This is a genomic window from Gilliamella sp. CG25 (assembly GCF_046635705.1).
Classification (GTDB): domain Bacteria; phylum Pseudomonadota; class Gammaproteobacteria; order Enterobacterales; family Orbaceae; genus Gilliamella; species Gilliamella apicola_I.
This window is the reverse complement of sequence record NZ_JBIDFJ010000005.1, coordinates 57,672-115,342: the sequence shown is the minus strand read 5'-3', so window position 1 is coordinate 115,342 and position 57,671 is coordinate 57,672. Positions and strand designations below refer to the sequence as shown.

Annotated in this window: 56 protein-coding genes (2 of these 56 cut by a window edge); 13 read left to right on the top strand and 43 right to left on the bottom strand. The window is 34.1% G+C overall.

What is annotated here, in order from left to right:
• A protein-coding gene (locus tag ACGH6P_RS05690; protein WP_411596939.1) for an ABC transporter permease crosses the window boundary here: on the top strand, window positions 1–455 show its final stretch. It extends 757 nt beyond the left edge of the window; 455 of the gene's 1,212 nt are visible here — the last part of the coding sequence; its start codon lies off the left edge, out of view; the stop codon is at window positions 453–455.
• Window positions 455–1,123: an ABC transporter ATP-binding protein gene (locus ACGH6P_RS05685; RefSeq protein WP_411596938.1), complete on the top strand. Its 669-nt coding sequence runs from the start codon at window positions 455–457 to the stop codon at window positions 1,121–1,123. The genes ACGH6P_RS05690 and ACGH6P_RS05685 overlap by 1 nt, the downstream gene beginning before the upstream one ends.
• Before the next feature lie 34 nt (window positions 1,124–1,157).
• Here ACGH6P_RS05685 and ACGH6P_RS05680 read toward each other — a convergent pair whose 3' ends face one another.
• Window positions 1,158–1,742, bottom strand: a complete 585-nt coding sequence (locus ACGH6P_RS05680; RefSeq protein ID WP_411596937.1) for a Maf family protein — start codon at window positions 1,740–1,742, stop codon at window positions 1,158–1,160.
• Window positions 1,743–2,324: 582 nt separating this feature from the next.
• On the opposite strand from ACGH6P_RS05680, the gene ACGH6P_RS05675 reads away from it, so the two are divergent.
• On the top strand, window positions 2,325–2,753 hold the full coding sequence (locus tag ACGH6P_RS05675) for a universal stress protein (protein WP_065559088.1): 429 nt from the start codon (window positions 2,325–2,327) through the stop codon (window positions 2,751–2,753).
• An 82-nt stretch (window positions 2,754–2,835) separates the two neighbouring features.
• Here ACGH6P_RS05675 and rlmKL read toward each other — a convergent pair whose 3' ends face one another.
• From rlmKL to ACGH6P_RS05630, 9 genes are all read right to left on the bottom strand, one after another.
• On the bottom strand, window positions 2,836–4,956 hold the full coding sequence (gene rlmKL, locus ACGH6P_RS05670; protein WP_411596936.1) for a bifunctional 23S rRNA (guanine(2069)-N(7))-methyltransferase RlmK/23S rRNA (guanine(2445)-N(2))-methyltransferase RlmL: 2,121 nt from the start codon (window positions 4,954–4,956) through the stop codon (window positions 2,836–2,838).
• 131 nt (window positions 4,957–5,087) lie between these two features.
• On the bottom strand, window positions 5,088–5,639 hold the full coding sequence (locus ACGH6P_RS05665) for an MltR family transcriptional regulator (protein ID WP_267377926.1): 552 nt from the start codon (window positions 5,637–5,639) through the stop codon (window positions 5,088–5,090).
• Window positions 5,629–6,807 (bottom strand): mannitol-1-phosphate 5-dehydrogenase, encoded by a 1,179-nt coding sequence (locus ACGH6P_RS05660; protein ID WP_411596935.1) that lies wholly within the window; start codon window positions 6,805–6,807, stop codon window positions 5,629–5,631. Before ACGH6P_RS05660 ends, ACGH6P_RS05665 begins: the two co-directional genes overlap by 11 nt.
• Before the next feature lie 77 nt (window positions 6,808–6,884).
• Window positions 6,885–8,780, bottom strand: coding sequence for a PTS mannitol transporter subunit IICBA (locus ACGH6P_RS05655; RefSeq protein WP_267351670.1), 1,896 nt, complete (start codon window positions 8,778–8,780; stop codon window positions 6,885–6,887).
• An 832-nt stretch (window positions 8,781–9,612) separates the two neighbouring features.
• The gene (locus ACGH6P_RS05650; RefSeq protein ID WP_411596934.1) at window positions 9,613–9,786 is read right to left on the bottom strand and encodes a hypothetical protein; all 174 of its coding nucleotides are present in this window, start codon (window positions 9,784–9,786) and stop codon (window positions 9,613–9,615) included.
• A 670-nt stretch (window positions 9,787–10,456) separates the two neighbouring features.
• Window positions 10,457–12,577 (bottom strand): peptidase domain-containing ABC transporter, encoded by a 2,121-nt coding sequence (locus ACGH6P_RS05645; protein WP_411596933.1) that lies wholly within the window; start codon window positions 12,575–12,577, stop codon window positions 10,457–10,459.
• The gene (locus ACGH6P_RS05640; RefSeq protein ID WP_411596932.1) at window positions 12,577–13,851 is read right to left on the bottom strand and encodes an HlyD family secretion protein; all 1,275 of its coding nucleotides are present in this window, start codon (window positions 13,849–13,851) and stop codon (window positions 12,577–12,579) included. The genes ACGH6P_RS05645 and ACGH6P_RS05640 overlap by 1 nt, the downstream gene beginning before the upstream one ends.
• Window positions 13,852–14,021: 170 nt before the next feature.
• Window positions 14,022–14,906 (bottom strand): hypothetical protein, encoded by an 885-nt coding sequence (locus tag ACGH6P_RS05635; protein ID WP_411596930.1) that lies wholly within the window; start codon window positions 14,904–14,906, stop codon window positions 14,022–14,024.
• An 87-nt stretch (window positions 14,907–14,993) separates the two neighbouring features.
• Complete coding sequence (locus ACGH6P_RS05630) at window positions 14,994–15,185, bottom strand: hypothetical protein (protein WP_411596929.1); 192 nt, start codon at window positions 15,183–15,185, stop codon at window positions 14,994–14,996.
• A gap of 593 nt (window positions 15,186–15,778) precedes the next feature.
• Here ACGH6P_RS05630 and ACGH6P_RS05625 point away from each other — a divergent pair.
• Window positions 15,779–16,018 carry an LPXTG cell wall anchor domain-containing protein gene (locus ACGH6P_RS05625; RefSeq protein WP_411596928.1) on the top strand — a complete coding sequence of 80 codons (240 nt, stop codon included), beginning with the start codon at window positions 15,779–15,781 and terminating at the stop codon, window positions 16,016–16,018.
• 144 nt (window positions 16,019–16,162) lie between these two features.
• Here ACGH6P_RS05625 and glmS read toward each other — a convergent pair whose 3' ends face one another.
• Both glmS and glmU read right to left on the bottom strand, forming a co-directional pair.
• Window positions 16,163–17,995 carry a glutamine--fructose-6-phosphate transaminase (isomerizing) gene (gene glmS, locus ACGH6P_RS05620; protein ID WP_411596927.1) on the bottom strand — a complete coding sequence of 611 codons (1,833 nt, stop codon included), beginning with the start codon at window positions 17,993–17,995 and terminating at the stop codon, window positions 16,163–16,165.
• 13 nt (window positions 17,996–18,008) lie between these two features.
• Window positions 18,009–19,385, bottom strand: a complete 1,377-nt coding sequence (gene glmU, locus ACGH6P_RS05615; protein ID WP_411596926.1) for a bifunctional UDP-N-acetylglucosamine diphosphorylase/glucosamine-1-phosphate N-acetyltransferase GlmU — start codon at window positions 19,383–19,385, stop codon at window positions 18,009–18,011.
• Between the two features lie 149 nt (window positions 19,386–19,534).
• Between glmU and hemG the strand changes: the two genes are divergently transcribed.
• Window positions 19,535–20,065, top strand: coding sequence for a menaquinone-dependent protoporphyrinogen IX dehydrogenase (hemG, locus tag ACGH6P_RS05610; protein ID WP_411596972.1), 531 nt, complete (start codon window positions 19,535–19,537; stop codon window positions 20,063–20,065).
• Between the two features lie 155 nt (window positions 20,066–20,220).
• A complete protein-coding gene (typA, locus tag ACGH6P_RS05605; RefSeq protein WP_065559098.1) occupies window positions 20,221–22,047 on the top strand; it encodes a translational GTPase TypA in 1,827 nt (608 codons plus the stop codon).
• A 62-nt stretch (window positions 22,048–22,109) separates the two neighbouring features.
• Here typA and ACGH6P_RS05600 read toward each other — a convergent pair whose 3' ends face one another.
• Together ACGH6P_RS05600 and ACGH6P_RS05595 are read right to left on the bottom strand one after the other, a co-directional pair.
• Window positions 22,110–22,532: an RnfABCDGE type electron transport complex subunit B gene (locus ACGH6P_RS05600; RefSeq protein WP_411596925.1), complete on the bottom strand. Its 423-nt coding sequence runs from the start codon at window positions 22,530–22,532 to the stop codon at window positions 22,110–22,112.
• A complete protein-coding gene (locus ACGH6P_RS05595; protein ID WP_411596924.1) occupies window positions 22,532–24,232 on the bottom strand; it encodes a formate--tetrahydrofolate ligase in 1,701 nt (566 codons plus the stop codon). The genes ACGH6P_RS05600 and ACGH6P_RS05595 overlap by 1 nt, the downstream gene beginning before the upstream one ends.
• A gap of 152 nt (window positions 24,233–24,384) precedes the next feature.
• Between ACGH6P_RS05595 and sohB the strand changes: the two genes are divergently transcribed.
• Window positions 24,385–25,494 (top strand): protease SohB, encoded by a 1,110-nt coding sequence (gene sohB, locus ACGH6P_RS05590; protein ID WP_411596923.1) that lies wholly within the window; start codon window positions 24,385–24,387, stop codon window positions 25,492–25,494.
• Window positions 25,495–25,589: 95 nt separating this feature from the next.
• Here sohB and ACGH6P_RS05585 read toward each other — a convergent pair whose 3' ends face one another.
• The 16 genes from ACGH6P_RS05585 to ACGH6P_RS05510 form a co-directional block, all read right to left on the bottom strand.
• Window positions 25,590–26,816: a beta-ketoacyl-ACP synthase gene (locus tag ACGH6P_RS05585; protein WP_267351658.1), complete on the bottom strand. Its 1,227-nt coding sequence runs from the start codon at window positions 26,814–26,816 to the stop codon at window positions 25,590–25,592.
• On the bottom strand, window positions 26,813–27,544 hold the full coding sequence (locus ACGH6P_RS05580) for a 3-ketoacyl-ACP reductase FabG2 (RefSeq protein WP_411596922.1): 732 nt from the start codon (window positions 27,542–27,544) through the stop codon (window positions 26,813–26,815). The genes ACGH6P_RS05585 and ACGH6P_RS05580 overlap by 4 nt, the downstream gene beginning before the upstream one ends.
• A 13-nt stretch (window positions 27,545–27,557) precedes the next feature.
• Window positions 27,558–28,028 carry a 3-hydroxy-fatty acyl-ACP dehydratase gene (locus tag ACGH6P_RS05575; RefSeq protein WP_267351654.1) on the bottom strand — a complete coding sequence of 157 codons (471 nt, stop codon included), beginning with the start codon at window positions 28,026–28,028 and terminating at the stop codon, window positions 27,558–27,560.
• Entirely contained in the window at window positions 28,028–29,209 is a 1,182-nt protein-coding gene (locus ACGH6P_RS05570) for a beta-ketoacyl-[acyl-carrier-protein] synthase family protein (protein WP_411596921.1), read from the bottom strand. The genes ACGH6P_RS05575 and ACGH6P_RS05570 overlap by 1 nt, the downstream gene beginning before the upstream one ends.
• Complete coding sequence (locus ACGH6P_RS05565; protein ID WP_267351650.1) at window positions 29,206–29,784, bottom strand: DUF3261 domain-containing protein; 579 nt, start codon at window positions 29,782–29,784, stop codon at window positions 29,206–29,208. Before ACGH6P_RS05565 ends, ACGH6P_RS05570 begins: the two co-directional genes overlap by 4 nt.
• Window positions 29,785–29,818: 34 nt before the next feature.
• The gene (locus tag ACGH6P_RS05560) at window positions 29,819–32,107 is read right to left on the bottom strand and encodes an MMPL family transporter (protein ID WP_267351648.1); all 2,289 of its coding nucleotides are present in this window, start codon (window positions 32,105–32,107) and stop codon (window positions 29,819–29,821) included.
• Window positions 32,108–32,111: 4 nt separating this feature from the next.
• Window positions 32,112–32,717 carry an outer membrane lipoprotein carrier protein LolA gene (locus ACGH6P_RS05555; RefSeq protein ID WP_267351646.1) on the bottom strand — a complete coding sequence of 202 codons (606 nt, stop codon included), beginning with the start codon at window positions 32,715–32,717 and terminating at the stop codon, window positions 32,112–32,114.
• Window positions 32,718–32,719: 2 nt separating this feature from the next.
• The gene (locus ACGH6P_RS05550) at window positions 32,720–33,136 is read right to left on the bottom strand and encodes an acyl-CoA thioesterase (RefSeq protein WP_065559108.1); all 417 of its coding nucleotides are present in this window, start codon (window positions 33,134–33,136) and stop codon (window positions 32,720–32,722) included.
• Entirely contained in the window at window positions 33,126–34,877 is a 1,752-nt protein-coding gene (locus ACGH6P_RS05545; RefSeq protein WP_411596920.1) for a glycosyltransferase family 2 protein, read from the bottom strand. Before ACGH6P_RS05545 ends, ACGH6P_RS05550 begins: the two co-directional genes overlap by 11 nt.
• Window positions 34,868–35,245: a 3-hydroxyacyl-ACP dehydratase FabZ family protein gene (locus ACGH6P_RS05540; RefSeq protein WP_267377968.1), complete on the bottom strand. Its 378-nt coding sequence runs from the start codon at window positions 35,243–35,245 to the stop codon at window positions 34,868–34,870. The genes ACGH6P_RS05545 and ACGH6P_RS05540 overlap by 10 nt, the downstream gene beginning before the upstream one ends.
• Window positions 35,238–36,623, bottom strand: coding sequence for an AMP-binding protein (locus tag ACGH6P_RS05535; protein WP_411596919.1), 1,386 nt, complete (start codon window positions 36,621–36,623; stop codon window positions 35,238–35,240). The genes ACGH6P_RS05540 and ACGH6P_RS05535 overlap by 8 nt, the downstream gene beginning before the upstream one ends.
• Complete coding sequence (locus ACGH6P_RS05530) at window positions 36,593–36,946, bottom strand: hypothetical protein (RefSeq protein WP_267351637.1); 354 nt, start codon at window positions 36,944–36,946, stop codon at window positions 36,593–36,595. Before ACGH6P_RS05530 ends, ACGH6P_RS05535 begins: the two co-directional genes overlap by 31 nt.
• Before the next feature lie 222 nt (window positions 36,947–37,168).
• Window positions 37,169–37,417 (bottom strand): acyl carrier protein, encoded by a 249-nt coding sequence (locus ACGH6P_RS05525; protein WP_267351635.1) that lies wholly within the window; start codon window positions 37,415–37,417, stop codon window positions 37,169–37,171.
• A gap of 4 nt (window positions 37,418–37,421) precedes the next feature.
• Entirely contained in the window at window positions 37,422–37,685 is a 264-nt protein-coding gene (locus ACGH6P_RS05520) for a phosphopantetheine-binding protein (RefSeq protein WP_065559113.1), read from the bottom strand.
• Window positions 37,686–37,711: 26 nt separating this feature from the next.
• Entirely contained in the window at window positions 37,712–38,506 is a 795-nt protein-coding gene (locus ACGH6P_RS05515) for a lysophospholipid acyltransferase family protein (protein ID WP_411596918.1), read from the bottom strand.
• The gene (locus tag ACGH6P_RS05510) at window positions 38,488–39,207 is read right to left on the bottom strand and encodes a beta-ketoacyl synthase chain length factor (RefSeq protein WP_267351630.1); all 720 of its coding nucleotides are present in this window, start codon (window positions 39,205–39,207) and stop codon (window positions 38,488–38,490) included. The genes ACGH6P_RS05515 and ACGH6P_RS05510 overlap by 19 nt, the downstream gene beginning before the upstream one ends.
• Before the next feature lie 152 nt (window positions 39,208–39,359).
• Here ACGH6P_RS05510 and ACGH6P_RS05505 point away from each other — a divergent pair, with 152 nt between their 5' ends.
• The 4 genes from ACGH6P_RS05505 to ACGH6P_RS05490 all read left to right on the top strand — a co-directional run bounded on the left by ACGH6P_RS05505 (window position 39,360) and on the right by ACGH6P_RS05490 (window position 44,576).
• Entirely contained in the window at window positions 39,360–40,427 is a 1,068-nt protein-coding gene (locus ACGH6P_RS05505; protein ID WP_411596971.1) for a class I SAM-dependent methyltransferase, read from the top strand.
• A gap of 37 nt (window positions 40,428–40,464) precedes the next feature.
• Window positions 40,465–40,863 carry a hypothetical protein gene (locus ACGH6P_RS05500; protein WP_267351626.1) on the top strand — a complete coding sequence of 133 codons (399 nt, stop codon included), beginning with the start codon at window positions 40,465–40,467 and terminating at the stop codon, window positions 40,861–40,863.
• Window positions 40,864–41,250: 387 nt separating this feature from the next.
• Window positions 41,251–42,951, top strand: a complete 1,701-nt coding sequence (gene aspT / locus ACGH6P_RS05495) for an aspartate-alanine antiporter (RefSeq protein ID WP_411596917.1) — start codon at window positions 41,251–41,253, stop codon at window positions 42,949–42,951.
• A gap of 29 nt (window positions 42,952–42,980) precedes the next feature.
• Window positions 42,981–44,576, top strand: a complete 1,596-nt coding sequence (locus ACGH6P_RS05490) for a bifunctional aspartate transaminase/aspartate 4-decarboxylase (protein ID WP_220216647.1) — start codon at window positions 42,981–42,983, stop codon at window positions 44,574–44,576.
• 282 nt (window positions 44,577–44,858) lie between these two features.
• On the opposite strand, the gene ACGH6P_RS05485 is transcribed toward ACGH6P_RS05490, so the two are convergent.
• The 12 genes from ACGH6P_RS05485 to ACGH6P_RS05430 form a co-directional block, all read right to left on the bottom strand.
• On the bottom strand, window positions 44,859–45,863 hold the full coding sequence (locus ACGH6P_RS05485; protein WP_267351620.1) for an aldo/keto reductase: 1,005 nt from the start codon (window positions 45,861–45,863) through the stop codon (window positions 44,859–44,861).
• A gap of 29 nt (window positions 45,864–45,892) precedes the next feature.
• On the bottom strand, window positions 45,893–46,684 hold the full coding sequence (locus ACGH6P_RS05480; protein WP_411596916.1) for a serine/threonine protein kinase: 792 nt from the start codon (window positions 46,682–46,684) through the stop codon (window positions 45,893–45,895).
• 25 nt (window positions 46,685–46,709) lie between these two features.
• Entirely contained in the window at window positions 46,710–47,483 is a 774-nt protein-coding gene (locus ACGH6P_RS05475) for an SDR family NAD(P)-dependent oxidoreductase (RefSeq protein WP_411596915.1), read from the bottom strand.
• Between the two features lie 14 nt (window positions 47,484–47,497).
• Complete coding sequence (locus ACGH6P_RS05470; RefSeq protein WP_267377985.1) at window positions 47,498–48,679, bottom strand: MFS transporter; 1,182 nt, start codon at window positions 48,677–48,679, stop codon at window positions 47,498–47,500.
• Window positions 48,680–48,705: 26 nt separating this feature from the next.
• The gene (locus ACGH6P_RS05465) at window positions 48,706–49,881 is read right to left on the bottom strand and encodes an acetyl-CoA C-acetyltransferase (RefSeq protein ID WP_267377987.1); all 1,176 of its coding nucleotides are present in this window, start codon (window positions 49,879–49,881) and stop codon (window positions 48,706–48,708) included.
• 54 nt (window positions 49,882–49,935) lie between these two features.
• The gene (locus tag ACGH6P_RS05460; RefSeq protein WP_267377989.1) at window positions 49,936–50,613 is read right to left on the bottom strand and encodes an HAD family hydrolase; all 678 of its coding nucleotides are present in this window, start codon (window positions 50,611–50,613) and stop codon (window positions 49,936–49,938) included.
• Entirely contained in the window at window positions 50,594–50,842 is a 249-nt protein-coding gene (locus ACGH6P_RS05455; RefSeq protein WP_267351611.1) for a tautomerase family protein, read from the bottom strand. Before ACGH6P_RS05455 ends, ACGH6P_RS05460 begins: the two co-directional genes overlap by 20 nt.
• 1 nt (window position 50,843) lies before the next feature.
• Window positions 50,844–51,674 (bottom strand): hypothetical protein, encoded by an 831-nt coding sequence (locus ACGH6P_RS05450; RefSeq protein ID WP_267377992.1) that lies wholly within the window; start codon window positions 51,672–51,674, stop codon window positions 50,844–50,846.
• A gap of 14 nt (window positions 51,675–51,688) precedes the next feature.
• Window positions 51,689–52,438: an AfsA-related hotdog domain-containing protein gene (locus ACGH6P_RS05445; protein WP_267351607.1), complete on the bottom strand. Its 750-nt coding sequence runs from the start codon at window positions 52,436–52,438 to the stop codon at window positions 51,689–51,691.
• A 34-nt stretch (window positions 52,439–52,472) separates the two neighbouring features.
• Entirely contained in the window at window positions 52,473–53,093 is a 621-nt protein-coding gene (locus tag ACGH6P_RS05440; RefSeq protein WP_267351605.1) for a hypothetical protein, read from the bottom strand.
• 508 nt (window positions 53,094–53,601) lie between these two features.
• Window positions 53,602–54,507, bottom strand: a complete 906-nt coding sequence (locus ACGH6P_RS05435) for a DMT family transporter (RefSeq protein ID WP_267377996.1) — start codon at window positions 54,505–54,507, stop codon at window positions 53,602–53,604.
• 11 nt (window positions 54,508–54,518) lie between these two features.
• On the bottom strand, window positions 54,519–55,214 hold the full coding sequence (locus tag ACGH6P_RS05430; protein ID WP_267351601.1) for an SDR family oxidoreductase: 696 nt from the start codon (window positions 55,212–55,214) through the stop codon (window positions 54,519–54,521).
• A 106-nt stretch (window positions 55,215–55,320) separates the two neighbouring features.
• On the opposite strand from ACGH6P_RS05430, the gene ACGH6P_RS05425 reads away from it, so the two are divergent.
• Together ACGH6P_RS05425 and ACGH6P_RS05420 are read left to right on the top strand one after the other, a co-directional pair.
• Entirely contained in the window at window positions 55,321–56,211 is an 891-nt protein-coding gene (locus tag ACGH6P_RS05425; RefSeq protein WP_267351599.1) for a LysR family transcriptional regulator, read from the top strand.
• 14 nt (window positions 56,212–56,225) lie between these two features.
• The gene (locus ACGH6P_RS05420) at window positions 56,226–57,134 is read left to right on the top strand and encodes a LysR family transcriptional regulator (protein ID WP_267351597.1); all 909 of its coding nucleotides are present in this window, start codon (window positions 56,226–56,228) and stop codon (window positions 57,132–57,134) included.
• Between the two features lie 276 nt (window positions 57,135–57,410).
• Here ACGH6P_RS05420 and ACGH6P_RS05415 read toward each other — a convergent pair whose 3' ends face one another.
• On the bottom strand, window positions 57,411–57,671 hold the final stretch of the coding sequence (locus ACGH6P_RS05415) for a TetR/AcrR family transcriptional regulator (protein ID WP_267351595.1). The gene runs 306 nt beyond the window's last position; the window shows 261 of its 567 coding nt (coding positions 307–567); the start codon falls outside the window, past its right edge; the stop codon is at window positions 57,411–57,413.

Here is a 57,671-nt window from a genome sequence, read left to right as displayed (position 1 = left end):
CTAAAGGTATGTTAAGCAATATAGCTAAATATTTAAACAGCTTTTCGACCATTGTGTATAGTCTGTCTGCTACTTTCTGGATACTGGCTATTGCGGTGATCTTTATCATTTTTTCTTCGACATTAAATGAGCGTAAACGAGAAATTGGACTACTGCGTATTTTAGGCGCCTCACGTCGTGATATTGTCAGCATGTTACTACGTGAATCATTAATTATTAGTGCATTAGGCGCTATTGCTGGAATTGTCATTGCTGCGGTGTTGTTATATGCGTTTAGCTTATTGATTTGCCAGTCTATTGGTTTGCCATGTATGAGCATTTCACTGTTAGATGCATTAATCTATGCCACAATAGTGTTTATTCTTACTTTAATTATAGGGCCATTTTCATGTATCTACTCTGCGTTATCCATAACTAAATTTGATACTTATCGCACTTTAAGAGAGGGTGAGTAATGTTGTTGGAGATTAAAAATTTACGCAAGGATTATCAACGAGGTAAGCGAACTTTTTCAGCAGTAAATAACGTAAGTTTTACAATGAATAAAGATGAGTTTGTTTGCATAATGGGGAAATCAGGCAGTGGTAAGACAACTTTACTTAACATGATTGCCGGTTTACTTACGCCAACTCAAGGTAAAATCATACTTAATAAGACCAATTTATTTGAGCTTGATGATCAGCAAGTGTCTGCGTTCCGTAATCAACAAATTGGTTACATTCCACAAGGTAGCAGTTTATTGCCAAATTTAACAGTATTAGAAAATATTCGCTTACCTTTTTATTTAACCAAACGCCAAAATCAACAGTGTTTAAGTTATGCACAAAGCCTACTTGAAAAGGCGAAGGTCAGTTATCTGCAAGATGCTTATCCTGCTAATATGTCAGGCGGTGAAATGCGACGTGTTGCTATTTTACGCTCACTGATTTGCCAGCCTCAAATCATTATCGCAGACGAACCAACAAGTGATTTGGATGACGAAAGCGCCGCCGATATTATGCAACTTTTATCCGATATACATCATCAAGGTACTGCGTTATTAATTGTCACTCATGATAATGATGTGGCAAGTTATAGCCAAAAAATCATGAAAATGTCAGCGGGTCGATTGACCGATGAATAAAGATAAGTCAGTGTGTTACTTAGTGAACACTGACTTATGAGATCAAAAGCGGATTATATCCCATTGTTATCATAATCTTATTCAATTTTAACAAGGGTAAACCCACTAACGAATTGATATCCTCGCCCTCTAATTTATCAAATAAAGTAATGCCGAGCTCATCACATTTGAAACTACCAGCACACTGTAATGGCATCTCTTTTAAAATATATGCGTCAATTTCAGCATCGGTTAACTGGCGAAAAGTAACTTTAAAAGGTTCACAAATTGTGGTGGATTGTCCATTGACGGTATTGATAACAGTCATACCAGTATAGAAATAAAACGCTTTACCACTGCTATTTCTTAATTGCATACGGGCGTTTTCGACAGTATGGGGTTTACAAACAATGTGATCATCTAAAACGCCTACTTGATCAGAACCAATAATTAAGCTATTTGGGTATTGAGCTACTAATGATTGGGCTTTAAGCTTTGCTAAACGCACAACTAATTGTTTTGCAGATTCTCCTGAGAGTGGAGTTTCGTCACAAATAGGGGCCACGCACTCAAATGGAATGGCTAATTTTTCCAGTACTTTTTTTCGTGAAAGTGATGTGGATGCTAATATGATTTTCATGTTAAGTTATCTTCTAAAATCCAAGCTGAAGGAAGAGTATTAAACCCGATATGCTCCTTATAATCAATAGTCTTAGGGGTTGCGAATAATGTAATAAATTAATATTCATTGACATTTTGGGGATCTTCTTCTATTAATTGTTTACCTCTACGCTTTTTGTGATTGTTTACATCAATTGTAACATCGGCTGAATTGGTCTGGACAATAGATGATCTCAATTAGTCTCTTTTCCCCGATAAAGTAATCATAAAATTAACATTATCAAACATTGCTTGAAAGCGTAAAGTATCATCAATGATTCAGCGTTCACCTAAATTACATTTTTGAGATAACTTTATTGCTTACGATAAATTGATTTAGATCACCACGGTAAACCATTTTAACGATTAGGAACAAGATTGATGCCATAGTACCTAACATTTAGTTTTATCGAAAACAAGTTAAAACAGTAGTAAGTATCTACAAGCTTATTTATCGAAAAAACATTAGCGAATAAATTTAAAACTAGTATGATTATTTTCACTAACTCTATTTTTTAACATAAAAGATATGTTATCAGATGTTATTTGCGAGGTACTTATTATGTATAAAAAAATTCTAGTTCCGATTGATATTCTTGAAGATAATCTAACCAAAAAAGTGATTCCACATTTGGAATGTTTAGCCAAATTATCGAATGCAGACGTTATTTTTTTCCACGTTTTACCTATTGCATCCGCTATAGTAAATGCTTATTCATTTGGTTTTGATGAATTTAAAGATAAGGCAACGGTGCAAACAGAACAAGCATTTCACCGGTTACTCGATACCATCAATCTTCCGCGCGAAAATTTATCCTTTTCAATTGCATTTGGTAATCCACGTGACGAAATTTTATCAATAGCAAACGAAATCAAGCCAGACTTAATTATTTTAGGATCCAGACGTCCTAATATCACGACTCACCTGCTTGGATCGAATGCGTCAGGTGTTGTTCGTGGCGCACAAACCTCGGTTTTAGTGGTGCGCTAAAAAATCCAAAAAACAGTTAATTTAAGCAAATAGCAAAACAGACACTAAGGGATTAAGCAAACCCTCGTAAGAGGGTTTGTAACTATAGATGTTTGACAATAAAACAACAATGAATCTGTTTATTGCGTTTAAAGTCTAATGAGAGTGTTTTATTAGTGATTTCTTGAAAGGTTAAGCCCAATTTTTGCATACCGTGCGCATCCATTTTAAAACCTCGTTTATTATTCGAAAAGACAATAACGCCATTTGGTCTTAGTAATCGTTTTAGATCGCTCATTAACTTAAGATGATCACGTTGAACATCAAATGTCTCATTCATGCGTTTAGAATTTGAAAATGTCGGGGGATCGATAAAAATGAGATCAAACTGTTCATTGCACTGTGCAAGATAGAGCAAACAATCAGCTTGAATTAAGCGATGTTTTTTACCCGTTAAACCATTTTGTTTTAAATTGCGATCTGCCCATTCCAGATAGGTGCGTGACATATCCACGGTGGTGGTTGATTTTGCATTGCCTAACCCTGCGTAAACGGTGGCCGTTCCTGTGTAAGCAAACAGATTAAGAAAATCTTTATTATCACTCATTTCACCTATCATTTTACGTGCCAAGCGATGATCTAAAAATAGGCCTGTATCTAAATAATCAGTCACATTTACCCAAAATTGGGTTTTACGGTGATTGATGGGGTATTCATGTACTAAAAAATAATCCTGCTTTTGAGCAAGTTTTTGATATTGTTGTTTACCTTTTTGCTTTTCCCGAGTTTTTAAGATCAGTTGATCGGCTGTTAATTCTAATACAGACATAGTCGCATTAATGATATCAAATAGCCGTTGCCGTGTTTTTTGAGGATCAATATTTTTGGGCGCTGCATATTCTTGCACGACAACTTTGTCTTTGTAACGGTCAATGGCAACATTATATTCAGGCAGGTCAGCATCATAAAGACGATAACATTCCAATTGCTCCTGAGTAGCCCATTTTTCCAGTTTTTGCTTATTTTTACGTAATCGATTCGCAAAATCCGCTGCCGGTAAATTAGGATTAGAAAGCGGTAGCGTGTTATCACGTTTGGCGATGACATAATTTTTTTGCACACAATCCAGTGGGCCATTTTTTGCCTTAAATTGCTTATCTGCACGCATTTGTAAGCAATCTAATAGTTGTGGGGCACCACTAAACAGTGATAGGCGCCAACCACCAAAATGTTGTTTAATAAGTTGACCTAACGCAGTATGTAGGGCAATGAGTGCAGGTTCACTTTCTAAACGCTCACCGTAAGGCGGATTGCTGATAATCATGCCTGATGATTCGGATGAAAGTGGATTGATTAATTGAGTTACATCTTGTTTGGCAAAACTAATATAATCGCTCACGCCTGCATAACGTGCATTTTGTTGTGCACGTTCCAACACTGTTGCATTATTATCATAACCAATAAAAACGCCTTTGGGTTGGCAAATGTTCTGTTTTGCTCTCAATAGCAGATCATTCCAAAGTGTAGGATTAAACCCTTTCCATGCTAAAAAGCCCCATTGTTTTCGATGAAATCCTGGTGGGATTTTAGCTGCAATCATGGCTGCTTCAATTAACAATGTACCCGAACCACACATAGGATCAAGTAGCGGTTCATCAATTTGCCAGCCTGATCGTAAAATGATTGCTGTCGCTAAACTCTCTTTTAGTGGTGCTTGACCTGTTTGTTGACGATAACCACGTTGATGCAGGCTCTCTCCACTTAAATCGAGGGATAGCGTAACACGATTTTTATGAAGATAAGCATGAATTCGAATATCGGGATCGTGTTTTGCAATATTAGGACGTGTATTTGTTTGTCGGACAAAATGATCGACAATTGCATCCTTGATTTTCAATGCGCCATATTGACTATTACGGATAAAATCATTTACCCCGACAAAATTGATGACAAATGAATTATCGACGGCAAAAATATCAGTCCATTTTAGATTAAAAACGCAAGAATAGAGATCCAAATCACTATATATATCAAATTCAGCAAGCGGTAATAGAATGCGTGATGCTAAACGAGACCATAATAAAGACTGATATAACGTTGTTTCATCGGCATCATAATAGACACCACCTTGAGTAATTTTACAATTGATCGAGCCTAACTCTTCTAACTCTTTCTTAAGTAACTCCTCAAGTCCGCGCGAGGTGCTGGCAAATAACGTTTTCATGAATAACCCAATTTACAATAAAATGGTGGCATTATACCGACTAAATGAAAGAGTGGGAAATAAAGCCGATCATTACTGCTAACTTTACCCACTTAAAATAATTTTTACGTTAAAAAGTCGGTAATAGACAGTTAATCATGATCTTTATGTTTGGGTTTATTACTTATTCGAAGTATAAGAGCGGTGATCGCAATAATCAGCGCTGAACGGATCATTTGCTGATAACGATTTTGTAAAATGGATGATTTAAAATTATCGACAATCCCGAGTTCGGCAACTTGATCTTGTTGTAACACCCAATTTTGCGGTAACACCATATCATGTAATAAGCTTATCGGTCCAAGAATCTCGTCATCACTATAATGATAGTGTTTATCACTAAGATCCAGCTCATCTAAAATGGCAATAAGTAATTCGATATCTTCATAATCTGCACGGCTTAAAATGCCCAAAGCAAAAAGCAATTTTAAACAAACAGATGTATCATTTAAAGGCCCATTTTTACCAATAAGTGAAGGAATTACAAATTTAATGGCATGGGGTTCCTTACAAAAAATGTTGAGAATCAACCGATTCACACTTTTGTTGATCAGTTTAATGGCGACAGTCAGCAAACTGTGAATATCAGTTTGCTGATTGAGTTTTTCTAGGATTCTATCTTCTTGTAGCCTTTTATCCGACATCTTTTAATAAAAATTGATGATTTTGCATTGCAGTATAAAGTTCTTCGATTGGTTGAACAACTGGATTATGACTATCAATGCCCGAAATTTGACAAAAAGTGGGTATCACTCCATGATTAACAATCTGTTTTGCTAATTGCACTGCTTGTTCATCATCATTATTCCGATAGTTAAGGGCAGCAGCAATACCAATCAATAAATTACAATTGTTAATCTGATATTCAAATGTGCCAAGTAGCGGTTTTATGAGACGATCACTTGCTCCTAATTTTCGTATGGGTTGACGTCCAACTCTGGCGGTATCATCGTGTAAATAGGGATTTTCAAAACGGGATAAAATCTTTTCGATATATGCCATGTGTTTTTGATCATCAAAATTATAGCGATGAATCAATACTTGCCCACTTTCTTCCATTGCTCCACGAACAATAAAACGAATTTGATCATTCAATATTGCATCACGAATAGTTGCGAAATTGTAGTAAAAGCCCAAATAGGCCGTAATGGCATGCCCGGTATTGAGCGTAAATAATTTACGTTCAACAAAAGCCATAAGATTATCGACAGGCTCCATACCGGCTATATTCGGAATAGTGCCAATAAATTGTTTTTTATCGACAATCCATTCTGAAAAGGTTTCAACTGTTACGGCTAATATATCACCTGATGGTGATAGGGTCGGTGGCACAATGCGATCGACTGCGGAATCAACAAAACCAATATGAGTTTCTACCCATTGATGTAAGGTTTCAGGTAATAGTGCAAAGATTGCTTGCTTAAATTGAGTGGTACCTCGAACCCTGTTTTCACAGGCAATAATATTTAGCGGCGCTTGATTATCGTGTTGATATCTTTTCAAAATACCTTGAGCAACAATTGGGGCAATCTTATTCAATACTTGTGGACCAACAGCGGTTGTAATTAAATCAACCGTTGCAATGTGGTGGCAAATGTTAGGTGATGTACTGTTAATGGCATCGACGTGATAGACTATCTCAGTACTTGCTTCTTCTCCAACTACATTGACCGAATATTGATGACGATGTGCCAATTCATCAATAATTTGCTGATTGACATCAGCAAAAGTGACGTGAAATCCTGCATCAGATAATAATTTACCAATAAAACCGCGTCCAATATTACCCGCGCCAAAGTGTAATGCTTTCATAATTTATACCTTATATCTTGTGAGTTTCAATAATGTTCGAGTTTTCTTACCTAAACGTAAGGCGTACAAAAACAGCATTAGCCTAATAAGGCTAAAACCTCTTTCACGCTGTGAGTTGTTGTGAGTTTTGTAATGGTATTGGGGTTATCGAGAGCGTTGGTCAGCTTTGCAATCACGTCCAAATGTTCGTTGTTACGTGCAGCTATCCCAATAACAATTTTGGCGTAATCCTCTTTGTTATCACCGAACTGAACACCTGAGGGGTATTGGCAAAATACGATACCTGTATTAATTACACTTTTTTTAGATTCAATGGTGCCATGAGGGACAGCGATAAATTCACCTAAATAGGTTGAAGTCAATTTTTCACGTTCTAGCATCGATTCAATGTAGGCAGGGTCAACATAGCCATTTTCTACTAATTTTTGACCGGCAAAACGGATGGCTTCTTCTTTTGTTTTGGCGATTAAATTTAAAAAAATATTTTTGTCGGTTAATTGGAAGAGAGGGGAATTATCGGAAGTTTGGGGGGCATTTTTTGTCGTTATCTTTTGTTCAATTCCTAATGCCTGGTTAAGTTGGTCGACTAATTGACTGTATAACTCACTATCTAAAAAGTTAGTTAACGAAATATGCCAAGCATTGGGGGCATACTGTCTGGCTCGGTGCGTTAAATCTTGATGCGTAATGACGATATCTACATCATCGGGCAGATCATTAATGGCTAGATTGCTAATATTGATTGCCAAGTTGGCATTTTCAATCTTCTTGCGTAAAACACCGGCACCCATTGCACTTGAGCCCATGCCTGCATCGCAAGCCACGATTATTTTTTTGACTTTAGTTAGATCAAACGTTTCATTTTTTCTTCCTTTAGCCTCATCTTTCATGCTTGAAAGACTTAATTTGGCATCATCAAGACTTTTAGACGATGTTTTGGTTGTTTTTAATAAAATCGCTGACATAACAAAAGAGACAGCCGTCGCCGCCATGACCGAAAGCGTTACGCCAAGATAGGAACCTTTTGCCATACTCATTACAGCAAAAATCGAACCGGGCGAAGCTGGAGCTGTTAAACCTGCATGAAAAACTGTTAACGTGAATATTCCGGTCATTCCGCCCATAATAACGGCAATAATCAAGCGGGGATTCATTAACACATAGGGAAAGTAGATCTCATGAATTCCGCCAAAAAAATGAATGATCGCAGCACCACTAGCCGATCCTTTTGCGGCACCCTTACCAAAAAACATATAGGCCAGTAAAAGCCCTAAACCGGGACCCGGATTGGCTTCAATTAAAAAGAAAATCGATTTACCGGTTTCTGCTACTTGTGTCACACCCAATGAGGTAAAGACACCATGATTAATGGCATTGTTGAGGAACAAAACTTTAGCCGGTTCGACCAAAATAGAGGTGAGTGGCAATAATCCATGATCAACCATAAATTGGACGGCGATAATCAATATATTGGTTAACCAAGCCACAGCTGGACCAATAGCAAAATAAGCAATTAGTGCAAGCATCATACCAAGAATGCCAGCTGAAAAGTTATTGACTAACATCTCAAAACCACTTTTAACTTTACCATCTATTAAGCGATCAAATTGCTTGATCATAAAGCCGCCTAAAGGACCAGCTATCATTGCGCCTAAAAACATTGGTATAGATGACCCGACAATTACGCCAATAGTCGTAATCGCACCAACAACGGCGCCACGGTCGTTATACATGAGTTTACCGCCGGTATAACCAATTAATAGTGGCAGTAAATAAGTGATCATCGGTCCAATAAACGATGTTGATACACGTTCATTTGGAAACCAGCCCCCAGCACTGTGATCCCTTGCATTGTATAAAAAAATAGCGGTGATCAACCCCCATGCGATGAATGCGCCAATATTTGGCATAACCATGTTGCTTAAAAAACGCCCAAAATTTTGGACTTTTACTTTTATGTTTGAACGACTCATTTTCGTTACCTTCCTTATTGATTGATGTCATTGAATTAACATTATTTTAGATACGTTCATGGCGTGGATTCATTAGAAAATGTCAGTAAACGTGATCAAGATCACGTTGCAAAAGGAGGGGTATTTTTAAAATTTGTGATATAAATCACATTTTAATAGTGATGAATTAAAAATATTCAAAAGCAGCAGGAAAAAAATCTGAAAAATTTCGAAAAAACAGTATGTAATATTTTTAATTGATAATTTAAAACGATAACAAAAATGATTGTAAAAAAGACTGATTATAGTTGATCATGGTTATCTTAAAACGGTTTAAAATATAACCATTAATAAAAAATCATAATAATACTAAGTTAATATGGAAGAGGCGTATCAGTCTGATTTATAGCTATATTGTCACTATTTCTCATGGTGTTTTATTATCTAAAGGGGAAGATATTTCCAAGTATAATTCAGATTATAATTTTTTAATATGGTCAACGTTTGTATTGTTTTTTTTGCGATATGGTGGGTTGAATATCCTAAAGAATTTAACAAAAAGAAAAAATGGAAATAAATTATTTGATTTTTTCATGTTTGATGAAGATAAATTTACATATACTTAAGTAGTTATTGTAGCATAATTAGTCAACTAAAATGGTTAACAGTAACAAATAATAATTGGGCTATTAATATTGAGTTTAATGAAAGCGAATTATTTTGACTTTGCAAGTTCAATTAATGTTTTTGATATAGCATAAGAAAATAAAATTTTAGAAAAAAGAATGTAATAAATCATACATTCTTTTTTGTTTGGAAATATTAATTAAAATTAATTAATATTTTTTCAGAACTAGAAATCTCTTCCTCGACGTTTTCTTCTGTCTCGAGCTTTTGGGTCGAATATACAAATACAACCTGATTTGACCCCACCATTAATTAGATTTATTTCTGTTTCCTTAAGCTCTCTCATTTGAAATGCTTTAGATGCAGAAAAATCTATACTTTCATTTTTTTTAATAAACATAATAACTCCTTGCTGATTGTAAATTTATCGTAAAAAAATAGTTAACTATTAAATTAATTGTAAATCAAATGTATGTAATTTGTCAATACATAATAAATTATTTGTAATTTAAATGTTATTTGCAAATTATTTTTATAGAAGTATTTTATTGAGAATTGTGGATAATTGGATTAATTTAAGGTTTAAATAAATCAAAATAATAAAAGTTATTTATAATATTTGTTCAATAATTTAGCTAGTTATTAAAATAATAGGTCATAATTTAAATATAATATTATTTTCTTAATGCTTGAATTGTAGATATTAATTAACTTAGCAATTAGCTCGAACTTTTACCTAAATTTAGTTTTTATCACATCTATGATAATTTCTTTAAAGTTTTTTCAATATTTAATAACAAATTCTTTTTGTATAGAAGAAAAATGAAATCTTCATTATAAATATGTTTAAATTTATATGGGTGCTAAAATAATCATTGCTTATAATTGTTATTTTTTAAAAATAATACTAAATTAAGAATAGAAAATTGACTTTATATCATTTATCTTTTCAAAATTAAATTTGGCTGAAATTTTTTAATGAATTTATAATTATGTATACATAAATTAATATCAATTTCAATTTTATTCAAAACCCAAAAAATACTAATAAATAAAAAAAGATAAAATAATCAATTTAAAAAACTATCTGAAATTATATAACCGTCTTTTAACATAATAATTCTTTCTGATGAATTAATGGTTTCCTGACGATGTGCAATAATTAATTTAGTAAAATTATATTTCACCATTGACTTATTTATCTTAACTTCATTTGATATGTCTAGATGACTTGTAGCTTCATCAAGCGCTAATATTTGAGGTCTGCGATATAAAGCTCTTGCCAATAAAATTCGTTGTTTTTGCCCACCTGACAATCCTGTACCTATATCCCCAATGAGGGTATTATAATTCATTGGCATATTAATGATTTCATTGTGAATAGCTGAATCAATAGCACATCTTTCTATTTCTTCTAAATCTGGTGTTGCTTCAAAAAAGCAGATATTTTCAGCGATTGTTCCCGTAAATAAATTATCTTCTTGCATTACGGTTGCTATCAAGTTTCTATAAGCTTTTTTATCGATAAGAGAAAGTGGAATATCACCAATGAAAACCTCTCCTTCGGTGGGAGAAAGTAAACCTAATATTATTTTCATTAATGTTGTCTTTCCACATCCTGATGCTCCAGTAATTGCAATACATTGACCCATAGGAATTGTCAAATTTATTTTATTTAAAATATAAGGCTCATTTTGTGAATAGCGAAAAGAAACATTTTCTAATTTAATAGTTAAATCAGATATCATATTTTTGGTAGAATTTAAATTATTGTTTGATGAATTTTCAGTTTTTGATAATACAATGTCAGCTAAGCGTTCTACATGTATCCTTAGCATTAGAATGTCACTAATTTTATCAATTAATGAAATTATTCTGTCTGTAAATTGATCTTTATAGCTTACGAAAGCAAATAGCATACCAATTGAAAAAGAAGTATTCAAAATTAAAACTGTAGCAAACCAAACTATAAAAATTCTATCTAAACTAAAAATTAATTTATTAGAAAAATTAATTAGTAAAGAACATTTTTCATATCTTAGATGGGCATTAAATTCTTTTGCTGATAAATTCATCCATTTTATGGCGCGTTCTTTTTCATAATTATATAATCTAATAGTTTGCATTCCCTTTATTGTCTCTAAAAAATGACTTTCTTGGGTTGCTTGATTAATTATATATTCTGATGAAAGATTTTTTTGCAAATCAAAAGCTATTCTTCTTAAAATAGCGTAAATAAATATACTTATAAAAGAAATTATGGCTAATGTAGTATTATATAAAAACATCATGATGAATGTTGTTATAACTAAAATACCATCAACTAGACTCGCCACTACTTTTGTTGTTATACCATTTTGTATTTCTTGAATAGAATGAAATTTAGATAAAATATCAGCTAAAGAGCGTTTTTGAAACCACTCTATTGGTAGTCCTAATATATGGTTTAATACATTTCCTCTCCATTGATAGTTTAATTGAGTTGAGAAAATTGTTATAAACCAATCTCTTATAAATTCTATTGAAACGCGTAATAAAGCTAATAATATAAACCCAAAGCCTAAAACTATTAATAAGTTTTTATCGTTTACAGCAATTACATCATCAACAATCCATTGTAAATATAATGGTGAAATAAGCATACATATTTGAATGAGGATGCCTAACATAAATAACTGTAGCAACCCTTTTTTTAATCCAATAACTTTCCCCATGACAGATTTAAAAGTTATTTTAGAAGTTGCTTTATAGGGAGAAAATGATGATGAAGGTGTGATTTCAATTGCAATTCCAGTAAAATGTTTTGAAACTTGTTGAATATTTAATTTTATTTTACCTATAGCAGGATCATGAATATAAGCATTATTTCCTTTTACTTTTTTTAATACCACAAAATGATTTAAATCCCAGTGTAAAATACAAGGACATGCTAAATTTTTTAAGTTATCGATATCTAATTTTATTGGACGACAATTAAATTTTAAATCTACCGCAATATCTATAATATTTTTAAGTGAAGCTCCTCGTAAAGTAAAAGGGTATTTTTGTCTTAGATCATTTAAACTAAATTCTTTTCCCCAATAATGAGCAATCATACCAATACATGCTAAACCACATTCAGATAATTCACTTTGTAAAAATAAAGGTAACTTTCTTTTACTAATAAATGATAAATTTAATTGATGTTGCATTATTTATTACCTTTAATACTAAATATAGGTTCAAATATCCATTCATAAATCTTTCTTTTTTCCAGAATAATATTTGATTCTAAAGTCATACCAACTTTCAAAGGATAGTTCTTACCATAAGCTTTCATAGTTTGATCATCTAATTTTACTTTGACGCGATAAAATGCATCCTTTTCATCGTTAAATTTTTGGGAATAGATACCAATTGATTTTAATTCATTTAAATATAGGGTGTTATTAGAAATTTCATTAATAATACCGTTATGTTGACCAAATTTTTGGTATGGAAAAGCATCATATCTAATTGATACAGGCAATCCAACTTTTAAGAAACCAATTGCACTAGATGGAATAAATAAATTAGCTTCAAGATTTTGATTTTCAGGCAAAAGTGTAGCTATGATGACATCATCTCCAATGCTTTGTCCTTTCGAAATCATAATAGTACTAATAACTCCATCTTTAGGAGCAACAATATTCATCAACATAAGCCCCTCGTTTTCAATCAGCTCTTTTTCTATTAAACTTAATTCTTGTTCAAATTTTGATATCTCTTGCTTTTCTTGTAAGGGTATTTGAAGAAGTTCAGTTTCAAGATCTGAAATATTACGATCTGTTGATGTAAGTTTTTGTTGAAGATCAAATAATATAGATTTTTGATCAAGTAATTCTGATTGCTTGTTATTGTAATCAATTATTGAAACTGATTCTGCTTTTATGAGTTTTTTAAATTTTTCTGATATTTCATTTGCGATTTCTACTCGTTCTGATTGTACTAAAATCTGTGTTTGTAAAATATTTTTTTCTTCTTCTAAATTTTTTAAAGTTTTTTCTAATGATATTTTTTTAATATTATTTTGATTAAGAAAAATATTATGCTGATGGGTCAAGCTATTTTTTTTGTTAACTAAGAATTTTTGTACTGCATCATGTGTGGAGCTATATTTCAAATTTCTTAAAACAAATAACGTTTGACCCATTTTTATCTTTTGATTTTCTTTCACTAGTATTTGGTCAACGATACTAGGTTCAGCTGACAAAATTGTTACAACTCCCTCAACTGGTAACAAAGTGCCAGTTACATGTATTTTTCTTCCATAATCAAAAAAAATAAAAAGGTAAATTATTGCTATAAATATTATAAGAAAAAAAATATTGATTAATGTTATACTAAACGGAGTAACAAGCATTATTTGACCAACTATCGTAACTTTATTGTTTTCAATACATTCGCTTCTAAATAAAGATTCATTCGATTCATTCGATTTATTCATATTTTTAATTTAATTTTTGACTTATTAAATTTTCCCATTATTACTATAAATTTAGTTATGATGGAGTTTTTTTATTTAATGCCAATTTTATTGTTTAAAATTGGTTCTTGTTTCATATATTGCATATGTTGATAGAGTAGTAAGTTTAAATACCGTAAATTTAGGATATATTATTCTTCCGGTTGAGGTTTTATCCACATTTTCTGATTTTTAAAATCAATCTTAACGATATAACTGTATAAAAAATCATTGCCAAGTATGCCATCAGCAGGCAAATCATCAGTTAACCCATCAAGTACTATAAAATCATCTTTAAAATTAGGAATATCGACAAAAGATAGTTCCGTAATATAAAAAGGAAACTCCTTTAATTTTATTAATTCTCTATTTTTAGAAAGTTTTTTAGAACTAATTATATTTTTTCCTGCACCAGTATCGAATATTAATGCATAACTTTTGACATCATCAGTAGCATTTAATATTAAATGTCCTTTTGAACCTTTAGTGAAAGGTATTTCTAACCAATCGTTTTCAATTTGTTTTGTAAAATTATCAGATAAAATGAGTTTGTTACTTATGATATCAAAAGTAACAACTTTATTTACAAAAAAGCCTAAACCAGCTACTGCAACATGTTGATAATCAAAATTTTGCTCTTTTTTTGCTTTTTTCTCTCCAGTATTTATATCTAAAATAGCTCCCCAAGGTTTATACTCTTCAATTTCTAATTTTTCATAAAATAAATTATTAATTTTAACGTTTCGTAACATAAATTGACGAGAATATTGGATGTTGCCTAGTATATCAGTACGCTTTCGTTTATCATCTTTTTCAACTTTATCTTCAATTTTATTAATAGTATCTATTGGTAAATTTAAGACCTCTGTAGTTCCTGTATCTAGTATACATGTAAGTTCTTCATCAAGATCATTAATTTTTAATGCTATAAATAGTAGACCTTGCTCATCTTCATCTAAGAACCATTCTAATTCTTGGGATTGTGATAAAAATGGAATTATTGCAAAAAAAACTACACTTAATAATATTTTTTTCATTTTAACTGTTCTATAATTTGTATGACAAAAAATTATGCAGTAAAAGTTTATATTACTGCATAAATATTAGTGAAACTCAGTTAGAATTTACCATGACGTGGTGACAGTAACACCACAATGCCATTTATCTTTACCACGTCCTCTTGAAATTTGACAACCTCCCTCAATGGTTCCACGACGACCACCGTTAACTAAATTAATCTCATTTTCGTTAAGGTCAATTATTTGAGACCCGTTGAGTTTTGATGTCTCTAAAGATTTGTTTGTTTTAATAAACATAATAGCTCCTTGTAATTTAAATGTAAAAATGACGTTAACAACGTCAAATAAATGTTAATTTATTATTTTTTTAATGTCAACAAAATTTAAATAATTCGTAAATTTTTTAGATAAGTAAAAATTTAATTATTTAATTGCAGGGAATAATATTTGATATTAATAATTAATTTAAATAACATTTATTGTTTTGAGTTAAGTTTGATTAACTTCGTTATAAGCTCTGATGATACTTAAGGTTTTGTTTTGAAGTTGGTCAATATGAATTTTTAAATAAATTTTTATATATATTTATGAATAACTCCGTTTATCGGTAGTTGATTGTCATTGATTTCAACTCAAACAAGCTTTTCAGTGGTTTCTTAGTGAAATATTTGAGATAAACATTTGATTCTTCTAACTTGATGTAATGTCAATTTCTGTTATCATTACCACCTGCCTTTACAAGGCAGTTTTAATATTTATAATTTCGAAAATGAAATATTCATTTTAGGATTAGTTTTTTACATTGAGGTATACATGAAAGCATTATCTATATTGTATTAATCTTTGCAGCATTATCTATTTTTATTCCAGTTGGTGGTTTATGGATTGCTATGGGTTGTAGCATTTTAGCTTTAATCACATTTGTCCAATTCCCTACACTTTCAGGCGTTACATACGGAATCAATATTATTAGTACTGCGTTTTTATCGCCTTCATTATTACTAGCAAGTGCAGCTAATAATGGCGAAAATAGCGGTGTTTATTTTTTCTATGTAGGTTTCCATGTCATTTTAATGCTAATCGCATTCATTCTATTTTTTATATTCAAAAAGAAAAAAGCTGCAGCTTAAACTTAAATAATTTTTGAATTAATCAATTTTTGCTTAACCCAATCAGTCTATGGATGATATTGGGTTATTCAAACTCGTTAAAAAAGAGGCTTGTCTGATAGGTCAATTTAAAATTTAAGACTGTTAGACAATATATTTAAAAAGCTATTCAACAGTCACCGATTTTGCCAAATTACGAGGTTGATCAACGTCTGTGCCTTTGATTAAAGCTACATGGTAAGCAAGCAATTGTGTCGGTACGGTGTAGTAGATAGGTGCCGTTAACTCTTCAATATAAGGCAGGTTAAGGATATGCATTGTATCATCGCTTATAAATCCTGCATTTTGTTCGGCAAAAACATAAAGTTGACCGCCCCGAGCCCGAACTTCTTCAATATTTGATTTCAGCTTTTCTAGCATGTCGTTTGTGGGTGCCATCACTATAACGGGCATATCGGCATCAATAAGGGCTAAAGGCCCATGTTTTAGTTCACCTGCGGCATAAGCTTCTGCATGGATATAAGAGATCTCTTTTAATTTTAATGATGCTTCCATGGCAATCGGGTATTGCTCGCCACGCCCTAAAAAGAGCGCATGATGTTTATTAACAAATTGTTCGGCTAGTTTTTTGATTTTCGGTTCCGCCATGAGTACTTGTTCAATACGATTGGGCAAGGTTTGGAGAGCATGGACAATTGCTTGTTCCGTACTTTGAGCCATTTGATTTAATCGGCCTAATTTTGCAACAAGTAGTAGTAATACAGTCAATTGAGTGGTAAATGCTTTCGTTGAAGCTACACCAATTTCAACTCCTGCTTTGGTTAATAATACCAGTTCGGCTTCACGTACTAATGTTGAAGCAGCGACATTACATATGGCTAAGGTGCTTAAATAGTGATTTTCTTTTGCTAACCTTAATGCGGCAAGTGTGTCAGCGGTTTCACCCGATTGAGATAGTGAAATGAATAAACTATTTTTACGCTTAGCAGGTTTACGATAGCGAAATTCTGAGGCTATTTCAATATCACAAGGAATCCCTGATAATGCCTCAAACCAATAGCGAGCAACCATACCAGCATTATAAGCGGTACCGCAAGCAACAATTTGGATATGTTCAACTTGTTTCAGTATCGTATTAGATTGTTCGCCTAATTCAGATAAATTGACTTTGCCATGCTGTATACGACCTTCTAATGTATTTTTGATTGCATTAGGTTGTTCGTATATCTCTTTTTGCATGTAATGGTTATAACCTGCTTTACTTCCAGCATCATATTTAACATCAGAGGAGACAAATGGGCGCTTAACTTGATTGTTATTTTTATCAAATATAGAAACGGTTTTGTGTGTAATCAGTGCAATATCACCTTCTTCTAAATAGATAAACTGATTGGTCACGGGTAATAAAGCAAGTTGATCTGAGGCAATAAAATGTTCAGCGATACCACAACCAATCACTAATGGGCTACCGGAACGAGCTGCCACAAGTTGGTCAGGGTTTCGTATATCCATAATTACGGTACCATAAGCTCCTCGTAGTAATGGTATGGCTTTTTTTACCGCATCAAATAATGAACAATTATCAGTTGAAACGATATCGTGAATTAAGTGGGCAATAACTTCCGTATCTGTTTCAGAGCGAAATTGATAGCCTTTAGCAATCAACTTTTCACGGAGTGGTTCATAGTTTTCAATAATACCATTATGAACAACAGCAATATAATCGGAAATATGGGGATGCGCATTGAGTTCTGTCGGTTCACCATGTGTAGCCCAACGTGTATGCGCAATGCCTATCGAGCCTTTTAATGGTTTGCTATCAAGTGCTTCTTTCAGTTTATTGACTTTTCCAACTCGCCTTACTCTTTGTAATTCACCTTGTGGCGATATAATGGCAAGACCAGCCGAATCATAACCCCGATACTCTAATCGTTTTAAGCCTTCTAACAGAATTTCTTCTACATTACGGTTAGCAATGGCACCGACAATTCCACACACAGTTTACTCCTCGCTATTTTGATTTTGTAGGTCGCTTCCAGCCACTAATTTGCCTTTGTTTAACACGACTTACCACAAGTTCATTGTCCCCTACGTTGCTAGTAACCGTTGTTCCTGCTGCAATGGTTGCGCCTTTCCCAATTTTCACAGGGGCAATTAACTGTGTATCAGAGCCAACAAAGACATCGTCTTCAATAATGGTTTCAAATTTGTTTGCACCATCATAATTACAAGTGATAGTGCCTGCACCGATATTAACGTTACTCCCTATTTCACTATCTCCAAGGTAACTTAAATGACCCGCTTTACTGGCTTTGCCTAAATGGGCTTTTTTAAGTTCAACAAAGTTACCGACATGTGCTTTTTCATCGAGTTTTGAGCCTGGTCGTAATCGAGCAAAAGGCCCTATCGTACATTGTTCAGAAATGATTGAATCTTCAATTATGCTATAAGGACTAATTTCACTATTATCGCCAATGATGCAGTCTTTTAAGATACATCCAGCACCGATAAAGACGTTATTCCCTAATTTGACATTGCCTTTGATGATGACGTTACAATCAATGGTGACATCCATACCATGTGAAAGAGTGCCTCGTAAGTCAAATCGCTCGGGATCAAGTAGAGTCACGCCTGCGTTAAGTAAACATTTTGCTTGTTGCTGTTGATAGTGGCGCTCTAGCGTGGCCAATTGTAGACGATTATTAACTCCCTCAACTTCAAATTGTTCAATAGGGTGAGCAGTAATAATGTCATATCCATCTTGATAAGCAAAATTGATAATATCAGTAAGATAGTACTCTTTTTGTGCATTATGATTGGTTAAACGAGATAACCAGTTTTTCAATAGTTTTCCTGTTACGATCATAATACCCGTATTAATTTCATTAATTTTTTGCTGTTCTGGCGTGGCATCTTTTTGTTCAACAATGGCGGTCACTTTGCCATCTTTACGCTCAATACGTCCATAGCCAGTTGGATCATCCAGTTTAACGGTTAACAGTGCAATACCTTGTTTGGGTTTATTGTCAATTAAAGTTTGCAATGTTTGAACCGATATAAGTGGCGTATCACCATATAAAATCAAAATATCTTCTTCATCTTGAATATAAGGTATGGCTTGCTGGACTGCGTGTCCTGTTCCGAGTTGTTCAGCTTGAAAAACAAGATTTACGGATTGATTTTCCAGTGCCTTTTCAAGCTGATCTTTGCCATGTCCGTAGATAATATTGATATGATGGGGATTAAGTTGTTGAACAGTATCAATAACATGTTGTAACATCGGTTTATCGCCGATTTTGTGTAAAACTTTAGGAAGGTTGGAATACATCCGTGTGCCTTTTCCTGCCGCCAAAATAATTGCACTCAGTTTTGGAGGTGAAATCGTCATATTCAGTTCCGGTCTGGTTAAATTAGCTTAATACTATAATCAAAGTTTTGCATGAAATCATCCCGAATTTGTTAATTTTTATCATAAAAAAAGTAATATTGATAATTAGTCGATATTTAAAATAAAGAGGCAATGTTATGACCACTGCTATTAAAGTCTTGTTACTTTATACTACGCACGAAAAACAAACACTCAAAATTATGGAGCGAATAAAAAATCGTTTGGGTCACAAGTGTGATTGTGACGTGATTGAGTTATTACCGGATACCAAAATCGATTTAGCACCCTATCAAGCTGTGCTACTTGGAAGTTCAATTCGTTATGGTTTTTACAATAAAATAATGAAAAAATTTATTGATGCTCATTATCAGCAATTAAATCAAATAAAGTCTGGATTTTTTGGGGTGAATATGGTGGCAAGAAAGCCCAATAAAAATACCCCTGAAACCAATTTATATACCAGAAAGTTTTTAGCTAAAATATTATGGAAACCGACTATCAAAGCTGTCTTTGCTGGGGCACTTTATTATCCACAATATAATTGGTTTGACCGTAATATGATCCGTTTTATTATGTGGCTTGGAAAAGGTGATACCGATGTAAGTAAACCCATGATTGAATATACAGATTGGTCAAAAGTAGAAGAGTTTGCTGATCAGTTTTATGCCGAAGTGTGTTAATAATCTAATTTTTTGTAATATAATTTAAAAATTCTAAATGGTTATCAATTTATTGCACTCTTTTAAAGAAACTTTATGATATAGATCAACATTTGGATCAAAAAGGTGTACAATATTGCGCCTAAAGAATCTGTCTCCTAATTGGGATTTTAATTGTGATTGAAAATTTAAGAAACATAGCCATTATTGCTCACGTTGACCATGGTAAAACAACTTTGGTTGATAAATTGTTGAAACAGTCAGGTACGCTTGATAATTTGCGTGGTGACGATAACGAGCGAATAATGGATTCAAATGCGCTTGAAAAAGAGCGTGGTATTACCATTTTAGCTAAAAACACAGCGATTGACTGGAATGGTTACCGTATAAATATTGTTGACACCCCAGGACATGCTGATTTTGGTGGTGAAGTTGAACGTGTTATGTCTATGGTGGATTCTGTGCTATTGCTGGTTGATGCAATGGACGGCCCAATGCCACAAACACGTTTTGTGACACAAAAAGCGTTTGCTCATGGTTTAAAACCAATCGTTGTTATTAATAAAGTTGACCGTCCGGGTGCGCGTCCTGATTGGGTTGTCGATCAAGTGTTTGACTTGTTTGTCAATTTAGGTGCGACTGATGAACAATTAGATTTTCCGATTGTTTATGCTTCAGCTTTAATGGGAATCGCAGGGCTTGACCATGAAAATATGGCTGAAGATATGACGCCATTATTCGAAGCGATTGTAAAATATGTTGAGCCACCGAAAGTTGATTTAGACGGCCCATTCCAAATGCAAATTTCACAACTTGATTATAATAATTATGTTGGCGTTATAGGCATTGGTCGCATTAAACGAGGTCGTGTAAAACCAAATCAACAAGTCACTATTATTGATAGTGAAGGGAATAAACGAACGGGTAAAGTAGGGCAAGTTTTAGGTCATTTAGGCTTGCAACGTTATGAAGCAGAAGTTGCTGAAGCGGGTGATATTATTGCTTTAACCGGATTAGGTGAGTTAGGTATTTCTGATACGATTTGTGATAATAGTTGTGTTGAAGCTTTACCTGCTTTAAGTGTTGATGAACCAACTGTAACGATGTTCTTTAATGTCAACAGTTCTCCTTTTGCTGGTAAAGAAGGTAAATATGTCACTTCACGTCAAATTTTAGAACGTTTAAGAAAAGAACTCGTGCATAACGTAGCGCTTCGTGTTGAAGAAACGCCAGATCCGGATGCATTTAGAGTATCTGGTCGAGGTGAATTGCATTTATCAGTATTAATCGAAAATATGCGTCGTGAAGGTTATGAATTAGGGGTATCACGCCCTAAAGTTATTTATCGTGACATTGACGGTAAAAAACAAGAACCATTTGAACAAGTGACGCTTGATATTGAAGAGCAACATCAAGGTTCAGTGATGGAAGCACTTGGTTTACGTAAAGGTGATTTAACCAATATGTTACCTGATGGTAAAGGACGTGTACGTTTAGATTATGTGATTCCAAGCCGTGGTCTTATCGGTTTTAGAACTGAATTTATGACAATGACGTCGGGTACTGGTTTACTTTATTCTACATTCAGTCATTATGATGATGTGCGTCCGGGTGAAATTGGACAACGTAATAACGGGGTAATGATTTCGAACGGTACGGGTAAAGCATTAGCGTATGCGCTTTATAGCTTGCAAGATCGTGGTAAATTATTCTTAGGTCATGGTGCTGAAGTTTATGAAGGTCAAATTATTGGTATTCATACTCGATCAAATGATTTAACGGTTAACTGTTTAACAGGTAAAAAATTAACCAATATGCGTGCGTCAGGTACTGATGAAGCGACAACGCTTTCACCACCTGTTAAGATGTCACTAGAACAAGCATTAGAGTTTATTGATGATGATGAATTAGTCGAAGTTACACCATTATCGATTCGTATTCGTAAACGTCATTTAACTGAAAATGATCGTAAACGAGCATTCAGAAGTGGCAATAAAGACTAATACATGTTTGATGTTAACCGAATGAATAATTGGTTGGCATAGAGTCTTAAATAAAAACCTCGCTACTTAGCGAGGTTTTTTTTGGCTTTTACTCTGGCAATCGCATCAGCAATTGACTGTTTACGATCGGTTTGATTGACCGATTTTTGAGTATTACTTGTTGGCACAGTGCGAGGAAATAATATTGTCGGTGGAACTAACTGATTGTGATTGAGCCGTTGCTGTTTTTTCTGCGTTAACTGTAACTCTTCTGCGTCACTTAGTCTCACGCCTAAAGTGCTTAAAGTAATACAGTCCGTTGGGCAGGTATTAATACAATTACTACATGCGGTACATAATTGTGGCAAAATGGAATGTAAAACTTGTTTACTGCCAACAATTGCATCGGTTGGACAAACGCGAATACATTTGCCACAGCCAATACAGTTTTGTTCATCTATAAATGCTTTATATTGTTGTTTGGTTTGCATAATCACTTCTTGCATTAGCTTAAACCTATAATGTTACCATCTTTATCAATATCAATTTGCCTATAAGCTGGATTGGTACCAAGTCCTGGCATGGTCATGACGTTTCCTGCATAAACTCGAATAAAACCAGCACCAGCGGATATGGCTAGATGACTGATATCGACATCAAAGTTCGTAGGGACATTTTTTAAGTTGGCATCAGCACTAATTGACATAGGTGTTTTAGCAATACAAAGTGGCAGATGATCCAGTTTCAATGCTTCGATCTCTTTAATGTTTTCCAATGCTTTAGCTGATAAATTTGCTTTGTTAGCGCCATATTTTTTTACCATAGTTTGAATCTTATCAATCAATGGCATGTTATCTGGGTAGGGCAATTGAATTGTACTCGGCATAGCGCAAGCTTTGATAACATGCTCAGCCAGTTTTTCAGCACCTTTACCACCTTGTGTAAAGACTTCACTAATTTCACACGCCAATGCGCCATGTTCAACCGCGTATTTTTGTAAGAAAGCAAGTTCTTCTTCGCTATCATGTGGAAAGCGATTTATAGCTACAATGACTTGTAAACCATAACTTTTGGCATTATTAATATGCCATGCCAAGTTAGCTGCACCAATTTCAAGTAATTCAACATTAGATTCCGATATCTCTTTTGGAATGGGTTGACCCGGCTTAATGTTATATTTACCACTGTTAGATTTTAAACTTCGTACAGTCGCTACCAATACAACACAATCGGCTTTGATTCCTGCTTGGCGATATTTGATATTGAAGAATTTTTCCATCCCCATATCCGATCCAAATCCTGCTTCAGTCACCACATAGTCAGCAAGTTTTAATGCAATGCGATCCGCAATAACAGAAGAGTTACCATGCGCAATATTAGCAAAAGGCCCGGCATGAATTAAAACCGGTGTATTTTCGACAGTTTGCATCAGATTTGGGTTAATGGCATTTTTAAGTAATACTGTCATTGCACCTGCAACTTCAAGTTGCTCAGCCGTTATTGGTTCGCCATTAGTATTATAAGCTAAAATAATACGTCCAATGCGTTCACGCATATCTTGTAAATCCGAAGCTAAAGCTAAAATTGCCATAAGCTCAGAAGCAGCGGTAATTTCAAATCCATCTTGACGTTCAACGCCATTTACACCGCCACCGACGCCAACAGTAATTTTACGTAATGCTCGATCGTTATGATCAATGACGCGTTTCCAAACAATGCGATGAATATCAATATTTAAACGAGGTAATCCCGTTTCGTTTGTGAATTCATCACCAAGACGATCTTCGTGATAAAGTCGTGAATCTAATGCTGCCGATGCTAAATCATGCGCTGCTGTTATCGCATGGATGTCACCCGTTAAATGTAAATTTAATGTCTCCATCGGTAATACTTCGGCTTGCCCACCACCGGCTGCGCCACCTTTTACACCAAATACTGGTCCAAGACTGGGTTGACGAATGCAAGCAATCGCTTTTTTGCCTAAGTAATTCAATCCTTCACTTAGCCCAATGGTATTGACCGTTTTACCTTCTCCAAGGGGAGTTGGCGTAATAGCAGTAACAAGTACCAATTTGCCTGTTGTTTTGTTTTGATTTTCTTTGATAATGGATAAATCGATCTTGGCTACATGTTTACCATAAGGAAGGACAAATTCTTCAGGTATATTACAGTGATTGGCAATTTCGGTAATTGGGCGTAAAGACATATTCGTTCTCATATAACAATAAATTGGGCTAACAGTATAAATAATTTGAATTGCCGAATAAAGCGACAATTTTTATCTTTGTTGATTTTCGGCACAATCCTCAATTATATTGTTATAATAAATAAAATATTCAATCAAAGGATAATTATTAAATGAATTGGTTTTCAGTATATTCTCTTTTCTTAGCTGAAACAGCTACTGTTGTTGTTGCAATTTTAGCCGTGCTGATCTTCATATTAAGTCAGCGTCGCAAATCGGCAACGATTGCTGGTCGCTTATCGGTAAAAGATGTCAGTCAAGAGTATGAACAAGTTAAAGATGAAATGTTAATGTCGAGCATGGACGAGCTCGAAGCTAAGCAGTTTATGAAAGATCTCAAAAAACAGAAAAAGCTTGAGAAGAAACAGGCAAAATTAGCAGCTAAGCAAAAAAAGAAACAGGAAAAAGCGGGCGAACAGCCTAAAGCAGGGATCTCCGAAGATTCGCCTGATTCACAGACCATTAACCAAACGGACGAAAAGACCAAACCCAAACTATTTGTGTTATCTTTTAATGGTAGTATGGATGCGCACGAAGTTGAAGAATTACGTCAAGAAATTACGGCGGTATTAGCGATTATTAAACCTGAAGATGAAGTTGTGATTAAACTTGAAAGTCCTGGTGGTGTTGTACATGGTTATGGATTAGCTGCATCACAATTATTACGTTTCAGAACTCGTAATATTCCTTTTACTGCTGTCGTTGATAAAGTGGCCGCAAGTGGTGGATATATGATGGCATGTACCGCTAATAAAATTGTTGCAGCACCTTTTGCTATCGTTGGTTCGATTGGCGTGGTTGCTCAGATTCCTAACTTTAATCGCTTACTTAAAAAGCATGATGTGGATATTGAGTTACAAACAGCAGGGGAGTATAAACGGACGTTAACCATGTTTGGTGAAAACACTGAGGAAGGTCGCCAAAAATTCAAACAAGAACTTGAAGAAACTCATCTGTTATTTAAAGATTTTGTTAAAGAGTATCGTCCCAATATCGATATCGATCAAGTGGCAACGGGTGAACACTGGTTTGCAACACAAGCGAAAGATAAAGGCTTGGTGGATGAAATCAGTACCAGTGATGATTTTATTTTATCTCACTTGGATTCGCATAAGATTATTTCTGTCAGTTATCAACGTAGACAAAAACTTTCTGAGAAAATTTCAAAAAATGTGGTAAAAAGCGTTGAAAGATTGTTTTTCAGGCAAGGAAATGGCCTGTAATGCCCTTTTTATTCGCTTGAAACGGAGTATTAATTACTTCCCCCTAGAAAATAACAACTGTAATTAAGTTATACAGTTGTTATTTTTAGAAAAAACTAGATACGTTTAATAATAATTGAAGTGTTGATACCGCCAAAAGCAAAATTATTGGTTTGCATATATTCAATATCCAAATTTCGGCCTGAACCGACAATATAATCCAAGTCACCACAAGCAGGATCGACATTTTCAAGGTTAATAGTTGGGTTGAACCAACCATTATGCATCATTTCGACAGATAACCAAGCTTCAATTGCACCACAAGCCCCAAGTGTATGTCCAAAATAGCTTTTTAATGACGATATTGGGGTTTGGTTACCATAGATATTGGCAACAGCATTACTTTCGGCTATATCACCTCTGGCGGTAGCTGTACCGTGAGCACTAATGTAACCAATTTGTTTAGGATCTAATCTTGCTTGTTGTAAAGCTTGTTCCATACAGATTTGAATGGTTTCTTGGCGTGGTTGTGTGATATGACTAGCATCGCAATTGGTTTTAAAACTGATAATTTCACCATATATTTTAGCACCTCGGGCTTTGGCATGTTCATACTCTTCCAGTATAAGTGCACCGGCTCCTTCACCAATAACCAGTCCGTCTCTATCCCGATCATAAGGTCGTGGTGATTTTTTGGGTTGATCGTTTAATTGGCTTGTTGCGAATAAAGTATCAAATACAGCAGCTTCGGAAGGGCATAACTCTTCAGCGCCTCCAGCAACCATAATAGTTTGCATCCCGTATTTAATGGCTTCATAAGCATATCCAATAGCTTGGCTTCCGGAAGTGCAAGCACTCGAGGTTGTTATCAATCTACCTTTTAATCCAAAAAATAAGCCAGTGTTTACCGCTGTTGTATGTGGCATCATTTGTATATAGGTGGTCGCCGTTATGTTGTTAGTATGTTTTTCGTTTAACATAGTTGCAAATTCAGCAACCGGCTGAGTGCTTCCTGTTGAAGAACCAAAAGCGATACCTGTTTCACCATTCGTTAGGATTGGATCATCTAATAATCCTGCTTTTTCTAACGCGAGTTCTGTTGCTTTAGTAGACAGTAATGACACTCTACCCATAGAGCGAGTTTTTTTACGGGTATAATGTTCTGGCAAGGTAAAATTGTCGATAGGGGCACCCAATTTTGTGTGCAGTCCGTCATAAATTTCCCATTCAGGCATATATCTGACGGCATTATTTAATTGCTTTAAATTTGTTTGTACACTTAACCAGTCATTGCCAAATGCCGTGACACCACCCATACCTGTTATAACGACTCTTTTGGTCATATCATTCCTCCATTGATTGAAATGACTTGGCGTGTGACATATCCTGCTAAATCTGACATTAAATAGCTGGCAAGCCCCGCAACTTCTTCAACCTGTCCCATTCGTTTTAATGGAATCATTTTCATTGCTTCTTGCAGTGCAATGGGTTCCATATCTAATATGCCAGTATCAATTAATCCCGGAGCAATACAATTAACAGTGATTTTTCGTTTAGCCAGTTCAAGTGCTAAGGCTTTACTTGCGCCGATTACCCCCGCTTTTGCTGCGCTATAATTAACTTGTCCTCGATTGCCTGCTATGCCAGAGACAGATGAGATAACAATAATACGCCCGCCACGGCGTAGTCCAATCATTGGCATAATACAAGGATGAAGAACATTATAAAAACTATCGAGATCTGTATGAATAACATCTTTCCAATCATTTTCTGTTAATGCAGGGAAGGCGCCATCTCGTATGATTCCTGCATTATTCACAACACCATAATAGGCGCCGTTAAGTGCAATATCTTGCTCAATAGTTTGTTGACATTGCGAATGGTTACTGACATCAAATTGTATTAAACGTGCTTTACCACCCAATTTTTCAATGGTAGCTAGAGTATCAAGTGCGCCTTGCTTATCACTGTGGTAATGAACGGCGATAGTGAAACCATCTTGTGAAAGTTTGTAAGCAATCGCTTGACCAATTCCTTTACTTGCCCCAGTGACAAGTACTGTTCTTTCCATTATTGTTCTTCTCCTATCCAAATCGCTGTTGACCAAATAAATTGTCTAATTCGCATTCATCTGGTTCATAAACATTTAATTTTCCGGTTGTAACGATTTCTTGATTGATCATAATTTTGCATTCAAAATTAGCCAATTTGGCATCATTAAGTACCAAATTTGCATGAATCATTAAATGACTATTGCATGGAAAGGCGTTTAACGTACTTTTAATTGCGCGTCCGCCTAATAACATACCAAGTGTGGGTTTTTTATCACTCACCATGCCATGATAACCATTCCATACACCTATAGTTTGAGCCATTAACTCAATGGCATAAAAATTTGGTAACGTATCATCTTCATTTAAAAAAGGGGATAGTATGCCTTGTTTATTTACCTCAACACTGCAAATGCATTGCTGTGCATCAACAAAGTGAACCTTTTCAATCATGACCATTGGTTTTTCGTGTGGTAAATAATAACTTGCTAAATGATATTGCATTAAACTTTTCCAATTATAAGTGATGTATTATTGCCTCCAAATGCAAAAGAATTTGACATTATAATAGGTTTTTTTAACATCATTTCTTGAGTAACTATGTTGATTTTATCCAGATTTTCATCATATTGCGATATTGAAAAATCTTGTTTAGGTAGATAAATATTTTGTTCAAGTAATAAATAACTAATAGCTAATTCGGTGGCAGCCGCACTACCTAAAGTATGCCCGGTCAGATGTTTTGTTGAGCTACAGGGTGGTAATGTTTGATTAAATAATCGGTAGACTGCTTTACTTTCAGCGATATCATTCAATATGGTTGCTGTACCATGTAAATTAATATAACCAATTTGGCTTGGTTGTAATTTGGCATCATCCAGCGCTGATTGCATCGCTTGTTCAGCGCCAATGCCCTCGGGATGAGGTGAAGATATATGATAAGCATCGGAGGATTCGCCAGTACCTAAAACAGCAATGTCACTGGTTTCAGTTTTCGTTAATAAAAATATTGCGCCTGCTTCACCAATATTTATTCCATTACGATTTTGGGCAAAAGGCATACAAGGATTTTCTGATAGGGCTTCTAGGGCATTAAAACCATTGATAGGCATTCTACCAAGACTATCTGCACCGCCCACTATTGCAGCATCAACAATACCTGCTTCAATAAGTCGCTTACCACTGATAATTGCTCTTGCGCTCGACGTACAAGCAGTTGATATGGTATAGCTTGGGCCTTGTAATTTTAGTAAAGCCTTAAGGAACGAAGACGGATCCCCCAATTCTTGCTGATTGTAGGTAAATAAGTTTTGTTGATTATTATTGGTTAAACAATGTTTAATATAAATATCACCTTCATGAATTCCTGATGTGCTGGTTCCCATTATGATAGCAACACGTTGAGTACCGTATTTTTCGATAGTTTGATGAATTTCATGCTGAATTTGTAAATAAGCTGCATACAATAATTGATTATTGCGTGTTCCATATTGGGATAAATGTTCTGGAATATCAGGCAAGTTGTCTTTCACTTTGCCTAACCAGGTTTTTTTACCATTTAATAACCAGTGATTTTCTTCAACCAGACAGTGTCTGGCGCCAGATTTTTCTGTTAAATTTTGTTTTATCTCTGTAAGGTTATTACCTAAAGCATTAATTGCACCAAGTGCCGCTATATATATCATTTAGCTGTATCCATACTTTGTATAATAATTTGATATCCAAATATTTGATGTTCAATTCGGATCGGTTTGCGGATCTGATCAGACAGTTTTTCTTGATAAGTTATGGTCAGTATAGGTTCATTTTTATCATCTGATAAGATTCGGTTAAATTCATTATCAACCAGAATCCAACCTTTCGGTAATGAAGATTGCCACTCTTTGGTTGGTAAAATGCTAAACAAAATATCTGATAGAACTTGCTCTGGAGGAGGCAGTTCTTTAACAAAAATGTTCTGTTTCGTTTTAACATTTTTTCCGTCATATTCAAGTTCAAATAGCCGCACTCCTAATGCAGATAATGCCACAACTTTCAATTGATTTTGATTCGCATCCACTAACGTAATAATTGAATTTTCGTGATTGTGGTATTTAAATTTAAGAAGTTGTTGGTCGTGATAAGGTTGATTAAATTTGGGCGATGGCAATTTGATATTAATTTGCTTAGTTAACCAAGCTTTTGGTTGTTCAGATTGATGTGCGCATGCTGAAATGAGTGTTGTTAGTGCTAAAATCAGTAAAACTAAATATTTCTTCATCCAAAAATTCCTGATATTTCTATTTATTTGTGTTTTATGTTTTATTTCTTATAACAAGTGGAGCAAATAAAAAAGCGCCAAATATGCCACTTGTTAAAACTAAACCAAATCCCATAATTGCACTAGTATGGCTAATAATGAGTAGACCAAACGATAATAATGTTGTTAAGGCAGCCAAAATCACTGCCAATAGTGCACTTTGAGTTTGGCTTTTATCATTACTTAAAAATAGACTATAGTCGATACCGATGCCAATGACAAGAATCAGTGCTAACATTGAGAATAAATTTATTGTTTGCCCTATTATACCATGTACCGATAGCGCGATACCAATTGATAACAGTGTAGGTAATGTGCTTTTTAACGCAAATTTTAAACCTTGTTTGATATTATAAAAAATAAAGCACAAACAAATAATTAATACGGCTCCAACCATTAATTGTGATAAATGGATTCGATAATGGGTAAACATGGTATTAAATTCTGAACGGCGATCTAACCAATGAATACCTTGATCTGGTTTGGATAACGCTTTAAGTTCAGTTAATTGCTCAATCCCACTAATGGGAATTAATGTTGCACTTTTCCCATCTTTCAATGATAACCAGAGTAACTTTCTACCTTGACTAATTACACTTTGTTGCCATTGTTCGGGAGTGATAACATCAATAGGTTGCACAATGTTTGGTGGATTTGCATTAATACCTAATTGTTGCAATGAAGCTAGGATTTCAGGGGCATATTGCTGAATCAGCGCAACATTTTTTTGCTGTTTTTTAATAGAAGGTAAATTAATTATTTGATATTGTGCAAATACGCCTTGTTGTTTTGCATGTTCTAATTGTGGGATAAAATTTTCAAGCCGCTGTAATGTTTGCTGAGCATTATCGCCAAAAACAATAAACCACTTTTGTTCGTTTGATTGGTGTGTAATACTGACTATCTGTTTTTCCTGTTGTTGTAGTTCGGCTGGCAAAGTTTGTAATTTACTAATATCATCATCAACTTTTAAATGTATTAATCCATAAGCAATAAAGATTAATGCAAAGATCACCATGCCCCATTGCATCACGCTCGATTGCCAAAGCTGAAGCCAAAAAGTTAATAAATGTTGACCAACTTGTTCACGAACAGGTAATTTTTTAACTAAAAAAGGATACCAACATACGACTGTTAAAAATGCACCAGTTAAACCAAATACAGCAAAAACAGAAAGTTGTTTTAAACCAGGAAATGGGGCAATTAATAAAATTAGATAGGCTATAAAGCTGGTGCATAATGCAATGAACAATGTAGAAATTAATTTTTTCAAACTGCTCATTGCTGATTCACGATTGCCATGAAGCAAACGTTCGGTTAGATAGTGCAATGAATAATCAATTGTGATGCCGATGATACTGGTACTCATGACAAGTGTCATAATATGAATTTCACCAAATATTGAGAGAACCGCAACTAATCCACAAATCATACCAATAAAAATTGATAACAATGAAAGAAAAACAGGTCTGACAGAGCGGAATACCGTAATCATTAATATAATAATGCCAATAATGGATAAACTGCCAATCGTGGTAATATCTGCTTTTGCCTCAGTACTTGCGTGATCACTATAGAACAGTACGCCCCGTTTTAAAATTTGAGTATCAGGCCACTTTGTTTTTAACTGTTCAGCTAACAAATTAAGTTGTGTCACCATTTGATGTGAAGCGTTCATATTAAACGATGAACCGTTTAATTCAGCATAAATCATATACCAGATATCACCTTGTGCATCTTGGGCTGCTAGCCAATTATTTTTTATTGTTAAATGATGCGTGTCACTTAGTTGATTTAGTTGAGATGAACGGGTAAGTAATAAGGGATCGTGGTTAAGTTCAGCTGCACTAACACCACTAAATGGCGAATAAAGTTGGCTTTGAATCCAACTAAATTGAGTGCCAGTTTTAAGTCGTTCAATGGTTTTTGCATCCAATAATTGATAACGATATTGATAAGTAAAAGTCCCCCAATTTTGCTGAAAATTTTCATCAATTAGCCCATTAACTTGAGCGATGAAAGACTGTTGTTTTAGATTTTGGTACCACCATGTTATGGGGGCTAAATTATGGGGATCTGTCGGTTTGATTAACCAAACCAGTTGTTTATCAAGCCTGTCTTGAAATCCATTAATAAGTTCTGTCGGCACATCGTGAGTTTGTTCTTTCGGTAACAGTGATAAGACACTACTGTTAAGTTTGCTATTCAAAATAAGATAACCGAGCGCAAGCATCAAACCCATAACGACTAACAGCCACCAAAAAGCTCGTTTTTTTGATTTCATTGAATTATTTGAATAATGATAGTTCATGTTCTGTCAAATTAGCCGTTTGATGTTTTGAAAAAGTGATCACTGTTTTATCATGTTGCATATCATTGAGTGTTATCGTATTTAAATGTTTATGACCAGTCAGAATTATCTCTTTAAATATTTTGTTCAATGGCGCAAGTTTGGGGGTAAGGATAAGTGTCCATTGATGCTCTTGTTCTGACAAATTTATCATGAAGTTATTTTCTAACTTTTGTTTATCAGCAGTGAAAATAGCTGTTAGCAGATGGTTAAATTCGAATAATTGAGGTTGATTTTCAGCGGTAATAATTTGAGGCGTTTGATCATCGATGCGTTGCTCCATTCTTTGATTATTCATTTTCAAAGTCATCGTAAAAGGCGTTTGTTGTTGCCACCATAATCCCCATTTTTGGGATAAAATCATCTTTCCGGTTGAATGAAGCGGATTGGATAATCCATTTATATAACGATTTTGCGTAAAATTCGCTCGAATCACTTCATTTTTACTGAATTGGTGTTGCAGTTCATCAAGTGTGATAGCGTAAGTTAGGCTTGAAAAAAATATTGCAAGGGTAGTCAATAGGAGCGCAATAAATTTATTCATTTTTATAATCCAAATTGATTTAAGAAAATTTGAGGGGTGATAAAGCTCATTTCTTGTGTTGAAGCAGAGACGGCAACTTGTATGGTATAGCCCGATGTCATTTTTTTTTCGGTTTTAGCATCTAAAATGAGATAATTAATTTTTATCCGATGTTCGTATTCTACCAAGGTAGCAACAATTTTTAATGTTTGTTCTGCTATCGTCGGCGATATGTATTTTATTCGCGTATCAACAATCGGCCACAAATAGCCAGAGTCGATCATTTCTTGATAACCGTAATTAAATTTTTGGAATAGGGCTTCTCTTGCTTTTTCAAAAAATTTTAGATAATTACCATGCCATACCACTCCCATTGCATCTGTATCATGGAATGAAGTGGTATATTCAATTGTTACGCTGTGTTTCAAATCATTTTTCATTACTTTTATTTCTTATATTTAATTTATTGGGATCGGGTTGACTGAATTGCCAAAAATCAAAGAAATTAAACCAGTCTAAAGGGGATAAAAGACAGTAATATTCTAATCTTTTTGCATAATTTTGAATGATCATTTCAAGTTCAGCTTGGCGATTTTTTCTTGATGTAATCAGTTTATCAGCAAAATGCTCTAAATAGACTTGATAACGCCCATTGGGTTTCAGCCCCCAAACTAAATAGACAGGGTAACCTAAAGCTGATGCCAAAACAAAACTACCTTTAGGAAATGGCGCTGGTTTACCCAAAAAATCAGCCCAGATTACGCTGTTTTCTTGAATTCTTTGGTGAGGATTGCTTGATGTTCTATCACCCACAATAGCGACCCATTCACCGGCTTCAAGCTTTTGTTTAAGTAAGATTGCTGTATCTGGCCCTAAGCTATCAACTTCAATTAAATTAAAGGTTGAGGCTTGATTGACTTCTTTTAATACTTGGTTAAATCGTGCGGCATTTTTTTTAAACACAAATGCATTAATTTTTACATCATGTGAATACTCTGCAATGGCTCGGCACATTTCTATGTCACCGAGATGTGAGCAGATTAATACTATGCCTTGTTTTTTATTTATTAAATCGAAAAATATTTGTTTGCTGGATGAATAAATATCTTGAATGTTAATATCCCCTTGCCAGCTGGCTAATTTATCTAAGAGTGAATCGCCAAAACGCTGAAAATGCCGAAAAGAAGTCAGTTGTTTTTTATCAACTAACGGGACATTTTCATAAAATTGTTTAACTTGTTGCAAATAGTTTTTTGATGCTTGACGTTGTTTTTTTCCGGTTAACCAAAAATAACTTATAACCGGAAACATGATCGTTTTTGCCACTTTTTTACCAAAAATTTGGTAAAGTTTGAGGATCAATTTGATTCCCCAAAGACCTTTTCTTTCTTCTATCTGTGACCAATGTGACGGTGAAGCCTTTTTGGATGTGTTTCGTTTAATTAATGTTGGGATACGTGGCAACATACCAAAAAATAATCGGGTATGCATCCATGTGATGAGTAAATTATCTTTTAATGGTTTAAAGTGTGAAATGCCATCTTTAGGATAAGTGACTTGAGTAGGAACAAAAATTGTTGGCATACCTTGCCAGTACAACCTCACCATAATATCTGTATCAAAATCCATTCTTTTGCCAATTTGATAATGCGCAATTAAATTACATGTTTGTTGCAAAGGATAGATACGTAATCCGCACATGCTATCTTTAATTGAAAATGATAAGGTTTCAACCCAGACCCAAAAATGAGTAATATATCGGGCAATGAGCCGATGTTTAGGAACAGAGCTATCATAAACAGGGCAACCCGAGATAAGTGCATACGGATTTGATTGTGACTGATGAATCAATTCGGCAATAATGTCGGTATCATGTTGTCCGTCTGCATCGATTTGTATCGCATAGGTATAGCCTTGATTTAAAGCATAATTGAACCCAGCCATCACCGCCGCTCCTTTACCTTGATTAATCGGTAAATGAATTAAGGTTACCCAAGTAAATTGGCTCGTGATTTGTTTAAGTTGCTGCGCTGCATCGGGGTCGCTACCATCATCGACTAAAATACAAGTTAATTGATAAGATTCAATGCGTTTAAGTACGTCTGATAGCGTTTGGCTATGATTATAACAAGGAATAACAAAGCAATAATCTGTTGCTGGATGTAATGACGCTACTGACATAAGGTTAGCTTTCCTGAACTCGCAACTTTATGACTATCATTGTTGGTAATAGTATATTTAAATTCAAGTTTATTGGATTGTTTATGCCAAACTAAATTTAAAATAATAGGATCATTAGGCAAAACAGGGCATTGAAATTTGACAAGATCGATTGATATTAGATTAAATTTTCTACCAAAGATTTGATTAGCATAATAAATCGCCCAGTTTAGTTGAACAACGCCCGGTAATAATGGTTGAGACGGAAAGTGTCCTTTAAACCAGAAAAGATCATCTGGAACAGTAAATTCAATGCTTGCTTCAGTTTTAGTCAAATGATCTATTTCGCTAACATTGGTTATTATTTCATTTACATATTTTTTATTCATTATTCTTCTTTAACGCATTAAACAATGCTTTTAATTCAATGTAACTGGATTTTCCTTGAGAATTCTTAGGAAGAAACTCAACAAATCGCCATCTTTTGGGCATTTCAATTAATGATAATGTATCTTTTAATAAAAGTCGAAAATATTGTGTTAATTTTAAATGATTGTAGGTTTGCAAAAGTTTTTTATGGCTTGGCGTTAATTGAATAACGGCACCAAGTATTGTTCGATTATTTTGTTCTAATGGAATAATTATTACCTGTTCAACTTCGTTAAGTTGATTAATTTTATTTTCTATATGGGTAAGTGAAACTCGATTTTCAGAGATCTTAATTATTTTGTCTTTCCGTCCCGATAGATGAAAGTACTTATTACTGACTATTTTAATTTTATCATTCAGAACTTCAGGTTGATCTAATAATGGCGTGTATAAAATGGCTTGTTGCCAACGTTGATCATACTCAATTCGCATAGAAGAAAAAAGCGTCCATGGCGTATCAGGCTGGGTTTGTTGTCGAGTAGCGATAATACCGGTTTCACTTGAACCATAGATTTCATTTGGTAAAACGCCTAAATTTTCGAAACAAAATTGTGATTCTTGATAACTTAATTTACCTGCTGATGAAATCACTTTATCACAATTTATCACGGGTAAATGATTATCTAACGTTTTAATAATCGATGGGGTTGTGATGTAAATAATACGTTTATGCTTGAATGTTGCCAAATGTTCTTGATAAAGCACGGGTTCACAAACAAAAGGTATTTTACAGCACAGTGATAACATGATTTTAAACGTTAATCCATACATGTGTTCATGTGACACAGATGCAATGACAAGATCAGAAGTTGTTTTTCCCCAATCCTTATTAAGTATTTCAATTTCATGTTGTAACTGATAAACCGATTTTCCAATTGGTTTTGGCAGACCCGTTGAGCCAGAGGTAAAGAGCGTTAATGTCTGTTGTTTAAAATCATAAGTTAATTGTTGTTTTTCATTGCAAAAATTTGCTAATGGTAATTGATTAATATTGATCATCTTCTTATCGATAAATTGACTGCTATTTAGCTCGTTATCGGTTAAAAGAGCGGTGTAGTATTGGCGCATCTCTTGATGAGATGGATTAAGGAGTAGAGGCTGTTTTCCTGAATAAAATAATGCCAATAATCCCGCTACGAAATTAAAACTATCATGCATTGATAATGCCCATAATTGGTTATTATCGTATTTTAATGCATGGCAAATTTCGAATACTTTGGTTTTAAGATCCGCAACGGTTAAAGGTTGTTTGTGTCTAAATGCGATAACTTCTTGTTCTGATCGCAGTAACTGCTGTGATAATAGATTTAACGTTGAAATTTTTGACGGATTAGCCATTCCATTCCCATACAAATTCCGATTAAAAGGTAGCTAATTAAGCCATTATAAATTGTCCACCAATACATGTTTTCAAGTAAGCATGTTATTAAGGCGACAGAGCCATTAAAAATAAAAAATAGACTCCAAAAAATAGTCACATTACGTTTATAACGTATAGCCTGATCGGGTAATTGTGGATTGTTCATTCTGGCAAATTTTTCAATTATTGTTTGTGGTTGAGTTAATGAGTAACTAAATACAATAAAAAATATCAAATTAACGGCTACCGGATAAAACAGTAGGAGTTGATATTTTGAAAATAGCCAGCTAATTACGGTCAACAATAACCCAAAACATGTTACAACTATGCTTAGCCATTTAATATTTGAAAATAGTTTTGGTAATGTGATTAACCTAAAAACAAATAAAAATATCAAATAAAAAATAGCTAATTCAACATGTTGGTAGTGTAGTGATAAGTAAATAATAAATGGATAAAAGACAAATAAAATATTGGTTATCTTGTTTATTATTGACTTAACTTTGTTCATATTATTATTTTATTATTGATTATTAACTAGTTTGTTTACTGCTTCAACAACATCTTGGACTGTTCTTACCGATTTGAATGTCTCAGGATCAACTTTTTTACCAATCTTTTTTTGTAGATGAACGACTAAATCAACAGCATCAATACTATCAAGATCTAACTCTTCAAAAAGTTTTGATTCGGGTTTAATATCGTCTGGCGATAATTCGAAAAGTTGTACAAGTGCAGATTGAACTTGTTCAAAAATTTGTTGCTTGTCCATATATTTAGGCTCCTTGTTGTTGAGACACGATGAAATCAGCTAATGTTTTAACAGAATAAAACATTTTTTTGGTATCATCACTTTCAGCGGATAATACAATACCAAATTGGTTTTTGATTGCTAAACCAAGTTCTAACGCATCAATAGAGTCTAAGCCTAAGCCTTCACCAAATAGGGGGGCTTCAGTATCTATATCCTCAGGCGTGATGTCTTCTAAATTTAATACATTAATTATTAACGTTTTAATTTCATTGTGTAGTTGTTCCATTAAAGTACCTTTATCTTTGCTCTAACTTAAATATTCTCAGCCTGAATCAGGACAGAGGTTAAATATCGTGTTAATTTTCTTGCTGCGACGGTTGTATTTGGCTCGACAAAATCATCAATCGAAATTTTTTCACCAACCGTAACGTTGAATGATGTTTTTTTGATAGGGATGTCATACCATTTTTGTTGTTTTATCAAAAAAGGAGGATCGCATTGAATATGAATAAGCCGAATATCGGCATGGCAACGTAATGCAATATTTGCTGCACCTCGTTGTAATTTCATCGGTTGATCTGGAACGGTTCGAGTTCCTTCTGGGAATATGAGTATTCGCCCATTATTGGATAATATTTGTTGGCATTGTGGTAATATCTTTTCCGATTCCGCATTTAATATATATCCGGCTGTTTTGATAATACGACTAATAAAAACGTTATTTAATAATGCGCCTTTGACTAAACAATCGCAACGTGGCATAACAGAAACTAACAGTACCACATCAAGCAAAGAAGGGTGGTTAGCCACAATCAGACAATTTTTATCTTGTTTCAGTTTTTCTAGTCCATCAAATTGATATTGAATAATCCCTAATGATTTTATAATGCCGATAAAAATTTTAAAGCAAATACTTATACTATACTGAGCAACTGTTATTCGGTCGTTTTTATTCCAAATGGCTAGTCTTAATAAACTAAACCAAAAAATTGATAAGACAACAAAACCAAAAACGCCAAACAATAGGAAACCAAATGCTATTGCGAATAATCGCCAACATTGATTTAAAGTATAGATTTTTTTTGAGGTTACTGATTTAATGTCCATTGCCAATCTTGAGAATTTCCTTGAATAATAAAATGTTTTTGTTTACACAAATAAGCGTGTAAAAAAGCGATTGATTGAGGATAAATAGGTTGGTAGACCTGTGATGATTTATCGATGCTTTGACAACTTAATTGATCACCGCTTGTTAATATATAGCCAACGGCATAAGCAGGAACATGATAATTAATCTGTTTTTGATAGGTTTCTGGAACAAAACCATCAAAATCGACAAGCAAGACCTTTTTGTTACCATGATGTAAGATTGAAAATGCTTCAATTAACCCCTGTTGAAAGCTGTCATTGTGTGCAGAAATTGAGCTAATAGGTATACTTCTATTACTGATGATAGTGACTAATCCCGATGCCGTATTATGCACAGAAAGTGCGAAATCGGTCGGTGAAATATCATGATTTTGATTCATCGAAGTTAGGATTTTATGGGTTCTTTCCAATTCACCATGTTGGCTGGTGAAAATCGCTAAATCCAAATGATGATTGTCAATCAGTTCAAGTCCAACATCCACAGCTAATCGAGAGCCCATACTCATTCGACGGGCTTGCATCATCGGTATTTTTTTCGTTTTTGGTAAGGGCATATCCCAATTATGATTAAAAGATGTTGACCATAATTCCCAGTCAGATTTTGTTGAGAGACCAGAAGATAAAGCAAACCAATTTTCAATGGTAAAAGAAAAATTCATTTTTATTTCAATTTTTTAGCATTTTAATTATTTAATTCTTTACTTAACACTATTTTGTAATATTATTACAAAAAAATATCCTTTAACGGATAATTTACTAATACAATACATTAAATCAACAAAAAGGCAATAGATTGACTGGACAAGAAAACATTAGATATGGATATAACGAAGATAAATACTCTGCGTTAGAGGCGATAACGGAAGCACAAAAAATCGCATTTTCGCCTATTTTATTTCAAGCTGTCCTTTGTATGAGAGATAAAGGAATATTAGCAAGTATAGACCGAGCAAGTACTGACGGAATAACGGTTGATGAAATCATTAAAGAGATTGATTTATCTGAATATGCAATTCAATTATTACTCGATATTGGTTTAAGTATGCATGTCATTTATCAACAGCATTCCCGTTATTTTTTGGCAAAAATTGGTCATTATTTATTGCATGACAAAATGACGAAAGTTAATCTTAATTTTACTCAAGATATTTGTTATGAAAGCATGCGCTATCTTCAATCTGCTCTTGAATCGGGAAAACCAGAAGGTTTAAAAGTTTTTGGTGATTGGTCAACCATATATCCTGCCTTACAAGTGTTACCTGAAAAAGCCAAAAAAAGCTGGTTTGAATTTGACCATTTCTATTCTGATCATTCCTTTCCTGCCGCTTTTTCACATATTGAACAATTAAATCCAAAGCATATTTATGATGTGGGTGGTAATACCGGTAAATGGGCACTTTTTTGTGCTAAACAAAATCCGAATATTAGAATAACGCTTTTGGATTTACCGCAGCAAATTCATGTTGCCAAGCAAAATATTCAACAAGCTGGTTTATCTGATCGGATTGAGGGCTTTGAAGTTGATTTATTGAAAGATGAGATTTTACCCAATCAAGCTGATGTTTGGTGGATGAGTCAGTTTCTTGACTGTTTTAGTCGTGAACAAATTACTCGCATTTTAACACTAATTCATCGCAGTATGAAAGATGATGCAACGGTTTGCATTATGGATTTGTTTTGGGATAGGCAGACATTTGAGGCCGGTGCATTAAGTCTGAATGCCTCGTCTTTATATTTCACCTGTTTAGCAAATGGCAATAGTCGTTTTTACCATTCTAAAATATTTTATCAATGTTTAAATGAAGCAGGGTTTCATGTTGAAAAAGATATTGATGGCTTAGGTTATGGACATACGTTGTTAATTTGTAAAAAACGTTAAATCAAAAATTAATCACTTTTATTCAAGGAGTAAACAAATGAAGTTTTTTAAGTTGATAATAGCCACTTTTTTTATCTGTCTATTATTTGGTTGTGCCAATAAGTATGAGGCACCAAGAACAGTTGAGTCATCATCGCAAGGTTTGAGTAAAGAGCAGGTTAAAAATGCTATTTTAGCGGTGAATAAAAAACGTGATACTCGATATGGTATTTGGAAACTAGATTTAATTGATAACAACAATATTCGTGCATCGTTATTAAATCTAAAATATGAAGCTACCATGAATATCAATTTCTCTTCAGAAGGCTATAAAATTCAATATAAATCAGTCAGCCCAAATTTAATTAATAAGAAGGGTGAAGTTCATCGTAACTATAATCGTTGGGTCAATGATCTAGATTATAGAATTCGCCAAAATATTTTCAAAGTCCAGTAAATAAAATCAATTTGGAATGGAATTTAATCTCTACATAAATTTGTCCAAAATTGATAAAAATTAAGCTCACTTTATTGTGTACTTAATAATTACCTATTTTAGTGCGTTATCATTTTTTAATGATAACGCACTAATCTTCTAAAGTATTCTCTAATTAGTTTAAATAAGTTATTACAGTAAAAATTCCTTATTTTCAAAAAGGAACAAAAAAAAATTTTTACCATTTTTCTAACGATGATATCAATTGTTAAAATTAACTTTCTATTCTTTAAATAGCAGTTTAATATATTAATGTATTCATAAAAATTAGTGAATATTCTTCAAATTCCTTTTTATATCTTTTCATATATTCTTAATTCATCATTTTAGCACTTGAGGACAATGATTATGTTTCAATGGCTTTCAAATTGGATTTTAGATGGACTCAAACACTCACCAGAAATATTATTATTTCTCTCATTGAGTTTAGGTTATTTAATTGGTGGGATTCGTATCGGTAAATTTCAGCTGGGTGGCGTAGCCGGTTCATTGCTTGTCGCTGTAGCACTGAGTGTATTTGGTGTAACTGTTGATGCTGGCGTTAAAGCGGTACTTTTCGCACTATTTATTTATGCTGTTGGGTTTGAAAGTGGCCCCCAGTTTTTCCGATCTTTAGGTATTAAAACATTACGAGAAATCTTTTTAGCACTTTTCATTGCGGTTGCAGGTTTTGTGACTGTCGTTGTTTTAGCAAAAATATTCGATTTAGATAAAGGGTTGGCAGCCGGTCTTGCCGCAGGGGGATTGACACAATCTGCTATTATGGGTACTGCTTCTGATGCGTTAACTCAGCTTGGTTTAAGCGCAGAAGAGCTAAGTCGTTTACAAGGTAATGTTACCATTGGCTATGCTGTAACTTATATCTTTGGTTCCCTTGGTGCCATTATTGTTTGTGTTAATATTTTACCTAAAATCATGGGTAGAGATATCAGCGATGATGCAATTAAGGCGCAGGCTGAACAACTTCATGGCTCGATGTTATTAGGTGCTAATCAAAATTTTGCTTTATCTGATATTAGTGGTCGTTTGTATCGGGTGACAAATAAGATCAATCAAAGTGTTTCTGATATTGAAAAAACGGTAAATGGCATTAGCATTGAACGAATAAAACGAGGCAATAAAATTCTTGAGGCAACACCTGAAACAGTGATTAAAGCTAAAGATATTATTTTAGTTGTTGGTCACCGTGATGCCATGATTCAAGCGAATGATCTTTTGGGTACAGAAATTAATTCTGCATCAGGAATGGATGTGGTGATGAATACTCAAGATGTTGAAATGCGTAATTCTCGTTATGTTGGAGAGAATTTAACACAAGTACTTTCATCTGACGAAGTAATCAGTTTAAAACATGGTATCTATTTAGTTGCGATTCATCGCGATGGTCAAAGCCTTCCATTAAACAATGATATTGTTTTAAAACTAGGTGATGTGATAACCATTTATGGGGCGGATAGTGATCTTCGACGTGTTATAGATCGAATTGGTGCACCGATTACCAAAAGCGAAAAAACAGATTGGATATTTCATGGTTTAGGTCTTGTCGTTGGGCTGATTATTGGATTAGTTGTGATTCGGGTTAGCGATATTCCAATTACCCTAGGCGCAGGTGGCGGTGCATTACTTTCTGGTCTCTTATTTGGTTGGTATCGATCTTTCCATCAAACCGTAGGCAATATTCCAACTGGCGCTTTGCAACTTTTAAAAGATTTTGGTTTAGCAGGCTTTGTCGCTGTCGTGGGTTTAAGTTCTGGTCTTCAAGCAATCGATACCATTAAAGAACAAGGTTTATCACTGTTTTTAATCGGAGTTGTGGTCACTCTGTTACCGATGTTACTGGCGATTTATTTTGGTAAATATGTACTTGGTTATAAAAACTCTGCCGTATTTGCCGGTGCTTTAGCGGGTTCACGAAGTGCTAATCCAGCCTTTGGTGAAGTGCTAAATAAAGCAGGCAATTCAACACCGACTAATTCTTTTGCTATTACCTACGCACTGGCGAATGTATTCCTAACTTTATTAGGTCCATTGGTTGTGGCTTTTGTTTAAGCAAAAACTCAAATTAAAGGTAAAAGATTATGAAGAACAAATCAGATTATGCAAAATATGCTAATTTAAGTCCTTTTGAATTAAAAGATAACTTAATTAAACTTGCCCAAAGCCATCCTGATCATGCTATGTTAAATGCAGGACGTGGTAATCCTAATTTTTTAGCAACTTGGCCGCGTCAAGCTTTTTTCCAGCTTGGTGTTTTTGCGATTCAAGAATCCGAAATGTCTTATTCTTATCTCAATGAAGGGGTAGGTGGTTTTCCAATTAAAGATGGATTAACAGGGCGCTTTGAGCATTTTATTCGTCAAAATTACAATACCCCTGGTGTTCCATTCTTAGGTAAAGCATTTTCGTATATTCGTGATCAACTTGGTCTTGATGAAAATGCATTTTTACAAGAAATGGTAGAAGGAATTTTAGGTTGTAACTATCCTGTTCCTGATCGAATGCTACGGTTCAGCGAAAAAGTCGTCAAATCCTATGTGTTAAGACAAATGGGGGCAAGCTATCTAAATATCGATGATATCGACCTTTTTGCAACCGAAGGTGGTACAGCCGCCATGGCTTATGTTTTCAATTCGATGAAAGAAAATGGTTTGATTCATAATGGCGATAAAATTGCAATTGGTGCACCAATTTTTACCCCTTATCTTGAAATTCCAGCCTTAAATGATTATCAATTAGTTGAAGTATTAATTAATTCGGATCCTAATTTAAATTGGCAGTATCCTGAATCTGAATTACGCAAATTAGAAGATCCTGCTATTAAAGCTTTCTTCCTTGTTAACCCTTCCAATCCACCATCCGTAAAAATTGATGATAAAAGCTTAAAAATTATAGCTGATATTGTTAAAAAACGTCCTGATCTCATTATTTTAACGGATGATGTGTACGGTACATTTGCCGATGATTTCCAATCTTTGTTTGCTATTTGCCCTAAAAATACCATTTTAGTTTACTCATTCTCTAAATATTTTGGGGCAACCGGTTGGCGTTTAGGGGTAATTGCAACCGCACAAGATAATGTCATTGATAAAACAATTCGATCATTGCCAAGTAAAGCAAAACAAGTTTTAAATAAACGTTATAGCTCAATTGTTACCGATCCTGAAAATCTCAAATTTATTGATCGTTTAGTTGCTGACAGTCGTGCAGTTGCATTAAACCATACAGCAGGACTTTCAACACCTCAACAAGTGCAAATGGTATTATTTGCACTTTGTGAAATGATGGACACGGATGAGAGCTATAAAACAACGTTGAAAACATTAATACGTCGTCGTGCTGCTTCGCTATATCAGCATGTGGGTCTGAAACATAAAACAGATGGAAACAGTGTTGATTATTATACGCTAATCGACCTTGAACACATTTGTCGTGAACTTTATGATGATAAGTTTGCCAAATGGATTCTTAAAAATAAAAATCCTTCTGAATTGCTATTTAGAATTGCTGATGAAGCGGGTGTGGTGCTATTACCGGGTAAAGGGTTTGCTGTACAACATCCTTCAGCTCGTGCCTCATTAGCTAACTTAAATGAGTATCAATATGCGGCAATTGGCTTATCGATGCGTAAACTGGCTCAAGAGTATTATGATGAATACAAAGGCAAGAAAAAATAGAAAACGAACTTAATCGTTATAATAAATCACATAAAAAGCCCTAATTATTCGGGCTTTTTTTTTATTTAATATCTAATATCAAAATTTTAATAATGAACAAAATAAAATAGCGTTTATGGATATTCCAAACTGATTATTTTTTAATGATTTTTATTATCTCTATGCGGTATAAAAATAATATTTAAGCAATAATTGTGTATCACCTGTTACCTATATTGCTGATTGATTGTTTCAATAAAGCAACATTAGGCTCTCATTGTTCAATGCTCAGTCAGAGTATTTTTAAAAGATACCTTTCATACCTTCTGGTGTATAGCGGTCTCCTTTAATATCAATACGATTTTTTAAATCATTGAGAATGGTAAGATCTTCTTTTTCAAGCGTAACAAAACAGGCATTAACATTTTCGAACAAATATTTTTCTTGTTTTGTACCAGGAATAGGAACAACACCTTCCCATTGCGCAAGCAACCACGCTAAAGCAATTTGACCACTTGTACAATCATATTTAATTGTCATCGGTTTTAGTGCATTTAATAGGAGTTTGTTGTGCTCTATGTTCGCATCTAAAAATCTTGGGTTAGTTTTACGAAAATCACCGTCTGCAAAATCTTTTCCTGACTGATATTTTCCTGTCAAAAAACCACGCCCAAGCGGAGAGTAGGGAACCAGTCCAATATTTAACTCTTTTAATAGCGGTAATAGATTATCTTCAATATCCCGAGTCCAAAGTGAATATTCAGTTTGAACAACATCGACTGGAAAGACTGAATGTGCGCGGATTAATAAATCTTTAGGTACTTCACAAAGACCAACATGCTTAATTTTTCCCTCTTTTACTAATGTTGCCATCGTCTCCATTGTTTCCTCAATGGGGTTTTCGGGATTGATTCGATGAATATAAAAGAGGTCGATTTGTTCAATACCTAATCGTTTTAAAGATGCTTCACAGCATGATTTTATGTATTGAGGAGCATTATTTATTTTTCTTTCATAGCCAATAGTATTGTTTCTATCTATTCCACATTTAGTTGCAATACATAATTGTTCTCGTTGTGATGAAGTTAATTCTTTTAGCAATGTTCCAATGAGTAATTCGTTTTGCCCACGACCATACATATCAGCTGTATCAATCAAGGTTATGCCACTATCCACAACGGAATGTAGCAACCTAATTGAGTGCTGATCATCAGTAGGGCCATAGAACTCACTCAGTCCCATAGCTCCATAACCTATTGCACTGACACTAATATCTGAGCCTAACGTTCTTTGTGGTAATTTATGCATTTAAAAGTTCTCCAATTTGTCCGTCATAATTAATCATTATTAAACCTATATACCGCTCCATCTCCCCATGTTCCTATATAATAATGATTATTGTATAAAGCTAATGCTACAGCACCTGATAACGATGAAACTAATGTATCTAATTTTTTAGTTTTCACATCAATCTGACGTACCATATTGGCTCCATTATCAATTACTGCAACCACACTAGGCGAAACAGTGACAATACCAACACCTGGTCGAGTAAATCCACTACCTAACTCAGTTTTATTGCCATTCGGGTCAATCATTGTTAAACGACCGCTATATTGAGAAACCACTAAACTTTTATCAGGAAGTTGTGTGACGCCAACTGGAGTAGATAATCCTCGTACGATAATTTCTTTCTGACCACTGTTCAAATTGAGTGAAACGATTTCACCCGTCGAACGATTGGTAATAAGCAAATTTCCAGAATTTGAAAATGCAATGCCTGTCGGAGTATGATAACCGTCAGAAATTTTTTGAGCTTCTCCATTTGCGGTAATTTTTAAAATATAATCATCACTATAAGAAGATACATAGATATTATCTTGTTTATCTATGACAATTCCAGCGGGTGAGGAAATATTCGAATAAACGGTTTGTTTGTTGCCTTTAGTATCTATTTTAACCACTGAATTACCAGACCAATTGGTCACATACATCGCCCCAGAACTGTCAAAGGCAATCCCAGTTGGAGCATTAAATGACTTAGAAACAGTTTTTAATTCGGCCATACTCATCGCTCCATAAAAAGTGGAAAAGATAAAAATGAGGGTAGATAGTAAAAATTTTTTCATAATAGGTATTCTCCTTAAAATTGTTTTAATAACCGATTGATGCTCCACCATCAAGATTGATTGAAGCACCGTTGATATAACCAGCTTTTTTACTGAATAAAAATACAATGGCATTGCCTATATCATTGACATCAGTAAATTTGTTTAATGGATTCATTTTTCTGAAATTATCATTTAATGATTCCGCAGTTGTTGAGAAAGATTGTGCGAGTCTGGTTGAGGTTTTGTACCAAGATTCAGATTCGGTAATCCAAGGATTAATGACGTTGATGCGAATTCCATGCTTTCCTAAATACTTTGAAGCAGCTTTAGTAAAGCCTGATAGGGCTGCATTGACGGTACTATTTATAATGAAATCGGGGTTGGGATCGTAACAAAATGTTCCATTAATAATGACAACTTTTCCTTCACGCTTATTGGTTGCCATTAATTTTGTGATCTGTTTGGTCATATTGATTGAGCCCCAAAGTTTACTTTGAAGAGATTCGTCCCAATCATTTTTGGTGGATAAAAAATAATCAATCGGTTCCCCTAGACCTGCAGCATTGACTAATCCGTCAATTGGCGTGTTTGCCCAAATAGAAGATAATTTTTCGGCAACTTGATCTTCTTGAGTAATATCGATGATCTGAGTAAGAATATGCTTATTGTTTGTTAACAACTCTAATTCTTGATGCGTAGCGGATAATTTATCTGAATTTCTTCCGACAAGGATAACCTTATAATGATTTTCTAGAAGAACTTTTGCAATCCCTTTGCCAATTGACCCAGTTCCACCCGTTACCATGATAGTTTCCATTTTATTTTTTCCTATTATTTTGTTAATTTGAGACCGAATAGCGCTATCACTATATTGATGATCGTCAGACTAATACTGGTAATCATTACCCCATTCCAATTAAAGTTCTCATAGAAAATACCTAATACGTAAGTACCAATACTTCCTCCAGCCAAACAAGATAAAAGATATAAAGAAGAAATAGCGCCTCTTGAATTAATCGGTACAATTTGATTAAGTATTGAAATGACTATAGGTTGCAGTCCAAACACAAAAAGAAATAAACAAAAAATACCTAAGGCGATAAAAAATAAATTGGTACTAAATCCGATAGTGATAACTGATATGCTGACAAATACAAGGCAAATAATTAATAATCTACCTTTAGTCATAAATTGAGATAATTTGCCTGTGATGATAGTACCAATGACGGCGCTGATTCCTGCAAAGTTTAACCATCCTAATACCGTTGATGAAAGATAAAAAGGCGAGCCTTTTAAATAGAAGGTTAATAATGATGATAATCCAAGGTAAACAAAAAACAGAAGAAAACCAACAAACAGAAAAATAAGTACCGTTTTATTTAGCAATAACTTAGCCGCGGTGAGATAAGTACTTGCGATACTCATGTTGGAAGTATTGTTGTTCGTGTTTTTTATACCCATTGGAATAAAAAGACAAGCAAAAACAATTAACAATGCATAAATAAAGAAGGCAATTTGCCAAGACCAATAATCAGTCATCATGGCTACTACACTACGGCTAAAAATAATACCGACAATAGAGGCGGAAATCATCACTCCCATTGCTTGAGGCAATTTTTCATTAGGTGTATTCTTAGCCGTATAGGCAAATAATGCAGCCGGAACTGATGCTGCAAAAAAACCGATTAATGACATAATGATTAAATAGAGACTGAATGATTCGACGATACCAGATAAACCAAGACAAATAATGGTTCCAATACTCCCAAATACCACTAAAAATCTTGTTGATACTTTATCTGATAATGGACCATAAATAAAAAAGGAAATAGCGTAGAAAAAACAAGATAAGCTAAATATACTTCTTGCATCTAAAATATCAATGTTAAAACTTTTTGAAATTTCCTGAAAAATGAGTTGGCTGATATAAACTGAACCGACCAAAAGCACAATAAGTACGGCAGAAACAAGAATACTTGTAGTTGATTGTTCTTGTTTCTGTATTGATTTCATGCCTGATTCCATAATCTAATTCCTCTTTAATTTCGATGAATACTCATTGCCACCCCTTCACCTCCACCGACACATAATGCAGCAATACCGACATTGAGATTCTGTGATATTAGTTGATGTATAAGTGTAACCAAGACACGACAACCTGATGCACCAATCGGATGTCCTAATGCAATTGCACCACCGTTAACATTAAGTTTATCGTTAGTTAACGCTAATACTTTTTGGACAGCTAAAGATTGTGAAGCAAATGCTTCATTACACTCAAACAGATCGACATCATCAATAGACATACCTGTTTTCTTCAAACAAGCTTCGATGGCACTAATCGGACCCAGCCCCATAACAGAAGGATTGATACCTGTATTGGCAAAAGCAGATATCGTGACCATAGGTGTTAATCCTAAAGATATTGCTTTTTGTTTACTGCATACTATTACCGCTGCTGCACCATCATTAAGGGATGATGCATTACCGGCTGTGACAACTCCCTCCTTTTTGAAAACAGGTTTTAATGTTGATAATTTCTCCAGCGTTGTTTCTCTCGGTCCTTCATCTTTATCAATCACGACTTCACCTTTTTTGGTGGCTAAAGTTATTGGAATGATTTCATTGGCAAAACAATTATTCTGTATTGCATTTAAGGCTTTCTGATGTGAGGACAGTGCAAAAATATCTTGTTCTTCACGAGTAATATGATGACTTTCGGCAACATTTTCAGCTGTTACTCCCATGTGATACTGATGAAAGGCATCGGTTAATCCGTCATTAACGAGTGTGTCAATTAATGCCGAATTCCCTAAACGGTTACCTTTACGAATTCCTTTAACAGCATGCGCTGCGGTTGACATGCTTTCTTGTCCTCCTGCGATGATCATTTGCGCATCGCCATTTCTAATTGCTTGAACAGCTAAATTGATAGCCACCAAACCCGAACCACAGACTTTATTCACCGTTAATCCCGTTACTTTTTCGGGTAAACCTGCTTTGATCGCTGTTTGTCTTGCTGGATTTTGTCCACAACCAGCGGTTAAAACTTGTCCCATAATGACTTGATCGATTTCGTTAGCAGGAATATTCGATTCTTTTAGCATATTTTTAATGAGCATTGCGCCTAATTCTGTTGCTGGTATGTCAGCAAAACTACCAAGAAATGCTCCAATAGCGGTTCTTTTGGCCGCTACAATTACAATTTCTTCCATATTAAAATTTCTCCAATCTAAATGTTAATTATCTTTAACATTGCTTTTTTTAAATCATAAAACTTGCCAGTTATTTTGTTTGGCAAGTTGTAACATCGTAGGATGATCGCCGACGTAAACAGAATGACCGACACAAGACAACATATTTAAATCAGAAATATCATCTCCATACCCGTAGCTACTGCTTAAATCGATTCCTTGTTCTAAGGCAAATTTTTCGATTGCGGTGGCTTTACCCGCTCCAATAGTTTGTATCCCTGTAATTTCACCTGTCAAAATTCGCTGTTGGTCAACAACCGGATTAACACACAAAATGTCATCTACTTTTAAATATTCAGCAATCGGTTTTAAAAGCGGTAGCATTGACCCAGAAACAAATACTGTTCGTTCGCCTCTAGTTTGATGTTGATGTAAGCGATCAACTGTTTTTTGAATAAAGGCATTCTTGTTGACAACATTTTGCTCAAACCAAATCTTACCGATTGAAAATAGTTCATCCATGCTCATACCCGAAAGTAATTGGTAGTACATGGAATTGAGTTCTTCTCTTGGTCGATTGTTAGCTCTTGCTTGTTTGAATGCGTCATCAAATTGAACTTTGAGATCATGAAGTTTTTTTACTTCAGACAGATATTCAAAAAAATTAAACATACTTTTGATCGTTATAAGTGTTTCATCCACATCAAAAAATGCAGCTATAGCTTGATTTGTATTACTTTTTGTTTGCATCATGCTCAGCGTCCTTACTTATATAAGCCCTGCTTTTGGTTAGAAAGTTAGGATCAGTTCCTATCACGCCTGCATCTGACCACCGTGAAGGGGAAACTTCTTGAAGGCTAATCGAGATTTTATCGATAGGGCAACCTAAAATTTTATGCGTCGCAACTGTTATTTCTTCGAGTAATTTTTTAGCTTTTTCATCATCAGAAATCGGCCAGCTGATAATATTGATATGTGGCATGTTATTTCTCCTTAATTGGGGTTGTAATTAAATGGTCAAATAAATCTATTTGACTCAATTTGAGTTGGGCATGGACATCGCCTCCTAGTCCAAAATATCCAATTGCACCGCCATAAGACTGTTGTGAACTCATGAACAGCACAATGACGTTGATAATTCGATTACTGTCTTTTTCATGTTTTGGAAAAGGATTGTTCAAAATGGCATAATAGTTAGCAAAACCGTTATTATCAGTCACAAAAACATTAGGAATTCCTAAAGGCCCAGGGCGGGTTAATTCTTGCGGATTAAGATCTTTTTCTCTTAAGCTCATTACGGTGTAAAGGCTATTTGGTATTAAGTTTTTAAAACAAAAATCAAATCGAGCAACGGAACCATCAATGGTTACATCAAGTGTTCCTTGCGCTTTTAACCAATCACTCAGTACAATTTTATTGAGTTTTCGAAGTCCGTCATTTTCCCGATAGTCATAGATATAACCATTACTTAATGGAAGACTAGGGCGTTGGATTTGTGAAGCATTAGGGCATTGTTCCGGTGCAAAGACCATTGGATAATTATTTAAAGGTAGCGGAAGCGGTAATGTAAAAAGCTCTATTTCTGCGAGTCTTTTTTCATTTTTTATATCTAATTCTTCAGTAATTGTATAAGCACATGTTTCACCAAATTTGGGTAATTGGCTTTTTGGGGAAACTAACGCCATCCCCCATGAGATGGCATTATTCTCCTTGATTAAATTTCCTACAACGACAAAGTTACCGTGCTTATCAACCACTTCAGAAGGTGGATATAAAGGGCCTTGTGTTGTTGGAATTAATTGGAATTTTGACATAACGCTTTCCTTTTTTATGCCATAAAACTTTTATATTCAGTCAAATATAAAGCCACTGCATCTTTAGCTAACTTTGATTCTTTTTCTAAAAGTTCTTTCGCCGGATATACCACGTAACTGGTCAACATCGTGGCACAAATTTTATTTGCCTGTTTGATTGTTATTTTGGCTTTCAACTTTGACCGATAATTATTTTGGTCTATGTCGAGAAGTTCAAAATGAATGATGGCTGGTAAAGGAAATAAAAAGTTTTCAAAATTGACATTCATTTCATTGATGACAAAATAGGTGTCTTTTTTATTTTCTTTTGCGAGAAAAAATTCTTCTGTTATTGCAATAAAAGTTTGTCTGAAAGCTTCAGTAATAATCATTCCCTGTACATGACTACCAGTTTGATGATCACCCATAAGCATATTTCTTTCATCAAGAATAAAAGGTAATTCAAAATTAGATTGATCCAATTTTTTTGCTTGACCGATTAGCACGTTATAAGTGTTGTGTTGATGAGTATAAATATTCGGTGCAAAATTATTACCATAAAATGAAAATAATGAACTCAAATCCAAATGTTCAGGGCTATTGTTGCTAATGTTAAATTTACTTATTTCATCATTTTTACACCCCAATCCAGGAAATAAATGATTTTTAATGTTAAAAACTTTTGCAGGCATTTGTGCCATTATGGCAAGTTGGCTTAACGTAATCGTTCCATCAAGTTTTGCAAATTCATTGAATTTATCGCCAACAACAACTAATTTATTCAAAATGATTCTCCTTATAATTAATAGTGGAAATCTATTAACCACCTAATTTTCTATAGATTTTTGTATAAAGTCCTTCTTTACCACCGGTGATGTAGCTGTCTCCTGCTTGTGCAACAATCGTTTTGTAATGCTCATCTGTAAATGGTTTTATGTAATCTTCAATAGCTCCGTTAAAGCATGAGATAAACATTACGCCAGGAATTTGGCTAATGAGTGAATGATAAGCATCAAAAGAAGTGATTTTGTCAGCGTTACTTTTAACAACATTGAAAATAGTTTCGTTGCGCCATTTTAAATAAGCGTTATAGGCTGTAGGTAATACTTCGACATGACGAAGTTGAACAAAATTTGTTTGAGGAATGACAGTAACGGAACGGATAGGACTTTCAACATAAAAAAGTAATTCACGCTTAATATCGCCGCACAGATAGTTAGCATATTCGGTAAAATCCTGTGCAAAACTTTTTTCGTAATCTGCTAATTCATTTAACGAGCCTAACGCGATAAATTCAATCAATTCTTCTTTATCATCCGAAATATAAAAACTATGTTTGTTGATAAGATCTTTAGATTTGGTTAAAGCGAATGTTTCAATTTCCTGTCCTTTTTCTTTTTTTACAGGATATCGGTTTATTAATAAATATTGTGATGGCATTTTTTATTTCCTCTTTCTGATATACAAAAGTGATCATTAGTTGTACAACTGTTGAAAGACTAAACGGAAATAACAAAATACAAAAATACTTATTTTGTGATATGAAATTGATATCAAAGAGAATATTTTCTGTGTTAAGTCGATTGAATTTGATTGGAATTATTAAACCTTAACTTGATGATTTAATTGACAATTAAATGTTTTTCTTAATATGATTTCGTGATGATGGTTAGAAATTTAGAATGAAAGGCAGAGTGCTATACACAAATCATTCAAGAGAGCGTGTTTTGATATTGACGCAAGGATTTGAATAACTAAATTCCATTTGTCTGATCTAAAAAGATGGGTATTGAGTTTTATTATGATTAATCTGTTATCGCCATATTATTGTATTGTGATACTCTGAATTGCCATGACAAAACTCGCTAATAAAGATATTTGTTCAATAATGTGGTCAGTTGCCGCACTATTAAATCAGTTTGTGAATATATTTATTACATCGTTTTGATTAATCCTTTTTCATAACAGTTTTATACGCACCTGTTGCACCTATAACGCCACCAATCACCATGAAAGCACCGATTAACTGTAAAGCAGTTGGTATCAAGCCATTTATAAAAGCCAATAATAGAGTAAAAACGGGGACTAAATTGAAAAATACAGACGTTTTTGCCGCACCAAGATTTTTTATACCGACGTTCCAAAATAAATAAGCCAGTACTGAACCAATTATTCCCATGTAAATAAGTATTAAGTGATGACACAATGAAATATTAATGATTGCATTCACTAAATTACCCTGAAATATTGTAAATAGAACAATGCCTACTGTACCTATTAACATGGTAAAACTTGTGGTTTGTAGTGGTGTTGAGTTGCTGATAAATTTACGACATCCGACAGTATAGATTGCCCAGGCTAAATTACCCAATAAAATGATTAAATCACCACGGTTAAAATGCAACTTGATAATATTATTAATATCGCCATTACTGATAACAAAAATCACACCAACCAAACTTATTAACATGCCAATTACTTGTGACCATAACACTCGATATTTATCAACAATTGACGCAATTAACGTTGTTGTGATAGGTGACGTTGCCATGATAAGTGCACCATTAATCGGAGATGTTGTTTGTAATCCTATAAAGAAAGCCAAATTGAATCCGGTGATACCACATAAACCAAGAAGAGTATACGGTTTCCAATTTGATTTAAATGCAATGATATTATTTTTATCTTTAATAAGCATAAAAATAAAAATGGCAATAGCGGCGATAATAAAACGTTCAGATGCAGCTGTAAGAGGGGTGACAGATGCCACAACAATCGAGCCCGCATTAAAATTAGAACCCCAAAAAAAGGCAGATAAAGTGACAAGTAAAAAAGCTAATTTATTGTTTTTCATTTTAATCTTCCTTATTTCCATAAAAAAGCATCTAACGTTATTGATGACACTAATAACTCTTTCGGCGTATTAATTAAAAACATGATTATTTCAGCAACATTACTTGGTTTAAGCATGCGAGATTTTTGTTCATCGTTAAAACTTATATATTTTTCCATATGTTCTCTAAAATCAGTGTCAACTTTATCCAAAACAAGATTGGAAACTTTAATACCTATAGGCTTGCAATATTCTTTTAATCCTTCACTAAGACCTTGTACTGCATGTTTAGACACTGAATAAGAATACATATCTTTACTTCCTTTTAATCCCCATATTGATGAAATATTAATTATGTGAGGATTTTGACTTTTTTTCAAAAAAGGAAGTATTCCACGGGTTAAGAAAAAATATCCACTTACATTGACGTTAAGTGTATTTACCCACTCTGTATCTGTTGTTGTGAAAGGATCGTTAAAATATGATACTCCAGCGACATTTATTAAAACATCTATGGTTCCCAAATGTATTCCAGCTTCTAAAATTGCATTCTTAATTAGTAGTGGATCTGTCAAATCAAGTTTGTAAGTAAATAAACTATCTGAATTAAGCTCGTTTATTTTTTTCTCTGACAGATAAGTAGCAAAAACTTTGTGCCCTTGTGATAAAGCAATGCTTACCACTTGATGACCAATTCCACTTTCTGTACCAGTAACAAATATATTCATGAATATTTTTCCTCTTAAAATAAAAAATTATAAATAAACTATTTTTCATTCTATTTAGAATTCATTTATAGTACTATGATCAAAATAACAACATTAAATTCCAAAAATGAAATTATCAATCGATGACTTACTCATATTTGTTAATGTAATTAAAGAAGGTAGTATCGTTAAAGCGTCAACTAAGCTTTCAATACCATCTCCGACAATCAGTAGGCGCTTAACTCAGTTAGAAGAAGCTATTGGTGGTCTTTTGATGTTCAGAAGCAGTAGAAAAATAACGCTGACGACATTGGGACAAATGTATATTGCTAAATTTACCAATTTAGTAGAGGAGTTTGTCGAAACAGCTGAAAATTTAAATGATTATTATAAAAAATTATCGGGCACAATTAAAATAACAGCACCAATAAGCCTGACACATCAATGGTTTGGTAAGTGTATTTTTTCTTTTATGAAAAAATACCCGGATATAAAAATAGATTTGATGGCAACTAATAAAGTTGTCGATTTGGCTGATTTGAATATTGATATTGCTATCCGAGTAGGAGATCTAACCGATAGCAGTTGGGTAGCTAAAAGAATCTTATTATCCAAAAATATATTGTGTACCTCTAAAGAATATTTAGAACGAATTGGTGGTTGTGCTCATCCAATTGATTTATTGGATAAAAATTTAATCAATATTAATCATAATTTAACTTGGTCACTGACCAATAAAACCCAAAATGAGTATTATGAAGTGAGGTCAATCCCATGTTTAGTCATGGATGATACGGAACTGATCATTGAGGCTGCAAAAGAAGGAATGGGAATTTGCTTTGTCCCATCTCAATTTGTCAAAAATAGTATATTAAAGGGGGAGTTGATACAAATATTACCAGATTGGATTGGCAGCACTAGACCTATTTATTTAATATTTAAGGATAGAAATTACATGCCTAATAGAGTAAGAATTTTCAAAGAACATATTGAAAATTATGTGGATTTAAATGTATAGAGGTTTAAGGCATAGTGGATATTTATAGTAAAAGATTACCTACTATAAAGCAGTTGCAGTATTTCGTAGCAGTTTGTGAAGAACGTAGTTTTAGAGGAGCGGCTGAAAAGTTAGGCGTAAGCCAACCACCGCTTTCAATTCAAATCAGGGATTTAGAAGAAAAGTTAAAGGTCACCCTTTTTTTGAGAAATTCCCATAATGTGGTTTTAACTAAAGAAGGAGAAGATCTTAAATCAAAAGCAACACGATTATTAAATGATCTTTGTTCCATAACCAAATCGATCAAATCGAGAGAAGTGAAAAAAGTAGTGCTAGGGACAACTAAAACACTTTGTTTTGACTTTATTCCTTACTTTAGATTATTTTTGTCGGATTTTAGCGAAGAAACCGAAATTTATAAACACAACTACACATCCAAAGAGCTGTTGTTAGAGCTACAAAAAGAAAATATTGATTTTGCTTTTGTTTCTGATTATCAAATGAGAGATATCAACGAAAATTCGTTATTAGTCTATAAAGAACCGATGATTTTAGTTTTACCTACTAGTCACCCCTGTAGTAAGCAAGAAAGAGTAGATCTTGATGATGTGACCGATTTACCACTCTTTTGGTTTAAACAATACTTAAATCCTGTTTTTTATGAACAGTGTGAACGAGTATTTAAAACGCTCAAACTTCCAATTGTACGGCGTGCAGAACTACAAGATAATTTATCTATGTTACTTGAAGTATCGTTAGGTAAAGGAATGATGCTATTGCCTCAGTCAATGACACAAGCAAAAGTTGAGGGAGTTGCATATAAAAAATTAATTAGGAGTCAAGATTTAAAATTAAAAATCGATATTTTTCTAATTTGGCGAAAAAACTTAAGAAAAAATTCCACCACTGACGCAATAATTAATTATTTTAAAAAATCAGAATAAAAGTACATAAAAAAATAAAAAGATCTGATTTTAATTGAAAAAATGATGTAAGTGCTGGATTAAATAAAAGTGCTAACTTTATATCTTTATATCTTTATATTTATTTCATTAAATTTTTATCTGAATTTTTAGCATTAAATTTTCTCCTGCGATTTTTATCTAAACCCCAGAGACGACATCAGTTCAATTTTTTAGTGGAAACAATCATATTGTCCACGACTAGTAATAAATGGAGTTGATAAAAACAAGTAAAAAAATAGGATTGTAAAACTTATGTTATGGCGTAAATATCTTCAATAATGTATTAATAGTTAGATGGAAATAGGAATCATCTTGCAATCCTTTTGCAGAAATATACGCACCTTGCAAAGCAGACATTAAGAGCGTTGCTGCTTCTAATGGTGCAAGAATATTAGAAATGCTACCCTCAGCAATCCCAATTTTTATAAGACTTTCTAGCGTTTTTTTCATAGACTCAAATCCACGATTAACCTCTGACGCTAACTTTTTGTTTTCCATAATAGCTCTATCTCGAGC

What these genes read in the sequence shown, in the direction of transcription:
- ACGH6P_RS05460 (WP_267377989.1), bottom strand. Translation starts at nt 50,613, where the DNA reads ATGATGCAAACAAAAAGTAATACAAATCAAGCTATAGCTGCATTTTTT.
- ACGH6P_RS05430 (WP_267351601.1), bottom strand. Translation starts at nt 55,214, where the DNA reads ATGAATATATTTGTTACTGGTACAGAAAGTGGAATTGGTCATCAAGTG.
- ACGH6P_RS05570 (WP_411596921.1), bottom strand. Translation starts at nt 29,209, where the DNA reads ATGATATATATAGCGGCACTTGGTGCAATTAATGCTTTAGGTAATAAC.
- ACGH6P_RS05635 (WP_411596930.1), bottom strand. Translation starts at nt 14,906, where the DNA reads ATGAAAAAAATATTATTAAGTGTAGTTTTTTTTGCAATAATTCCATTT.
- ACGH6P_RS05470 (WP_267377985.1), bottom strand. Translation starts at nt 48,679, where the DNA reads ATGAAATCAATACAGAAACAAGAACAATCAACTACAAGTATTCTTGTT.
- ACGH6P_RS05540 (WP_267377968.1), bottom strand. Translation starts at nt 35,245, where the DNA reads ATGAATAAAAAATATGTAAATGAAATAATAACCAATGTTAGCGAAATA.
- ACGH6P_RS05555 (WP_267351646.1), bottom strand. Translation starts at nt 32,717, where the DNA reads ATGAATAAATTTATTGCGCTCCTATTGACTACCCTTGCAATATTTTTT.
- ACGH6P_RS05485 (WP_267351620.1), bottom strand. Translation starts at nt 45,863, where the DNA reads ATGCATAAATTACCACAAAGAACGTTAGGCTCAGATATTAGTGTCAGT.
- ACGH6P_RS05525 (WP_267351635.1), bottom strand. Translation starts at nt 37,417, where the DNA reads ATGGACAAGCAACAAATTTTTGAACAAGTTCAATCTGCACTTGTACAA.
- ACGH6P_RS05440 (WP_267351605.1), bottom strand. Translation starts at nt 53,093, where the DNA reads ATGCCATCACAATATTTATTAATAAACCGATATCCTGTAAAAAAAGAA.
- ACGH6P_RS05685 (WP_411596938.1), top strand. Translation starts at nt 455, where the DNA reads ATGTTGTTGGAGATTAAAAATTTACGCAAGGATTATCAACGAGGTAAG.
- ACGH6P_RS05535 (WP_411596919.1), bottom strand. Translation starts at nt 36,623, where the DNA reads ATGGCTAATCCGTCAAAAATTTCAACGTTAAATCTATTATCACAGCAG.
- ACGH6P_RS05680 (WP_411596937.1), bottom strand. Translation starts at nt 1,742, where the DNA reads ATGAAAATCATATTAGCATCCACATCACTTTCACGAAAAAAAGTACTG.
- ACGH6P_RS05650 (WP_411596934.1), bottom strand. Translation starts at nt 9,786, where the DNA reads ATGTTTATTAAAAAAAATGAAAGTATAGATTTTTCTGCATCTAAAGCA.
- ACGH6P_RS05475 (WP_411596915.1), bottom strand. Translation starts at nt 47,483, where the DNA reads ATGGAAACTATCATGGTAACGGGTGGAACTGGGTCAATTGGCAAAGGG.
- aspT (WP_411596917.1), top strand. Translation starts at nt 41,251, where the DNA reads ATGTTTCAATGGCTTTCAAATTGGATTTTAGATGGACTCAAACACTCA.
- ACGH6P_RS05510 (WP_267351630.1), bottom strand. Translation starts at nt 39,207, where the DNA reads ATGAATTTTTCTTTTACCATTGAAAATTGGTTTGCTTTATCTTCTGGT.
- ACGH6P_RS05425 (WP_267351599.1), top strand. Translation starts at nt 55,321, where the DNA reads ATGAAATTATCAATCGATGACTTACTCATATTTGTTAATGTAATTAAA.
- ACGH6P_RS05665 (WP_267377926.1), bottom strand. Translation starts at nt 5,639, where the DNA reads ATGTCGGATAAAAGGCTACAAGAAGATAGAATCCTAGAAAAACTCAAT.
- ACGH6P_RS05660 (WP_411596935.1), bottom strand. Translation starts at nt 6,807, where the DNA reads ATGAAAGCATTACACTTTGGCGCGGGTAATATTGGACGCGGTTTTATT.
- ACGH6P_RS05560 (WP_267351648.1), bottom strand. Translation starts at nt 32,107, where the DNA reads ATGAAATCAAAAAAACGAGCTTTTTGGTGGCTGTTAGTCGTTATGGGT.
- ACGH6P_RS05455 (WP_267351611.1), bottom strand. Translation starts at nt 50,842, where the DNA reads ATGCCACATATCAATATTATCAGCTGGCCGATTTCTGATGATGAAAAA.
- ACGH6P_RS05600 (WP_411596925.1), bottom strand. Translation starts at nt 22,532, where the DNA reads ATGCAAGAAGTGATTATGCAAACCAAACAACAATATAAAGCATTTATA.
- ACGH6P_RS05435 (WP_267377996.1), bottom strand. Translation starts at nt 54,507, where the DNA reads ATGAAAAACAATAAATTAGCTTTTTTACTTGTCACTTTATCTGCCTTT.
- ACGH6P_RS05640 (WP_411596932.1), bottom strand. Translation starts at nt 13,851, where the DNA reads ATGAATAAATCGAATGAATCGAATGAATCTTTATTTAGAAGCGAATGT.
- ACGH6P_RS05595 (WP_411596924.1), bottom strand. Translation starts at nt 24,232, where the DNA reads ATGTCTTTACGCCCAATTACCGAAATTGCCAATCACTGTAATATACCT.
- ACGH6P_RS05675 (WP_065559088.1), top strand. Translation starts at nt 2,325, where the DNA reads ATGTATAAAAAAATTCTAGTTCCGATTGATATTCTTGAAGATAATCTA.
- ACGH6P_RS05580 (WP_411596922.1), bottom strand. Translation starts at nt 27,544, where the DNA reads ATGGAAAGAACAGTACTTGTCACTGGGGCAAGTAAAGGAATTGGTCAA.
- rlmKL (WP_411596936.1), bottom strand. Translation starts at nt 4,956, where the DNA reads ATGAAAACGTTATTTGCCAGCACCTCGCGCGGACTTGAGGAGTTACTT.
- ACGH6P_RS05520 (WP_065559113.1), bottom strand. Translation starts at nt 37,685, where the DNA reads ATGGAACAACTACACAATGAAATTAAAACGTTAATAATTAATGTATTA.
- ACGH6P_RS05465 (WP_267377987.1), bottom strand. Translation starts at nt 49,881, where the DNA reads ATGGAAGAAATTGTAATTGTAGCGGCCAAAAGAACCGCTATTGGAGCA.
- ACGH6P_RS05630 (WP_411596929.1), bottom strand. Translation starts at nt 15,185, where the DNA reads ATGTTTATTAAAACAAACAAATCTTTAGAGACATCAAAACTCAACGGG.
- ACGH6P_RS05585 (WP_267351658.1), bottom strand. Translation starts at nt 26,816, where the DNA reads ATGACCAAAAGAGTCGTTATAACAGGTATGGGTGGTGTCACGGCATTT.
- ACGH6P_RS05655 (WP_267351670.1), bottom strand. Translation starts at nt 8,780, where the DNA reads ATGAGTCGTTCAAACATAAAAGTAAAAGTCCAAAATTTTGGGCGTTTT.
- ACGH6P_RS05480 (WP_411596916.1), bottom strand. Translation starts at nt 46,684, where the DNA reads ATGAAAAAATTTTTACTATCTACCCTCATTTTTATCTTTTCCACTTTT.
- ACGH6P_RS05450 (WP_267377992.1), bottom strand. Translation starts at nt 51,674, where the DNA reads ATGTCAAAATTCCAATTAATTCCAACAACACAAGGCCCTTTATATCCA.
- ACGH6P_RS05645 (WP_411596933.1), bottom strand. Translation starts at nt 12,577, where the DNA reads ATGCAACATCAATTAAATTTATCATTTATTAGTAAAAGAAAGTTACCT.
- ACGH6P_RS05500 (WP_267351626.1), top strand. Translation starts at nt 40,465, where the DNA reads ATGAAGTTTTTTAAGTTGATAATAGCCACTTTTTTTATCTGTCTATTA.
- ACGH6P_RS05545 (WP_411596920.1), bottom strand. Translation starts at nt 34,877, where the DNA reads ATGTCAGTAGCGTCATTACATCCAGCAACAGATTATTGCTTTGTTATT.
- ACGH6P_RS05490 (WP_220216647.1), top strand. Translation starts at nt 42,981, where the DNA reads ATGAAGAACAAATCAGATTATGCAAAATATGCTAATTTAAGTCCTTTT.
- ACGH6P_RS05550 (WP_065559108.1), bottom strand. Translation starts at nt 33,136, where the DNA reads ATGAAAAATGATTTGAAACACAGCGTAACAATTGAATATACCACTTCA.
- ACGH6P_RS05575 (WP_267351654.1), bottom strand. Translation starts at nt 28,028, where the DNA reads ATGCAATATCATTTAGCAAGTTATTATTTACCACACGAAAAACCAATG.
- ACGH6P_RS05625 (WP_411596928.1), top strand. Translation starts at nt 15,779, where the DNA reads ATGGGTTGTAGCATTTTAGCTTTAATCACATTTGTCCAATTCCCTACA.
- sohB (WP_411596923.1), top strand. Translation starts at nt 24,385, where the DNA reads ATGAATTGGTTTTCAGTATATTCTCTTTTCTTAGCTGAAACAGCTACT.
- ACGH6P_RS05515 (WP_411596918.1), bottom strand. Translation starts at nt 38,506, where the DNA reads ATGGACATTAAATCAGTAACCTCAAAAAAAATCTATACTTTAAATCAA.
- ACGH6P_RS05565 (WP_267351650.1), bottom strand. Translation starts at nt 29,784, where the DNA reads ATGAAGAAATATTTAGTTTTACTGATTTTAGCACTAACAACACTCATT.
- glmU (WP_411596926.1), bottom strand. Translation starts at nt 19,385, where the DNA reads ATGACGATTTCACCTCCAAAACTGAGTGCAATTATTTTGGCGGCAGGA.